This window comes from Flavihumibacter solisilvae (genome assembly GCF_000814475.1).
GTDB lineage: Bacteria > Bacteroidota > Bacteroidia > Chitinophagales > Chitinophagaceae > Flavihumibacter > Flavihumibacter solisilvae.
In genome coordinates this window covers 1-57,199 of the sequence record NZ_JSVC01000011.1, presented here as the reverse complement: position 1 = coordinate 57,199, position 57,199 = coordinate 1, and the positions used below count along the sequence as shown (strand labels likewise).

Annotated in this window: 58 protein-coding genes (1 of these 58 cut by a window edge); 28 read left to right on the top strand and 30 right to left on the bottom strand. The window is 47.3% G+C overall.

The genetic code is table 11. The annotated features are described in order from the left end of the window. From OI18_RS10590 to OI18_RS10560, 7 genes are all read right to left on the bottom strand, one after another. On the bottom strand, positions 1 to 671 hold the 5' portion of the coding sequence (locus tag OI18_RS10590) for a hypothetical protein (RefSeq protein ID WP_039139748.1). It extends 88 nt beyond the left edge of the window; the window shows 671 of its 759 coding nt (coding positions 1-671); its start codon is at positions 669 to 671; its stop codon lies beyond the left edge, outside the window. A gap of 32 nt (positions 672 to 703) precedes the next feature. After that, positions 704 to 1,255, bottom strand: coding sequence for an RNA polymerase sigma factor (locus tag OI18_RS10585; protein ID WP_082037918.1), 552 nt, complete (start codon positions 1,253 to 1,255; stop codon positions 704 to 706). 192 nt (positions 1,256 to 1,447) lie between these two features. Then, positions 1,448 to 2,407 carry a transketolase family protein gene (locus OI18_RS10580; RefSeq protein ID WP_039139747.1) on the bottom strand — a complete coding sequence of 320 codons (960 nt, stop codon included), beginning with the start codon at positions 2,405 to 2,407 and terminating at the stop codon, positions 1,448 to 1,450. A gap of 41 nt (positions 2,408 to 2,448) precedes the next feature. After that, positions 2,449 to 3,504: a UDP-glucose 4-epimerase GalE gene (gene galE, locus OI18_RS10575; RefSeq protein ID WP_039139745.1), complete on the bottom strand. Its 1,056-nt coding sequence runs from the start codon at positions 3,502 to 3,504 to the stop codon at positions 2,449 to 2,451. A 19-nt stretch (positions 3,505 to 3,523) separates the two neighbouring features. After that, positions 3,524 to 4,399 (bottom strand): glucose-1-phosphate thymidylyltransferase RfbA, encoded by an 876-nt coding sequence (gene rfbA, locus OI18_RS10570; protein ID WP_039139743.1) that lies wholly within the window; start codon positions 4,397 to 4,399, stop codon positions 3,524 to 3,526. A 69-nt stretch (positions 4,400 to 4,468) separates the two neighbouring features. Then, on the bottom strand, positions 4,469 to 5,530 hold the full coding sequence (locus tag OI18_RS10565) for an inorganic phosphate transporter (RefSeq protein ID WP_039139742.1): 1,062 nt from the start codon (positions 5,528 to 5,530) through the stop codon (positions 4,469 to 4,471). Between the two features lie 30 nt (positions 5,531 to 5,560). Then, positions 5,561 to 6,208 (bottom strand): DUF47 domain-containing protein, encoded by a 648-nt coding sequence (locus OI18_RS10560; RefSeq protein ID WP_039139741.1) that lies wholly within the window; start codon positions 6,206 to 6,208, stop codon positions 5,561 to 5,563. A 266-nt stretch (positions 6,209 to 6,474) separates the two neighbouring features. On the opposite strand from OI18_RS10560, the gene OI18_RS10555 reads away from it, so the two are divergent. The 4 genes from OI18_RS10555 to OI18_RS10540 all read left to right on the top strand — a co-directional run bounded on the left by OI18_RS10555 (position 6,475) and on the right by OI18_RS10540 (position 13,538). Continuing rightward, on the top strand, positions 6,475 to 7,770 hold the full coding sequence (locus OI18_RS10555) for a porin (protein ID WP_205410024.1): 1,296 nt from the start codon (positions 6,475 to 6,477) through the stop codon (positions 7,768 to 7,770). A 109-nt stretch (positions 7,771 to 7,879) separates the two neighbouring features. Beyond that, a complete protein-coding gene (locus tag OI18_RS10550; protein WP_039139740.1) occupies positions 7,880 to 10,669 on the top strand; it encodes a TonB-dependent receptor in 2,790 nt (929 codons plus the stop codon). A 43-nt stretch (positions 10,670 to 10,712) separates the two neighbouring features. Beyond that, entirely contained in the window at positions 10,713 to 12,080 is a 1,368-nt protein-coding gene (locus OI18_RS10545) for a T9SS C-terminal target domain-containing protein (protein ID WP_152616787.1), read from the top strand. A 150-nt stretch (positions 12,081 to 12,230) separates the two neighbouring features. After that, complete coding sequence (locus OI18_RS10540) at positions 12,231 to 13,538, top strand: DUF5690 family protein (RefSeq protein WP_240312755.1); 1,308 nt, start codon at positions 12,231 to 12,233, stop codon at positions 13,536 to 13,538. Between the two features lie 2 nt (positions 13,539 to 13,540). Here OI18_RS10540 and OI18_RS10535 read toward each other — a convergent pair whose 3' ends face one another. Further along, the gene (locus OI18_RS10535) at positions 13,541 to 14,593 is read right to left on the bottom strand and encodes a sensor histidine kinase (protein ID WP_039139738.1); all 1,053 of its coding nucleotides are present in this window, start codon (positions 14,591 to 14,593) and stop codon (positions 13,541 to 13,543) included. Further along, positions 14,590 to 15,276: a response regulator gene (locus tag OI18_RS10530; RefSeq protein WP_039139737.1), complete on the bottom strand. Its 687-nt coding sequence runs from the start codon at positions 15,274 to 15,276 to the stop codon at positions 14,590 to 14,592. The genes OI18_RS10535 and OI18_RS10530 overlap by 4 nt, the downstream gene beginning before the upstream one ends. Before the next feature lie 147 nt (positions 15,277 to 15,423). Between OI18_RS10530 and OI18_RS10525 the strand changes: the two genes are divergently transcribed. The 15 genes from OI18_RS10525 to OI18_RS10455 all read left to right on the top strand — a co-directional run bounded on the left by OI18_RS10525 (position 15,424) and on the right by OI18_RS10455 (position 30,900). Then, positions 15,424 to 17,625 carry a hypothetical protein gene (locus OI18_RS10525; RefSeq protein ID WP_052273080.1) on the top strand — a complete coding sequence of 734 codons (2,202 nt, stop codon included), beginning with the start codon at positions 15,424 to 15,426 and terminating at the stop codon, positions 17,623 to 17,625. A 19-nt stretch (positions 17,626 to 17,644) separates the two neighbouring features. Then, a complete protein-coding gene (locus tag OI18_RS10520; protein ID WP_039139736.1) occupies positions 17,645 to 19,429 on the top strand; it encodes an ABC transporter ATP-binding protein in 1,785 nt (594 codons plus the stop codon). A 51-nt stretch (positions 19,430 to 19,480) separates the two neighbouring features. Then, a complete protein-coding gene (atpB, locus tag OI18_RS10515; RefSeq protein WP_039139734.1) occupies positions 19,481 to 20,593 on the top strand; it encodes a F0F1 ATP synthase subunit A in 1,113 nt (370 codons plus the stop codon). A gap of 33 nt (positions 20,594 to 20,626) precedes the next feature. Continuing rightward, positions 20,627 to 20,878, top strand: coding sequence for an ATP synthase F0 subunit C (atpE, locus tag OI18_RS10510; protein WP_039139733.1), 252 nt, complete (start codon positions 20,627 to 20,629; stop codon positions 20,876 to 20,878). A 112-nt stretch (positions 20,879 to 20,990) separates the two neighbouring features. Beyond that, the gene (gene atpF, locus OI18_RS10505) at positions 20,991 to 21,491 is read left to right on the top strand and encodes a F0F1 ATP synthase subunit B (protein WP_039139731.1); all 501 of its coding nucleotides are present in this window, start codon (positions 20,991 to 20,993) and stop codon (positions 21,489 to 21,491) included. Between the two features lie 25 nt (positions 21,492 to 21,516). Further along, the gene (gene atpH / locus OI18_RS10500; RefSeq protein WP_039139730.1) at positions 21,517 to 22,077 is read left to right on the top strand and encodes an ATP synthase F1 subunit delta; all 561 of its coding nucleotides are present in this window, start codon (positions 21,517 to 21,519) and stop codon (positions 22,075 to 22,077) included. Between the two features lie 32 nt (positions 22,078 to 22,109). After that, positions 22,110 to 23,690 carry a F0F1 ATP synthase subunit alpha gene (gene atpA / locus OI18_RS10495; RefSeq protein ID WP_039139727.1) on the top strand — a complete coding sequence of 527 codons (1,581 nt, stop codon included), beginning with the start codon at positions 22,110 to 22,112 and terminating at the stop codon, positions 23,688 to 23,690. A gap of 174 nt (positions 23,691 to 23,864) precedes the next feature. Then, positions 23,865 to 24,260, top strand: coding sequence for a hypothetical protein (locus OI18_RS10490; protein WP_039139725.1), 396 nt, complete (start codon positions 23,865 to 23,867; stop codon positions 24,258 to 24,260). Between the two features lie 333 nt (positions 24,261 to 24,593). Continuing rightward, positions 24,594 to 26,822: a TonB-dependent receptor gene (locus OI18_RS10485; RefSeq protein WP_039139722.1), complete on the top strand. Its 2,229-nt coding sequence runs from the start codon at positions 24,594 to 24,596 to the stop codon at positions 26,820 to 26,822. A gap of 24 nt (positions 26,823 to 26,846) precedes the next feature. Beyond that, positions 26,847 to 27,485, top strand: a complete 639-nt coding sequence (locus tag OI18_RS10480) for a hypothetical protein (protein WP_039139720.1) — start codon at positions 26,847 to 26,849, stop codon at positions 27,483 to 27,485. 28 nt (positions 27,486 to 27,513) lie between these two features. Further along, on the top strand, positions 27,514 to 28,152 hold the full coding sequence (locus OI18_RS10475; RefSeq protein WP_039139719.1) for a hypothetical protein: 639 nt from the start codon (positions 27,514 to 27,516) through the stop codon (positions 28,150 to 28,152). A gap of 2 nt (positions 28,153 to 28,154) precedes the next feature. After that, complete coding sequence (locus OI18_RS10470; protein WP_039139716.1) at positions 28,155 to 28,445, top strand: winged helix-turn-helix domain-containing protein; 291 nt, start codon at positions 28,155 to 28,157, stop codon at positions 28,443 to 28,445. Positions 28,446 to 28,447: 2 nt separating this feature from the next. Next, positions 28,448 to 29,380 (top strand): ABC transporter ATP-binding protein, encoded by a 933-nt coding sequence (locus OI18_RS10465; protein ID WP_205410023.1) that lies wholly within the window; start codon positions 28,448 to 28,450, stop codon positions 29,378 to 29,380. Further along, complete coding sequence (locus tag OI18_RS10460; RefSeq protein WP_039139712.1) at positions 29,358 to 30,197, top strand: ABC transporter permease; 840 nt, start codon at positions 29,358 to 29,360, stop codon at positions 30,195 to 30,197. The genes OI18_RS10465 and OI18_RS10460 overlap by 23 nt, the downstream gene beginning before the upstream one ends. A gap of 46 nt (positions 30,198 to 30,243) precedes the next feature. Next, complete coding sequence (locus tag OI18_RS10455; RefSeq protein WP_152616786.1) at positions 30,244 to 30,900, top strand: LolA family protein; 657 nt, start codon at positions 30,244 to 30,246, stop codon at positions 30,898 to 30,900. A 13-nt stretch (positions 30,901 to 30,913) separates the two neighbouring features. Here the strand turns inward: OI18_RS10455 and pdxA are convergent, their stop codons facing one another. Then, positions 30,914 to 32,023: a 4-hydroxythreonine-4-phosphate dehydrogenase PdxA gene (pdxA, locus tag OI18_RS10450; protein ID WP_039139707.1), complete on the bottom strand. Its 1,110-nt coding sequence runs from the start codon at positions 32,021 to 32,023 to the stop codon at positions 30,914 to 30,916. Between the two features lie 74 nt (positions 32,024 to 32,097). Here pdxA and rsmA point away from each other — a divergent pair, with 74 nt between their 5' ends. The 6 genes from rsmA to OI18_RS10420 all read left to right on the top strand — a co-directional run bounded on the left by rsmA (position 32,098) and on the right by OI18_RS10420 (position 36,314). Beyond that, entirely contained in the window at positions 32,098 to 32,853 is a 756-nt protein-coding gene (gene rsmA, locus OI18_RS10445) for a 16S rRNA (adenine(1518)-N(6)/adenine(1519)-N(6))-dimethyltransferase RsmA (protein WP_039139917.1), read from the top strand. Next, positions 32,853 to 33,776, top strand: coding sequence for an NAD(P)-dependent oxidoreductase (locus OI18_RS10440; protein ID WP_039139706.1), 924 nt, complete (start codon positions 32,853 to 32,855; stop codon positions 33,774 to 33,776). The genes rsmA and OI18_RS10440 overlap by 1 nt, the downstream gene beginning before the upstream one ends. Positions 33,777 to 33,900: 124 nt before the next feature. Then, a complete protein-coding gene (gene greA / locus OI18_RS10435) occupies positions 33,901 to 34,374 on the top strand; it encodes a transcription elongation factor GreA (protein ID WP_039139705.1) in 474 nt (157 codons plus the stop codon). 102 nt (positions 34,375 to 34,476) lie between these two features. After that, on the top strand, positions 34,477 to 35,151 hold the full coding sequence (locus OI18_RS10430; protein WP_039139704.1) for a helix-turn-helix domain-containing protein: 675 nt from the start codon (positions 34,477 to 34,479) through the stop codon (positions 35,149 to 35,151). 69 nt (positions 35,152 to 35,220) lie between these two features. Then, the gene (locus OI18_RS10425) at positions 35,221 to 35,928 is read left to right on the top strand and encodes a toxin-antitoxin system YwqK family antitoxin (RefSeq protein ID WP_039139703.1); all 708 of its coding nucleotides are present in this window, start codon (positions 35,221 to 35,223) and stop codon (positions 35,926 to 35,928) included. Beyond that, a complete protein-coding gene (locus OI18_RS10420; protein WP_039139701.1) occupies positions 35,925 to 36,314 on the top strand; it encodes an HIT family protein in 390 nt (129 codons plus the stop codon). The genes OI18_RS10425 and OI18_RS10420 overlap by 4 nt, the downstream gene beginning before the upstream one ends. On the opposite strand, the gene ruvC is transcribed toward OI18_RS10420, so the two are convergent. Continuing rightward, positions 36,309 to 36,878: a crossover junction endodeoxyribonuclease RuvC gene (gene ruvC, locus OI18_RS10415; protein WP_039139699.1), complete on the bottom strand. Its 570-nt coding sequence runs from the start codon at positions 36,876 to 36,878 to the stop codon at positions 36,309 to 36,311. The genes OI18_RS10420 and ruvC overlap by 6 nt on opposite strands. A 19-nt stretch (positions 36,879 to 36,897) precedes the next feature. On the opposite strand from ruvC, the gene OI18_RS10410 reads away from it, so the two are divergent. Both OI18_RS10410 and OI18_RS10405 read left to right on the top strand, forming a co-directional pair. Further along, positions 36,898 to 37,911 carry a lysylphosphatidylglycerol synthase transmembrane domain-containing protein gene (locus OI18_RS10410; RefSeq protein WP_160290217.1) on the top strand — a complete coding sequence of 338 codons (1,014 nt, stop codon included), beginning with the start codon at positions 36,898 to 36,900 and terminating at the stop codon, positions 37,909 to 37,911. A gap of 4 nt (positions 37,912 to 37,915) precedes the next feature. Next, the gene (locus OI18_RS10405; RefSeq protein WP_039139695.1) at positions 37,916 to 38,710 is read left to right on the top strand and encodes a DUF3108 domain-containing protein; all 795 of its coding nucleotides are present in this window, start codon (positions 37,916 to 37,918) and stop codon (positions 38,708 to 38,710) included. Positions 38,711 to 38,728: 18 nt separating this feature from the next. On the opposite strand, the gene OI18_RS10400 is transcribed toward OI18_RS10405, so the two are convergent. From OI18_RS10400 to OI18_RS10375, 6 genes are all read right to left on the bottom strand, one after another. Continuing rightward, entirely contained in the window at positions 38,729 to 39,580 is an 852-nt protein-coding gene (locus OI18_RS10400; protein WP_039139693.1) for an amidohydrolase family protein, read from the bottom strand. 65 nt (positions 39,581 to 39,645) lie between these two features. Then, the gene (locus OI18_RS10395) at positions 39,646 to 40,539 is read right to left on the bottom strand and encodes an MBL fold metallo-hydrolase (RefSeq protein WP_039139691.1); all 894 of its coding nucleotides are present in this window, start codon (positions 40,537 to 40,539) and stop codon (positions 39,646 to 39,648) included. Then, positions 40,520 to 41,851, bottom strand: coding sequence for an MFS transporter (locus OI18_RS10390; protein ID WP_039139689.1), 1,332 nt, complete (start codon positions 41,849 to 41,851; stop codon positions 40,520 to 40,522). Before OI18_RS10390 ends, OI18_RS10395 begins: the two co-directional genes overlap by 20 nt. Positions 41,852 to 41,926: 75 nt before the next feature. Further along, complete coding sequence (locus tag OI18_RS10385; protein ID WP_039139687.1) at positions 41,927 to 42,754, bottom strand: undecaprenyl-diphosphate phosphatase; 828 nt, start codon at positions 42,752 to 42,754, stop codon at positions 41,927 to 41,929. Between the two features lie 10 nt (positions 42,755 to 42,764). After that, positions 42,765 to 43,025 (bottom strand): DUF3098 domain-containing protein, encoded by a 261-nt coding sequence (locus OI18_RS10380; RefSeq protein WP_039139684.1) that lies wholly within the window; start codon positions 43,023 to 43,025, stop codon positions 42,765 to 42,767. Between the two features lie 57 nt (positions 43,026 to 43,082). Next, on the bottom strand, positions 43,083 to 43,955 hold the full coding sequence (locus OI18_RS10375; protein ID WP_039139682.1) for a cell division protein FtsX: 873 nt from the start codon (positions 43,953 to 43,955) through the stop codon (positions 43,083 to 43,085). 155 nt (positions 43,956 to 44,110) lie between these two features. On the opposite strand from OI18_RS10375, the gene leuS reads away from it, so the two are divergent. Next, positions 44,111 to 46,888 (top strand): leucine--tRNA ligase, encoded by a 2,778-nt coding sequence (gene leuS, locus OI18_RS10370; RefSeq protein ID WP_039139680.1) that lies wholly within the window; start codon positions 44,111 to 44,113, stop codon positions 46,886 to 46,888. Positions 46,889 to 47,232: 344 nt separating this feature from the next. Here the strand turns inward: leuS and OI18_RS10365 are convergent, their stop codons facing one another. The 13 genes from OI18_RS10365 to OI18_RS24685 all read right to left on the bottom strand — a co-directional run. Beyond that, positions 47,233 to 48,051, bottom strand: a complete 819-nt coding sequence (locus OI18_RS10365; protein ID WP_039139678.1) for a hypothetical protein — start codon at positions 48,049 to 48,051, stop codon at positions 47,233 to 47,235. 17 nt (positions 48,052 to 48,068) lie between these two features. Continuing rightward, positions 48,069 to 48,419, bottom strand: a complete 351-nt coding sequence (locus OI18_RS10360) for a DUF2200 domain-containing protein (RefSeq protein WP_039139676.1) — start codon at positions 48,417 to 48,419, stop codon at positions 48,069 to 48,071. A 15-nt stretch (positions 48,420 to 48,434) separates the two neighbouring features. Next, positions 48,435 to 49,526 (bottom strand): PAS domain-containing sensor histidine kinase, encoded by a 1,092-nt coding sequence (locus tag OI18_RS10355; RefSeq protein WP_039139673.1) that lies wholly within the window; start codon positions 49,524 to 49,526, stop codon positions 48,435 to 48,437. Positions 49,527 to 49,586: 60 nt separating this feature from the next. Then, positions 49,587 to 50,135: a dihydrofolate reductase family protein gene (locus tag OI18_RS10350; RefSeq protein WP_039139672.1), complete on the bottom strand. Its 549-nt coding sequence runs from the start codon at positions 50,133 to 50,135 to the stop codon at positions 49,587 to 49,589. Continuing rightward, the gene (locus OI18_RS10345; protein ID WP_039139671.1) at positions 50,132 to 50,566 is read right to left on the bottom strand and encodes a GNAT family N-acetyltransferase; all 435 of its coding nucleotides are present in this window, start codon (positions 50,564 to 50,566) and stop codon (positions 50,132 to 50,134) included. Before OI18_RS10345 ends, OI18_RS10350 begins: the two co-directional genes overlap by 4 nt. Continuing rightward, positions 50,563 to 51,987, bottom strand: coding sequence for a S41 family peptidase (locus OI18_RS10340; RefSeq protein WP_039139669.1), 1,425 nt, complete (start codon positions 51,985 to 51,987; stop codon positions 50,563 to 50,565). The genes OI18_RS10345 and OI18_RS10340 overlap by 4 nt, the downstream gene beginning before the upstream one ends. Positions 51,988 to 52,084: 97 nt before the next feature. Beyond that, on the bottom strand, positions 52,085 to 52,705 hold the full coding sequence (locus tag OI18_RS10335) for a hypothetical protein (protein ID WP_039139667.1): 621 nt from the start codon (positions 52,703 to 52,705) through the stop codon (positions 52,085 to 52,087). A 1-nt stretch (position 52,706) separates the two neighbouring features. After that, a complete protein-coding gene (locus OI18_RS10330) occupies positions 52,707 to 53,717 on the bottom strand; it encodes a dienelactone hydrolase family protein (protein ID WP_039139666.1) in 1,011 nt (336 codons plus the stop codon). 16 nt (positions 53,718 to 53,733) lie between these two features. Beyond that, positions 53,734 to 54,288 carry a dihydrofolate reductase family protein gene (locus OI18_RS10325; RefSeq protein WP_039139664.1) on the bottom strand — a complete coding sequence of 185 codons (555 nt, stop codon included), beginning with the start codon at positions 54,286 to 54,288 and terminating at the stop codon, positions 53,734 to 53,736. Positions 54,289 to 54,334: 46 nt separating this feature from the next. Continuing rightward, positions 54,335 to 54,769, bottom strand: coding sequence for an EthD family reductase (locus OI18_RS10320; protein ID WP_039139663.1), 435 nt, complete (start codon positions 54,767 to 54,769; stop codon positions 54,335 to 54,337). 122 nt (positions 54,770 to 54,891) lie between these two features. Next, a complete protein-coding gene (locus OI18_RS10315) occupies positions 54,892 to 56,004 on the bottom strand; it encodes an acyltransferase family protein (RefSeq protein ID WP_039139662.1) in 1,113 nt (370 codons plus the stop codon). A gap of 99 nt (positions 56,005 to 56,103) precedes the next feature. Then, entirely contained in the window at positions 56,104 to 56,700 is a 597-nt protein-coding gene (locus OI18_RS10310) for a hypothetical protein (RefSeq protein ID WP_039139661.1), read from the bottom strand. Between the two features lie 314 nt (positions 56,701 to 57,014). Continuing rightward, on the bottom strand, positions 57,015 to 57,199 hold a 185-nt coding region (locus OI18_RS24685; RefSeq protein ID WP_039139660.1), incomplete at its 5' end, for a hypothetical protein.

Below are 57,199 nucleotides of genomic sequence, written 5' to 3'. Positions count from 1 at the left end.
TTTTCATCATTAAGGTCATCACCTGTCGATGCGGTTGAACCATAATACAGCATCGTGGTAGGATCTGCAAACTCAAGTATGGCTTCATCGCTCAGTTTATCGATGTCACGTTGAGTCTGCTTTACGATGCTATTTTCCCCGGGGTTCACATTTTTTGGATTGAATACAAACCATCCGGCCAGTGCGATCAAACCGACTACGGCCGCTGCTGCAGCATATCGCAACCACCTTCCGGAAAGCCTGACTACCCTGCCGGTCCCTTTCACTTTATTCAGCATCTGGTGCGGAAACGCTTCAAAATAGTTTTCCGGAACGGTATATGGGTTCGCGCTTCTCAGCGATTCCAGTAAAGGCCCCGGCATGTCTTCAAGAATGTCATTTGCCTGCAGGATCCCTGACAGGCCTGCATTGGCTTCGTCAGGCACCTTGTCAAAATATCCATCAGGAACACTGAAAGGCGACTTTTTCGATAGCCCTGCCAGCAAAGGCGACAATGCCTGCAGCTCCGTGCCGGGATCTGTAGCATTCAGTGCCTGTATGCGTGCCAGGATTTGCCCCGGCAGCGTATCGAAATACCCGTCGGGAACCCGGTATGGCAGCGAATGCGGCAGGTCGGCAACCTGTCTGCTGATTTCGCCCAACTCTTTTAATATCGTATTATCGCGCTTCATCCGGCATTTAGACCATTTTTACGCTGGAAGGTTTAATGATTCAGAACGTAATCCTCAATTTTTTTAACTGCATGGTGGTAAGAGGCTTTCAACGCACCTTCAGACGTTTCAAGCACCCTGCTCATCTCTTCATATGGCATCTCGTCGTAATACCTCAGGTTGAAAACCAATCGCTGTTTTTCCGGCAGCCGCTGGATAGCCAATTGTAATTTCCATTCCGCCCGCGACGCGTCAAAATCCTTATCTGCCCTCACCTGGTTGCTCAATCCCTCCTCAACATCCGATAGCGGAAGCACATTCCTTCTTTTCTGTTGTTCCAGGAAGGTCAGGCACTCGTTCGTCGCAATGCGGTACAACCACGTATAAAGGCGCGCGTCCTCCCTGAAATTCTCCAGTCCATTCCAAACCCTGATAAAAACATTCTGCAGCACATCATTGGCATCGTCATGGGAAACAACCATTCGTCGGATATGCCAGTATAATCTTTCCTGGTATTTCCGGATTATGGATGTATATGCCTTCTCCCGGGAGGAAGGCTCCCGGAACATGATGAGCAACTCGCTGTCATCGTTAGCCATCGGCATAGCGTGATCTTTGTAATTAAATATAAGACAGAGGAAAGATAGAAAGGTTTAACTGAAAGCGTGAAGGACCTGGCGAATTGCGGAGATGTTAAAAATAAAAAGGTGAGCAGATCGCAGTGAGAACGAAAAGAATTCACTTATTGACCTATTCACCTATTGACTGCATTCCCAAATCGCAGTAAGAATCCAATATTATTTCTTGCCTCTCTTCATTGCTTTTTCCGCTGCGGCCACAATGTTGTTTGTGCTGAGGCCGTACTTTTCCAGCAATTGCATGGGTGTTCCGCTTTCACCGAAAGTATCATTAGTGCCGATAAATTCAATCGGGGTGGGGTGATTCCTGGCTGCAACCTGTGCTACCGAATCGCCGAGTCCGCCCAGCACATTATGCTCTTCAACAGTTACGGCACAGCCGGTTTTCCTTATGGAGGCGAGTATGGCTTTCTCATCCAGCGGCTTGATCGTATGAATATTGATCACTTCCACGCTCACACCTTTTTCTTCCAGGATCCTTCCTGCTTCAATTGCATTCCATACCATGTGTCCGCACGCAAAAATGCTGACATCCGTTCCTTCACTGAATACCTGCGCCTTACCAATTTCGAATGGCATGCCTTCGGTAAAAATGGGCCATACCGGGCGTCCAAAGCGCAGGTAAACCGGTCCCTGCATTTCCGCAACAGCAAGTGTCGCCGCTTTTGTCTGGGCATAATCACAGGGAACTATTACCGTCATTCCCGGCAGCATTTTCATCATGCCGATATCTTCGAGGATCTGGTGGGTAGCACCATCTTCGCCCAGGGTAAGTCCAGCATGCGAAGCACAGATCTTTACATTCTTTCCTGAATAGGCAACTGACTGCCTGATCTGGTCATAAACACGCCCCGTCGAAAAGTTCGCGAAGGTAGTCGTGAACGGGATCTTGCCACCGATAGTGAGACCTGCCGCTATACCGATCATGTTTGCTTCCGCAATTCCTACCTGGAAGAACCGGTCCGGGTTTTCTTTGATGAACTGGTTCAGTTTGAGTGATCCTGCAAGATCAGCCGTAAGTGCCACAACATTCGGGTTGGAGCGGCCCAGCTCCGTAATGCCATCGCCAAACCCGCTTCTTGTATCTTTTTTTCCGGTTACCTGTATATCTTTTAACATGTTTAAGACGTTTTTTGTGAAGGGCGTTGCAAATGTAAGGTTTAATTCAGGTTGGCATTCTGTACCAGGTAGAAGCTCTCGTCTTCCCTGATGCGTGTTTCCCATTTCCACGCTGTATCGAGCATGTCTTCGAGGGAGTATTTGATTTCCCAGCCAAGCTCTTTCACAGCGTGTTCATTGTTCGCATAGATTGCTATCACATCACCCGGGCGACGCGGACCGATCGTATAGTTCAGTGCCTGGCCACTCACTTTCTCGAAAGCGCGGATCGCTTCCAGTACCGTTACCCCATTCCCGGAGCCGAGGTTAAAGACCTCACATGCTTTGTCGCTCTTTCCATCTATCAGGTACTGCAGGGAAAGCGTATGTGCGTGGGCGATATCAGAAACGTGAATGAAATCACGCAGGCAGCTGCCATCGCGGGTATCATAGTCGTTACCAAAAACGGTCATCTGCGGCAACTTGCCAATTGCGGTCTGCGTAATGGCAGGAACCAGGTTCGCAGGCCTGCCTATCGGCAATTCCCCGATCTGGATACTGGGATGCGCCCCAACCGGATTGAAATAACGCAACAATACACACTGCGAATCACTCACTTTTGCAAACTCATTTATGATCTGTTCTCCCATTTGCTTGGTATAACCATATGGAGATTCCGCGGGTTTGGGTGGCGTACTCTCGGTAACGGGAATGACATCCGGGTTTCCATATACCGTGCAGGAAGAAGAAAATACAAAGTAGGGCACCTTGAACTCCTGCACGCACTTCAAAAGGTTCAGCAGGCTCATGAGGTTGTTTTCGAAATACATTACGGGGTGCGCCACCGATTCCCCAACTGCTTTGAAGGCAGCGAAATGGATGATCCCTGTGATGTCGGTGTTCTCCTGGAAAATGGCAAAAGTGTCGTCATAGTTACACAGGTCAACCTTATAGTTCTTGATCTTTTGCCCGGTTATTTTTTCAACTCCTTCGAGAATTCGTGGAGTAGAGCGGGAGTTGTTATCAACAGATATGACTTCAAACCCGTTTTCTACCAGGTCAACCAGCGTATGCGACCCGATGTATCCACATCCTCCTGTTACCAGTATTTTACTCATTATGTCTTGGTTGTTTCGTTTATGCGTGAACATTCTCCTTCAGCAGGCCCACCAGGTACTGACCATAGCCGCTTTTCAGCAATGGCGCGGCAATCTGCTCCAGCTGGTCGTCAGTAATGAATCCTTTTCTCCAGGCAATTTCTTCAATACAGGCGATCTTGATGCCCTGTCTTTGTTCAATTACCTGTACAAACTGCGATGCCTGCATGAGGGAGTCAAATGTGCCTGTGTCGAGCCAGGCCGTACCGCGGTCAAGGATGGAAACTTTTAGTTTTCCCAACCTCAGGTATTCTTTGTTAACGTCGGTTATTTCATATTCGCCCCGTGGACTCGGCTGCAGGTTTTCAGCTATCTCAACTACGGTGTTGTCGTAAAAATAAAGTCCGGGCACCGCGAAATTGCTTTTAGGTTTGAGCGGCTTTTCCTCGATCGACAGCACGTTGTTGTCGCTGTCAAATTCCACCACACCATACCTTTCAGGGTCACTCACATGGTATGCATACACAATTCCTCCCTCGGGATCGGTGTTTTTCGCAAGCTGCTCACCCAGTCCGCTCCCGTAAAAAATGTTGTCTCCAAGCACCAGGGCAACATTATCGTTGCCTATGAACTCTTTGCCTATTACGAATGCCTGCGCAAGACCATTCGGTACGGCCTGTTCCGCATAGGAAATGTCCAGTCCAAACTGGTTGCCATTTCCAAACAGCTTTTTGAACAATGGAAGATCGTGGGGCGTCGAAATAATGAGAATATCCTTTATTCCCGCCATCATCAGGGTGGAAAGCGGGTAGTAAATCATCGGTTTGTCGTAAACCGGCATAATCTGCTTGCTGATCGCATATGTAATTGGATGTAACCGAGTACCTGAACCACCAGCGAGAATAATTCCTTTCATTCCGGATTTTTAAGAAAATGAGTGCCCAAGATAAATAAAAAACCCCGTCACTACTGACGGGGCTGGAAATTAGAAGACAAGTTTCAGGAGATAATAGACCAGTGCGGCAAACAGGGCGCTGACCGGAATGGTCAGGATCCAGGCCCAAAGCAGGTTAATGGTAACACCCCACCGTACAGCCGACAGGCGCTTTGTAGCACCTACCCCGATGATCGCACCAGTAATGGTATGCGTTGTACTTACCGGGATCCCCGCTGCTTCCGCCAGGTATAAAGTGGCAGCACCAGCGGTTTCTGCGCTAACACCTTCCAGGGGAGTTACCTTGGTGATCCGGGTTCCCATTGTCTTAACGATCTTCCATCCGCCACTGAGCGTACCTAACGCGATCGCGGTAAAACTTGAAACGGGAACCCACCAGTAATCCTCCACAAAATGGCTGAACCTGTGTGCCGAATCGAGGGTAGTGTACCCAGGGTTGCCATTCTGTACCTCATAAAAAATAACCGCAGCTCCGATAATACCCATTACTTTCTGGGCATCATTACCACCATGGCCAAGGCTGAACAGCGCCGAAGACACCAACTGGAGCCGCCGGAACCATTTCTCCGCTTTATAGGGAACCGCCTTGCGGCAAATATTCAGGATGATAACAGTTATTATATATGCTATAAGCATTCCTATTACAGGAGCCAGGAAGATGAACAGGAAAGTAGGGATCACTTTGGCATAGTTGATCACAGAAACGCCACCTTTTGCTATTCCGCCGGCATGCGCCATTGCAGCACCCATGAAACCGCCCAGCAAAGTGTGGGAAGAACTTGATGGAATGCCAAACCACCAGGTCAGCAGGTTCCAGCCAATCGCGGCTATCAGTCCGGCAAAGATCACTTCGAGCGTAATAAAGTTCTCGTGCACCGACTTGGCAATCGTGTTGCCGATCTTGAACTCTCCAATCAGGTATTTGGAAATAAAGAAGGCCGCGAAGTTGAACACAGCGGCCCAGAGTACTGCCTGGAATGGGGTAAGGACTTTTGTGGAAACTATCGTGGCAATGGAGTTTGCCGAATCGTGAAATCCGTTGATATAATCAAAAACAAGAGCCAGGATTATAATAATGACCAGGAATGTCATAACTGAAGAATTGGTAAATGTGAATTGGCCTTAGGCGTATTTAATTATAATGGATTCAATCACATTTGCTGCATCTTCGCATTTGTCTGTAACAATTTCCATTACCTGGTAGATTTCCCTTTTCTTGATCACCTCTTTGGCATCGGGTTCTGTTTCAAACAGCCTGTCAATGCTTAGATCAAAGATATCGTCTGCCTGGTTTTCGATGCTGTTCACTTTCACAAGTGCATCCGTGATCTTCCGCATATTCTTCATGTTACGCAATTCAATCACTGCACTCCTGATATGGTCTGCTCCCTGTTCGATCAGGTCCGCCATCTTCTGGATACCCGGATCGTTGGGATTCACCTTGTAGAAATTGATTTTTTTGGCAGAAGCGAAAATATAGTCGCAGATATCATCCAGGGCCGAAGCCAGGTAGTGAATGTCTTCTCGGTCAAATGGAGTAATGAAGTTCCTTCCAAGTTCAGTAAAGATTTTGTGGGTCAGGTCATCATTGACGTGCTCCAGGTCTTCCATCCTCGAAATGAGTGCGCTTCTCTTGTCAAAATCCGGCTCACTGACAACATCCTTCATCAGTTTTCCCATTTTGGCAACAGTATTGGCGACTTCTTCAAAAAGGGAATAAAATACTTTATCCTTCGGTGTGAATAGTTTGAGGACTGAGGAAAGCGACATACTTCAATTTTGCGCAAAAATAGATTGTTTCTTTGCCCCTGAAGAGTTCTCCGATTTGATAATAATTTCTTAACACAGGGCTCAAAAAGGGGTAAAAGCCTGCCCGGATCGGCCAAGCATCGTGATTGCAGCGGTAGTTATTTGGTAATAATTCCTTAACACTGGACCTGTTAGGGCCTTTATAGCGGCTGTTACCTTTGCGACCGTTAACAATTCGATCATATAAAATTAACTTTGGCTCCTCGCAGCCATTTAATCATGGTATCATGCGGCGACTGACTTCTTATATTATAGTAGCTTTCTTCCTCATTCTTTCTTCTGCTGCAAAAGCTCAGTTCCTGATGGATATGGTAGACACTTCCCATGAAATGGGGAAGAGCATGCTGGCCATGTATTATAAGTATAACTACCTCCGCATTAGTGGATATATCCAACCACAGTTTCAATACATCCAAACTAAAGGTGCAGCCACATATGCCGGCCCGAACTTCCAGCCGAACTCAAACAACCGTTTCATACTCAGGCGGGGACGGGTCCGTTTCGATTATGCCCGATTCAATAAAAATGACAAGCTTTCAGCCCAGTTTGTATTCCAGTTCGACGGTACGGAACGAGGTGTAAATATCAGGGATTTCTGGGGCCGCGTTTTCGAGAACAAGTTTGAGGTCCTTGGTTTCACAATGGGAATGTTTGCCCGCCCCTTCGGCTATGAAGTGAACCTTTCGTCACAGGACCGCGAATCACCTGAGCGTGGCCGGATGTCACAGATCCTGATGCGTACGGAACGTGACCTGGGGGCAATGGCCAGCTTTGAACCCCGTGGCAAATCGCACAAACTGAAATGGTTGAAAGTGGACGCCGGAGTGTTTAACGGCCAGGGGCTTACTGGCACTGCGGAATATGATTCGTATAAAGATTTTATTACGCGGGCTTCTTTTAAGCCGGTAGCCATCAACAACAGCCTGCGCATGTCTGGGGGACTATCATACCTGAATGGTGGTTTTATCCAGAACACGAAGTACGTATATGAAATGGGTAAGCCCAATGGAGCACCAGGTTTCATAGTCGATTCTTCGGAATCCAACCTCGGCGAAAAAGCTCCCCGTATTTATTATGGTGCGGATGCGCAGTGGGAACTCCGCCACCATAACAGCGTAACAACTCTACGGGCTGAATACTGGTGGGGTACGCAAACCGGTACCGATGAAACAACCGAAACACCCGGCGTAATTGAAAACCAACCTTATTATGTAAGAAAATTCAATGGCGCATTCTTTTACCTGTTGCATGCATTCGGAAAAAACCAGGTAGGAGTTAAGTTCGACTGGTATGATCCCAATACGAAAGTCAAGGGCGACGATATCAGCAAATCGCATGACAACATGAATCCCGCAGACATCAGGTACAACACGCTTGGTGTCGGGTACCTGAATTATATTAATGAGAACCTCAAGTTGGTGTTGTGGTACGACTTTGTGATGAACGAAAAAACGCAACTGGAAGGTTACACCGAAGATATCAAGGATAATGTGTTGACTTTCCGTCTCCAGTTCCGCTTCTGATGCGGTACGTAACATTCCGGTAACATCCCGTTCACAATTCGTTAACCTGCGAATAACAACGTCTTAACATTGGACTTCTACTTTTGCCCGCAAATAAACACTCTAATTTGTGAGCAAAAAGATCCTCTTACTGTTGATGATGGTGATGGCAGCCTACCTGCAAGGCCTCGCCCAGTCGACAGTTAAACTTAGTGGAAAAGTAATCAACACCCGGAATGAACCCGTACCCGGCGCAACGGTAACCATAGAAGGTACAACAAAGAAAACAGCTGCTGATGTGGAAGGCCGCTTCACCATCCAGCTTGAAACAGGGAAGAAATATGTACTGGTAGTCTCCAGTGCCGGTTATAGTACAAAGTCTGTTGAAGATGTACAGGTAACAACAGATGAAATAGCCAACAGCATTTCTGTTGTCCTGGAGAATAAATCTGAATTGGGTGAAGTGGTTGTGCGGACTTCAGTTAAAAAGGAAACAACCAGCGCACTGATCAACCTTCAGCGTAACAATATAGCTGTATCAAGTGGTATCGCGGCAGACCTTATCCGCCGTACCCCGGACAGGACGACCGGTGAAGTACTGAAGCGTGTCAGCGGTACTAGCATCCAGGATAACAAGTTCGTGATTGTCCGCGGTCTCAGTGATCGTTACAACGCGGCATTCATCAACAATGCCCAGCTCCCTTCATCAGAGCCTGACCGCAAGGCGTTCTCCTTTGATGTGATCCCTTCAAACATGATCGACAATATTGTGATCAATAAAACTGCGACCCCGGAGCTCACCGGTGAGTTCGCAGGTGGATTGATCCAGGTACAGACGAAAGATATTCCTTCGAAGAAGTTCCTGTCTGTAGGAGTTCAGTGGGGTTACAATACAAACTCAACATTTAAGGATTTCACCAGCAACCCACGCACCAACACGGATTGGCTGGGATGGGATAATGGAACAAGAAAGTTTCCTGCGGGCTTCCCTGCAACAAGGCAGGAGTATGGCCAGATGCCGACAAGTGGCCAGATCGAAAAATCACAGCTCTTCCAGGATGATGTATTCCGCCAGGTGAATGCGACAGCGCTTCCTGTACAGCAATACAATCTTTCTTATGGCTCTGTAAAGACACTGAAGAATAATGCCAAACTGGGCCTTATCGCAGCAGTTACTTACAGGAATGCCATGTTGAAATATTCCGTTGATCGCTCAATGGCTGAAAGGGAAGGTTCTGTTTTTGATTATACCGACCTGCAGAACAAATACCAGGTAAACCTTGGTGCACTCGTTAACCTCACTTACTCAGAGCGCAATCATAAAGTATCCTGGAAGAATATTTACAACCGGTTTTACGAAGACAACTATTATACAAGGAGTGGATTCAACAACAGCCGTAACCAGGATATTACTTTTTATTCTTCGGTGCTGAACCAGCGTAACTTCTTCAGCAGCCAGCTGGAAGGTGAGCACCAGTTTAATATTGCAAAAGCTAAATTCCGTTGGAACGCCGGTTATGCTTTGGTAACACGGACCCAGCCCGACCTTCGTACGCAACAGTATACACAGGCATCGGGCAGCGACCAGGTGATCCTCGACTACGATGACTCACGCCGCTTCTGGTCAGACCTGTATGACCATACCGTAACGGCTTCCGGTGCTTTCACGCTGCCGTTCGATATGTTTGGTCAAAAACAGAATTTCAAATTCGGCGGTGGAACGGTTATCCGTTTCAGGGATTTCAAGGCACGGATCTTCCGCGTGGAAGAAGCAACCTCGCAGTTTGACCAGAGCCTGTCCATGCTTCCCTTCGACCAGATCTTCAATAAGAATAATTTCAGCCAGACGGGATTTGTATACGACGAATTCACCAACAACTCTGACAAATACTTCGGCGTATCAGCAATTAATTCTGGTTTTGCCATGTTCGATAACAAGTTGTCAGAAAAGTTGAGACTGATCTGGGGGGCACGTGTAGAATACTTTGAGCAGTTCCTTGACTCAAAGGACCTTTCTGCGAAGAAGGTGACAATTGATACAGAGAAATGGGATGTCCTTCCTTCACTGAACCTGACTTATTCACCGACTTCAAAAAGCAACATACGCGTTGCGGCTTCACAGACAGTGGCCCGTCCTGAATTCAGGGAAATTGCACCTTTCCAGTTCTATGATTACGAATCCAGCTATAGTATTGCTGGTAACCAGGACCTGAAAAGAACCAAGATCCTGAACCTTGACCTTCGTTATGAAATTTATCCTGCTGCAGGTGAGGTGTTCAGTCTCGGTGGATTTTACAAGCGCTTTGACAACCCGATCGAGTTCCGCCTCAATTCAGGTTCAGTTCCTGAGCGCAGGTTGTACACCTATTCCAATGCAGACAAAGCAGATACTTATGGAGCTGAATTGGAATTCAGGAAGAACCTTGGTTTTATCAGCAAGAGTAGCGACTTCATGAATAACATGGTTGGATTTGGTAACGTTACCTACCTGATTTCAGATGTGAACTTCACCGACGCATCTTCTTCAGGTCAGTCCATCAATGCCAACCGGCCGATCCAGGGTCAGTCGCCTTATATGGTAAATGCCGGTCTTCAATATACCAGCGACAAATTGTTCAATATGACGCTGATGTACAACCGTATCGGTCCGCGTCTCGCGCTGGTAGGTAATGGCGAAATCGCAGATATCTACGAGCGCCCCAGGAACCTGCTCGACTTCCAGGTTGCTAAACGCATCCTGAAAAAACAGGGAGAACTGAAACTGACCTTCTCTGACATCCTGAACAATAAAATCTACCTCTATGAGAATACTTCAGGTGGCAAAGAATATTCCAGCAGCGACAAAATGTTCAGCAGCTATAAGCCCGGAACAACGATCAGTATTGGATTCACTTATGATTTCTCTTTCGATAAAAAATAATCTAAACCCCAAACAAATAAACAAAGCTTAAATAAAATCAAATATGAAATTGGTTAAACAAATTGCGGTAGTGGCTCTCAGCGCATTAACCATTACCTCCTGTATAAAAGTAAATACCGGTGACGAGATCGTTAACGGCGGAGGAAACGGTACTGATTCCACTTCCAAAGTACTTAACGGCACCATTGATAAGAGCATGACGCTTACGAAAGGAACATGGACACTGAAAGGATATGTATACGTGAACAATGGAGCCGTTCTTACTATTGAGCCCGGAACCGTGATCAAAAGTGATGTAGCCGAAAAAGGCGCCCTCATCGTTGAGCGTGGGTCTAAACTTATTGCTGATGGTACTGCATCTGCACCCATTGTATTCACTTCAGGTAAGCCTTCAGGCGAACGTGCTCCCGGCGACTGGGGTGGTATCATCCTGCTGGGTAAGGCACCCACCAACAGGCCCACATCTCCTGCACCAATTATCGAAGGCGGTGTAAACAGGCCTTATGGTGGAACAGATGTAAACGACAACAGCGGAATCCTGCGCTATGTGCGTATCGAGTTTTCCGGTATCGCTGCTGAACCTGGTTCAGAGATCAACGGCCTGACCCTAGGCGGCGTTGGTGCAGGTACTGTAATTGAAAACGTACAGGTTTCTTACGGCGGTGACGATGCCTTCGAATTCTTCGGCGGTACGGTTAACTGTAAAAACCTCGTTGCTTTCGCTACAATGGATGACGACTACGATTTCGATTTCGGCTATGTGGGAAAGATCCAATTCGCTGTTTCACTTCGCGACAAGCCGGCTGATACAGACCAGGCAAACGGTATTGAGTGCGACAACAACGGTAGCGGTGACCTCACTGAACCCTTTACCCGCCCTGTTCTTTCTAACCTGACACTGATCGGACCTTATGATACCACAGGTTCCAGCAGTAACCATGGTTACAGCAACAGGTGGAGAAGAGCTACACGTTTTGTACTGAACAACTCATTGCTGATCGGTCACCGCAAAGCAGGGTTCTCTATGGAATCTTCTGCTACTGCGCAAGCCTATAAAGACGGTCTCTCTGAATTCAAGAATAATATCGTGGCTGTTTACGCTAAGCCTTATTATACTGCAGAAGATAAAGCTGATCCTGCTTCAACAGTATTCACAGCAGCACAGCTGAAAACAAAAGCTGAATCAGAAGGTAACCGCACACTGGCTTCACGCGATGATGTTCAACTGACTGATCCGTTCAACCTCAATTCACCCAACTTCCTTCCCAAAGCTGGTTCACCTGCCCTGACTGGTGCAAGCTTTACAGGAATGGATTCATACTTCACACCGACAACTTATGTAGGTGCATTCGGTACAACCAACTGGGCTACCGGCTGGACAAGCTTCAACCCGAAGACCAACGCATACTAATAATAGTTACGACCAATTTCAACAGCCGCTTTATCTATGATAAGGCGGCTTTTTTATTCAGATTACCTTAACGGATACAACACATTGCGGTAATACAGCCACGGTAGCTTTGCGGCCATAGAAGATTTCTCATGCAGTTTTAGCCGTTGTATGTCTATACAACGGCTTATTTATTATATTGGTGAATTAATACACTGTCTCCTGGAAACAACGCTCACCATTCGTAAGGCTCAATGGCCACAAGCTTTGTATAGTGCACTGGTGGTCTTCTGCCTGTATACATGCCTGTTCTCTTTCCGTAAAGCTTTCAATGTTGCGGCGTTCGATGGGTACACCTTATGGGGACTTGACTACAAGATCATTCTCGTCATCACCCAGGTATTCGGGTATATGGCAAGTAAGTTCTACGGCATCCGGTTCATTGCTGAACTGGGGCGGATGGGGCGGGGCCGGCTCATACTTTTACTGACCGGCATCGCATGGTTTTCCTGGCTTGTATTCGCGCTCCTGCCGGCACCATATAATTTCTGGTGCCTGCTGTTCAATGGGTTCCCGCTTGGGATGCTATGGGGAATTGTCTTTTCCTATATCGAAGGCAGAAGGATGACAGATTTAATCAGTGCAGCCCTTGCCGTAAGCTTTATTTTCGGCTCCGGTGTTTCCAAATCTGTTGCATTGTATACCATGAACAGCTGGTCGGTGAGTGAATATTGGATGCCATTTGTAACCGGCGCCGTTTTTTTTCTTCCACTCCTGCTATTTATTTACCTGGTTGAAAAAATTCCAGCTCCAACAGAAGATGATATAGCTCACCGAACTGTTCGTTTGCCCATGCCCGTTGATGCACGACGTAATCTTTTACGGGAATATGGTCCGGGCTTATTCCTGCTGGTGATAATTTATATGCTGGTGACGATCCTGCGAGAGGTACGCGACAGTTTCATGGCCGACATGTGGCGGGAGGCAGGTGAATCTTTCGACAGTTCAGTGTTTGCGCAGACAGAAACCATCATTTCCCTGGTAATGTTGATTGTGATCGCCTCTATGGTTACTGTCAGGAATAATTTCCGCGCATTCTCCATCACTCACCTGATCATGTTCGCGGGCTTTGTACTCAGCCTCGCAATAACAGTTGCCTATAAGCAGGGGCTTGTTGACACCTGGTGGTGGATGTTAAGCATCGGGCTCGGTTTGTACATGGTTTACATTCCATTCAACAGCATTCTTTTCGAAAGATTCATAGCTGCGTTTGGAATTGCAGGCAATGTAGGCTTTCTCATCTACCTGGCTGATGCCTTCGGCTATCTCGGAAGTGTCGGAGTGCTGTTAAGTAAAACTGTATTCAGGCTTGAATTGTCCTGGTTGAATTTCTATACTACACTCGTGATGATCACCGGTGCGATCGGGGTAGTTGCCACGCTTATCTCGCTGGTCTACTTTAAAAGAAAATCCAGATAAAATTATTCCCCGATTTTTTCCTTGCTTGACCCCAGCGTAAACCCGATCGTCGTTCCCACATCCGGCTTACTCCGCACGTGCATCGATTCCCCATGTGCTTCTATGATGTGCTTGCAGATCGCAAGTCCAAGGCCGGTACCACCCTTATCACGGCTCCTTGCTTTGTCAGTCCGGTAAAACCTTTCAAAGATCCGCGGCAGGTGTTCCTCGTCAATCCCGATCCCATCATCACTGATCTCCACCAAAACTTTAAATTCATCAGTGTTGTACACACTGGCAACGATTGTCCCCCCGGGTTTACCATACTTAGCTCCGTTCTCAATCAGGTTAATGATCACCTGGCGGATCTTCTCCTTGTCTGCAAACACATATACCGGCGATTCGGTACCTTTTTTAAGATAGGCGGTAATTTGTTTCTGGTTGAGCTTGAGCGATAATGAATCGATCACTTCTTTGATCAAGTCCTGGATAACGAAATACTGTTTATACAGTACCTGTTCACCTGTCTCCAGGCGGGAGATCTCATCGAGGTCATTCATGAGATTAACAAGGCGGTCTACATTCCTGCTGGTGCTTTCCAGGAATCGCTTCCTCACATCCACATTATCCATCGCACCGCTCAAAAGTGTGTCCACATATCCCTGGATGGCGAAGATGGGCGTCTTGAATTCATGTGCGAGGTTCTGCAGAAACTCTTTCCGGAATGCTTCATTCTTTTTCAGCATCTCTATTTCCCCCTGGCGTTGTTCCGCCCACTTCTCCACATCTTCTTTTACTTCGTCAATACTCTTCTGTGGAATGATGTATTTATTATAAAATTCTTCGCGCTTGCTCGCCTTGGTCTGGTAAATGAATTTGTAAATCAGTTTGATCCGCCTGTAAATGAATTGCTGCAGGAAATAAAAGATCAGCAGGTAGGAAACGAGGAACAGCACAGTAAAGGAGCTCAGCGAAACCATCCAGGATTTCACGAGCACCTGGTTGGCGATGCCGACCAGCGCTGAGATCACGAAAGCCAGTAAAGCTGCGATCTGCCGGGGAGAGAGATTTTTCATAGGTCAAATTTATATCCCACACCCTTTACGGTGGTGATACAGTCAAGTCCCAGTTTCTGGCGGATCTTGCGGATATGTACATCGATGGTGCGGTCGCCGACGATCACGTCGTTGCCCCAAACCTGGTTCAGGATCTCATTGCGCAGGAAAACGCGTCCGGGGCGGGAAGCGAGCAGGTAAAGCAGTTCAAACTCCTTCTTGGCCAGGGTTACTTCCTTTTCGTCGACCTCCACTACAAATTTTACCGGGTCGATAACCAGGTTGTCAATCGTCAGCACTCCGTTACTGGTCGGCTCGGCCTTGGTTACGCGCCTGAAAAGGGCGTTGACCCGGCTGATCAGCAACTTCGGGCTGATGGGTTTATTCACATAATCGTCGGCCCCGGTATCCAATCCCTTCATTTGGGAGGACTCGTCGTTCAGGGCGGTAAGAAATATGATCAGGGTTTCTTTGAATGCCGGCTGGGCGCGCAGGATCTCACATACTTCCACCCCTGTCTTCTTCGGCATCATGATGTCGAGGATGATCAGTTCCGGTTTCACCTGTTTTGCCTTCATCAATGCGTCATCTCCGTCTTTTGCTGTATATACCTCGTACCCTTCATTCTGGAGATTGTACTGAATTATCTCCAGGATGTCCGGTTCATCGTCTGCAATCAGGATCTTCTTTCCTTTCGTGTCCATTAACAATTTGTTTACGCAAAGTTAATGCTGCTACGTAAGCGGTCAATTCTCAACCGATTATGAAATTGTTAAGCGGATGATGCAACATTAACCCTGTGTTAATCGTTTGTTTCAAATCTGTGTATATTTGGATTAAGGCCGATAGCTATGAAAAGACTGTTTACCCTGAGTTTATTTGTGTTTGCTGCTGCCGTGGGAAGATCGCAAACAGCCGCGCCATCTTATGCTGTTGAGCGCAGCAGGCTCCTTTTTCACGAAAATATCGATAAAGAGCAACTGAAGCTCTACCAGCAACCCGGGTCCTACGTCCGGGGATATATTCCTTTAACCGCTGACGAGGCATTTAACAGCCAGGTGAGGCATTCCCTGATTGACAGGGTGGACGAAATGCAGCAGTCGGTTGAGCAGGACAGTTTGCTCCGCGACAATGAGAAGATCAAATACCTGAAGGGACTTGAGATCCTGGTGCGAGATTTTGGAAAAGGCGCCCGCACCCGTACATTTTCCCCGGCACTGGCCCCGACGCTTGTCAAGAACTTTGAAACCTGCCTCGATCTCGACCGCAACAATAAGAGCATCGACAAGGTTGTCGGCGCAAGCCCATACTGGGTGGCAAAGACCCTGGTGGATTGCTTTTCCTATCCCCCCAACATCGGTATCCCGCTTTGTAAGGATATTCTCCAGATCAAGTTCCTGCAACTGTATCCTGAGCGTACCATGCCATTCCTGAAAATCAACTTTTCCTATCCCAAACGGGATAGCCTGATCGCAGCGGAAGCCAGGCGTGACCCCCGCAAGGTCTACGATTATGCGGCATCCAACGATGCGCTGGCCAGGTATATCCGCATTCACCCGGACCCTGTTGTTAAAGTGATCGCGGAAATGTCATCCAGCAGAAGCGGGCAGCTCTATTTCCCCTTCATTGATGAGATCTACAGGGGGAAAATGACATTCGAAGAGATCGACAAGGTTAAAGACAATGATCTGGAATATTATAAACTGATGGTAAAAACGCGGTTGGCCCACACCGCGATGATGATCCAGAAAGATACGCCGATGGAACGGAAGGCGCTTGTTGACCGGATGGAAAGCAAGGCGCGGCAGTACTTTGTCACCCAGATCAATGGACTGCACAATTCCCCGGATCCCGTAAGGTTCAAGATCGTGGAACCGCTGAACCCACAGGAATTGTTTTACCTGTGCGTACTCAGTGAAGATGAAATCTATACATCGAGCTACCGCGGCGTGTTCAAACGCATCATCCAGCGCCTGAAAGGAACGCCCACAGACAGCCTCTTCCTCTCCATGAACTTCGATTATTTCCGGAAGTTCATCAAAATGGCTGCGGCATACAATGAACTGGACACCCTCCTCAAGCTTATGCCCGAGAGCAATGCGAATATATTGATGAAGTCGTTCATGTTTGGCCTGGAACGCACTACCACCCTGCAGAATGTGGAAGATGCGGTGGATGTGGCCGACGCTTATAGCAGCATCTTCGAGAAGAACAAACAGCTTGCTGCCAATATGCTGCAGGAAGCCATCGAAAACTATGAAAGGTGTACGCGGAACGGCGATCTGAACGGACAGAAGATCTATAATATTGAAAAGACCCTTTTCGAGTCCGCAGACACGACAAAGAATATTGACCTGACTAAAATACTGGGAATTCCGCCTGTTTACCAGGTGCCTTACGACCGGCTGACGGATACAAGCGGTAAAGTCATACAACAGGTCTTCTTCTATGGCGATGACGACAAAGACGGTCAGAACTCATACGCCAACTTCATGACCCTGTTCAGGGGGAAATCAGACTGGGCCATAACAGATAACCCGGATTATGTAATGATCAAATCGACCAAAGGCAAATCTGTCTGGATCTTTGCGAACAAGCCATTGTACGGTGAAGATGACCCTGATGCAAAAGCCCAGGCTAAGCTGAAGGAATATCTCGACAAGAACGGGCTGGAACCAACGATCTATATTCACAGGGGGCACAGCTACCATGTGAAATCATCACTCGGCCAGATAACGCCTTCTGCCCGGATCGTGATTCTCGGCTCCTGCGGTGGCTATAACAACCTGAACGAGGTGTTGACGATCAGTTCCGATGCGCATATCATTTCATCCAAGCAGATCGGTACCCGTACTGTTAATGAGCCGATATTGAGTGCAATCAACACCAGCCTGCGGAATGGCCGCAATATCGAATGGCTGCCTATGTGGACCGAGCTCGGCAAACTGTTCAAAGGTGAAAGCAAGGAACTGTTCGATGACTATGTGCCGCCGTATAAGAACCTTGGTGCCATTTTTATCAAAGCTTACCGTGGGGTAGAGGCGGAGGAATAAGGAGGCCTATCTTTGCGGAATGTCTTCCACTCCCGCGAACAAGAAAATATTTGATACGGCCCTGCTGAAACGCGTTTTTCAAATGGCAGCGCCGTACAAAAAAAAGGTGTTCCTGTCGTTTTCCCTGGCGGTCCTGCTTGCACTGGTTTCCCCCATCAGGCCCTACCTGATCCAGATAACGGTAAATAATTATATAAAAAGCGGGTTGCTCGACTGGGTGATCCGCATTACCATCATCCAGGTGGTTTTCCTGCTTATTGAAACCGCCTTCCGGTTTTTGTTTTCCTTCACCACAGCCTGGCTTGGACAGACCGTTGTAAAAGACCTGCGGATAAAGGTGTTCAATAAAGTGATCAACCTCAACCTGTCGCAGTTCGACCGCACGCCAATTGGTACCCTCACTACGCGGACCATAAACGATATCGAATCTATCAACGACATCTTTGCCGATGGACTGATCCCGATCATCGCTGACCTGCTTTCAATCATTTCGATCCTGGTGGTCATGTTCGTGGTCGACTGGCAGCTCGCGCTCATCAGCCTGGCGCCATTCCCCGTACTTATTCTCGCGACTTTTATCTTCAAGGAAAGCGTGAACCGTTCCTTTATCAAGGTGCGGAACGCTGTGGCCGCCCTCAACGCGTTCGTACAGGAACATATAACCGGGATGCAGGTGGTGCAGGCATTCGCCGCCGAAAAAAGGGAGTATGCGAAGTTCCGGAAGATCAACCGCGAACACCGAAATGCAAACATCAATGCCATTTTCGCTTATTCGGTGTTCTTCCCCGTTGTAGAGATCATTGTGGCCATCTCCACCGGCCTGCTGGTTTGGTGGGGTGCGGGAAATGCCGTTCACATGAGTGAAGCTGAAGCTTCGGAAATGGCCGGCAAGATCATTTCCTTTTTCATTTACCTCAACCTCCTGTTCCGCCCGCTTCGGGTAATCGCGGATAAATTCAATGTGTTGCAGATGGGCATGGTGGCAAGTGAGCGGGTATTCAAGGTGCTTGACAACGACGATTATATTAAAAAGGAAGGAATCTATGCCCCGGACAAAGTGGCAGGCAGCATAGAATTCGATCATGTGTCCTTCGGCTACTCTGACGACAAATATGTGCTGAAGGACATCAATTTCACTGTTGAGCCGGGGGAAACGGTCGCACTGGTAGGACATACCGGTAGCGGTAAAACGTCTATAATCAGCCTGATCAACCGCTTATACCATATCCAGCAGGGAGAGATCCGGATCGACGGCGTTCCGATTGAATCGTACCGGCTCGATTCCCTGCGGCGGCAGACGGGCGTGGTGCTGCAGGACGTTTTCCTGTTCAGCGGTTCGGTTCTCGATAATATCACCCTCCGGAACCCTGCTATCACCCTCGAACAGGTGCAGAATGCCGCCAGGCTGATCGGCATGCACGATTTCATCGAACAGCTTCCCGGTGGATATAATTATAATGTGATGGAACGGGGAGCGACCCTGTCACTGGGCCAGCGCCAGCTGTTATCGTTTATCCGGGCACTGTTATACGACCCTTCGATCCTGATTCTCGACGAAGCTACCTCCAGCGTGGATACGGAGAGCGAAAAAATGATCCAGCATGCGATTGATACCCTGATTTCCGGCCGGACGGCCATCGTAATCGCACACCGGCTGAGCACTATCAGGAAGGCGGATAAGATAATTGTCCTCGAAAAAGGAGAGGTCAGGGAGATCGGAAACCACGAGGAACTTATGGAAAAAGGCGGGTTTTACTACGCCCTGCACCAAAGCCAGGTCCGGGAATTAAAAACTCAGTCTTAAAAGGTAAAAAGACCACATGTTCTCTTATCTTTGCGCAAAATTTTAGACGGCATGGCACGGATAAGCGTCAAATCTTTACTGGTAGCGGCTTTCAGCGCTGTTTTAATGTTCCTCGGCACTTCGGCATTTGCCAAAGACGGCGGGGAAGGTGATCATGGCGAAGCGGGGCATGAAAAGTTTGATGCGGGTAAAGCGATCCTCCATCACATTGCCGATTCTCACGAATGGCATTTCTTTTCAGTTGGTGAAACACACGTTACACTTCCACTGCCCGTAATCCTTTATTCTCCTCAACGCGGTCTCGACATTTTCTCTTCTTCCCATTTTCATCATGGAGAAGAAATTCATAATGGATACAAGCTTGATCATGATCATATTGTTCCGGTTAAAGAAGACGGATCAGTAGACGAAGCTGTGAAGGTTTTCGACTTTTCAATGACCAAGAACGTGGTTCAGATGCTGCTGGCTGTTGTAATCCTGATCCTCGTTATGACTTCGGTTGCTAAAAAGTACATTCAGACCGGTGCTCATAAAGCGCCAACCGGTTTCCAGAATGCCATCGAACCTGTAATCACGTTTGTACGCGATGATGTGGCCAGGCCAAACCTCGGACATAAGTATAAGAAATACCTGCCCTACCTGCTTACCGTATTTTTCTTCATACTGCTGAATAACCTTCTCGGCCTGATCCCCGGATCAGCGAACGTGACGGGCAACATTGCGTTTACCGCACTGCTTGCAATTATCTCGTTCATCGTGATCCTCTTCAGTACGAATGGTCATTTCTGGGGTCACATTTTCTGGCCTCCGGGAGTTCCCCTGCCGGTTAAGCTGATCCTGATCCCGGTAGAATTGCTGAGTATCTTTATCAAACCTGCGGCACTCATGATACGTCTTTTCGCGAACATGACTGCAGGTCACATCGTGATCCTGAGTTTTGTGTCGCTTATATTCATATTCGGACAGATGAGCACTGTTGCCGGCTGGGGTTTTTCTCCGGTATCCATTGCCTTCTCTGTTTTCATTTTCCTGATTGAGATACTGGTAGCCTTCATCCAGGCTTTCATCTTCACCAACCTGACAGCTGTTTTTATCGGCCAGGCATTCGAAGGTGAACACCATCACGATGAAGCACATGGTCACGAAACATCAAAAGCACATTAAGAACTTTTATATAAACATCAAAACACAAATTGTATGTCAATCATGAACATCCTGTTGGAAGTAGGACAGGCTCAGTTGGGTGGTGCGATCGGTGCAGGCCTTGCTGCTATCGGTGCTGGTATCGGTATCGGTCAGATCGGTAAGGGTGCAGTAGAATCTATCGCTCGTCAGCCTGAAGCTGCTAACGACATTCGTGGTAACATGATCCTGACTGCAGCGTTCATCGAGGGTGTTGCCCTGTTCGCTGTGATCGCGGGTCTGCTGGCAGTTCTGACTACCGGTTAATCCACTTAAAACAGTGCTGCATCCAAAGCAAAGGGCGGAGGATGCAGCTACTTTACAGTGTTTGAAAGTTTTGATGTTGTACCAATTTACTTAACTATTTAAGATATAGCATATGCAATTGTTAATGCCTGCACTGGGTTATTTTGTCTGGACTCTCGTTGCCTTCCTGATCGTGTTTTTCATCCTGAAAAAATTCGCATGGAAGCCCATCCTGACTGCCCTAAGCGATCGCGAAAAAAATATTGCCGACTCCATAGCGACTGCGGAAAAGATTAAAGTGGAAATGGCACAGATGAAGAGTGAGAATGAAGCATTGATGGTCAAGGCCCGTGAAGAGCGTGCACAAATGCTGAAAGAAGCTAAGGAAATTAAAGACAGGATCATCAGTGAAGCTAAGGAGCAGGCGAAAGAAGAAGCAAGCAAGATCATGGTGGACGCACAGGCTACTATTGAGCAGAAGAAAAATGCTGCCATTACCGAAGTGAAGAACAGTATCGGAAGCATGGTGATCGAAGTAACGGAGAAGGTTATCCGTCGCGAGCTCGCAGGAAAAGCAGAACAGGAAGCGTACATCCGCGATATTGCCAGGGAATTATCAGCCGGCAGGAACTAAATGAATCAATCAGAATCAGATCTACATGCGTAATACACGTGTTGCACACAGATATTCGAAGGCGCTGATTGATATGGCGCTTGAAACCAACCAGCTCGAGCAGGTAAAGAAGGAGATCGATGCCATCAGGAAGATCGACAACCGGGAGCTCAGGCAGGTAATGTTATCCCCCATCATCAACCACGAGAAGAAGGTTGAGATCTTCAAAGCGGTATTCAATAAAATATCCCCGCTGACAACTTCCTTTTTCAACCTCGTATTTTTCAAGGGCCGGGAGTGGGTATTACCAGATATCCTGGATGCTTTTGAAGAGCAGTACAAGAAACTGAAAGGAATTGAGATCATTGAACTGACTACAGCAGTTCCGGTTTCTGATGAACTCCGCAATGAAATTAAGCAGATATTCCAGAATCTGGAACGCTTTAAGGGCAAGACCCTGGAGGTGAATAGCATAGTGGATGAAAGTATCGTGGGTGGCTTTATTGCCCAGTCGGGCGACACCTTGTATGATGCAAGTATCCGCTACAACCTGCACCTGATCCAGAAGCAGTTTGTTGAAAACCTCTATGTCCAGAAATTACGATAATTAAAAAATTGAAAACGTCTAAATAGTAAAAAATGGTAGACATTAAACCAGATGAAATATCAGCGATACTGCGCCAGCAGCTGAGCAACTTCAAAACTTCTGCCGACCTGGAAGAAGTTGGTACCGTTTTGCAGGTGGGTGATGGTATTGCCCGTGTTTACGGCCTGAGCAATGTGCGTGCAGGTGAGCTGGTTGAATTTGCCAACGGAGTAAAAGCTATTGCCCTCAACCTTGAAGAGGACAATGTCGGTGTGGTATTGATGGGTGAATCATCTGGGATCAAAGAAGGTGACAAAGTACGCAGAACGGCTAAGATCGCTTCCATTAAAGTGGGAGAAGGACTTTCCGGTCGTGTAATCAATACCCTCGGCGAACCAATCGACGGTAAAGGTGCCATTGCAGGTGAACTGTACGAGATGCCTTTGGAGCGTAAAGCCCCTGGTGTAATCTTCCGTGAGCCGGTTAAGGAACCGCTTCAAACCGGTGTCAAGGCTATTGACGCAATGATTCCCATCGGTCGTGGGCAGCGTGAGCTGATCATTGGTGACCGCCAGACTGGTAAAACCGCGATCGCGATTGATACCATCATTAACCAGAAAGAATTTTTCAAGGCAGGTAAACCTGTTTATTGTATATATGTAGCGATCGGTCAGAAAGCTTCAACCATCGCAGGTGTAATGAAGACCCTGGAAGAAAATGGAGCGATGGAATACACAACCATCGTTTGTGCATCTGCGTCTGATCCTGCTCCCCAGCAATTCTATGCGCCGTTTGCAGGTGCAGCGATTGGAGAGTTTTTCCGCGATACCGGTCGTCCTGCCCTGATCATTTATGATGATCTCAGTAAGCAGGCTGTTGCTTACCGTGAGGTTTCCCTCCTGCTTCGCCGTCCACCCGGTCGTGAAGCTTACCCTGGTGACGTATTCTACCTCCATAGCCGTCTCCTCGAGCGTGCTGCGAAGATCATCGGTAAGGATGAAGTTGCCCGTAACATGAACGACCTGCCTGACAGCATCAAACACCTGGTAAAAGGTGGTGGATCGCTTACTGCATTGCCGATCATCGAAACCCAGGCTGGTGACGTTTCCGCATATATCCCGACAAACGTGATCTCGATCACCGACGGTCAGATCTTCCTGGAAGGTAACCTGTTCAACGCTGGTATCCGTCCTGCCATTAACGTAGGTATCTCGGTTAGCCGTGTTGGTGGTAACGCCCAGATCAAGTCAATGAAAAAAGTTGCCGGTACCCTGAAGCTCGACCAGGCTCTTTACCGTGAGATGGAAGCGTTCTCTAAGTTCGGTGGTGACCTCGATGCCGCAACAAAAATGGTAATTGATAAAGGTGCACGTAACGTGGAGATCCTGAAGCAGCCGCAGTATTCGCCTTTTGCTGTTGAAAAGCAGGTAGCGATCATTTACCTGGGTACTCAGGGATTGCTTCGTGAAGTTCCTGTTCGCCGCGTGAAGGAATTTGAAGAGCATTTCCTTGTTGAGCTGGAAAACAAGCTGCCTAACGTACTCGCTGAATTCAAAAAGGGTAACCTGCCTGATGACGGTGTGAACAAAATGGTTGAGCTGGCTAAAGGCCTGATGGCACAATACAAGAACTAATACGGACCTCCGTAATATATTGACAGGTGAATGTGGTTTAATCCCGTTCACCTGTTTTTTTATATCGGACTGTTTACTATCTTTCCGCCTCTTCTTTCACTGATACCTCTGAAAACATGATCCCGGACCTCCAATGCCTGTGAACATTGTTCATGTTCATTGTCTTTCCAATTCATGCGTTCAGTATTTATCCTTATTCCGGCACTCATTGCCTGTTCGGCAATATATGCACAGGACGTACCCGGCAGCAACTACCCCGCACCGGTAGGTTCCAGTCGTATCCAGGCCAATCACAATGGTTCACCGGCCGGCTTTTCACCAGCGATAAACACCAGCAGCGTCACCGGCACAAACATCGTGATGTCGCTTCCGCCGAAATGGGCAAGCCGGCAGGTAAAAGTTGAGATTTTCAATGAAAAAGGAAAACTCATCCGGTGTATCACGGAAAAAAAAGCTTCACCATTTATCATCGTTTCACTCGAAGGAATTCCACTCGGTGCCTATGAATTGCGCACCAGTTGCGGCAAAGAGACAAACTCACAATTGACTATAGTCGCAGGTCAAAGTTGATCTTAGTCAAGTGGAATAATTTATTCTTCAGGAAGCTTGCAAATCTGAAATTCACATACAATCTTTGCAATACTTCCTACACGAGTCCAATTCTTCAGATTTACCGTACCCCTCCGGCAGCAGCAATGCACGGAATCCAAAATTTATCCTTACAGTTTTGTTTTAGCAGAGTCCTGTCAGCGGTGTTTATGCACGCTGGTATCAATATATTATTCGAAAGGTTTTTAAAGGGTACGATCAACAATGGCCTGGCTAGTCTTAGCCGGGCATTTTTTTTAATATGTTTTAGGTTTATATCATAAACTAGTTTACATTTGAGACAAATTTACTGTTGTGAGGGCGTTTCTTCTACTTATTGCTATTGTCATTACAGGAGCGATTTTCGGGCAGACCAGCATTTCAGGTAGGCTCGTGGATAACCGGGGCCGGGCAGTGCGTGGTGCAAGTATTTCCATTAAGGACAGCTACGATGGCGCAACCAGCGATTCCCTGGGTAACTACCGGTTCCAGACTTCGGAAAAAGGTACTCAAACACTGCAGGTGACCTCAATTGGGTACCAGGCCCTGGAACGCACCATAAACATCGAAGGCCAGGCATTGCATCTTGACCTTCACCTGCGCGAGGCGCCCGACGAATTGAAGGCAGTTATAGTAACAGCCGGAAGCTTTGAGGCAGCTGATTCAAAACGGACCACCGTACTCAACTCGATTGATATTGTGACAACCGCAAGTGCCAACGGTGATGTTACCGGTGCCATCCGCACATTGCCGGGAACACAACAGATCGGGGAGAAGGAAGGCCTCTTTGTCAGGGGCGGCTCGGGTGAGGAAGCGCGGGTATTCATCGATGGTACCCTCGTCAACAATTTCTTTTATTCTTCGGTTCCTGATATTGCGCAGCGTGGCCGGTTCTCGCCATTTCTATTCAAGGGAACGATCTTCAGTTCCGGTGGTTATTCTGCGTTATATGGACAGGCACTCTCCGGTGCCCTGATCCTCGAATCTATTGATATGCCCGACAGGAGCGCCGCCAACCTGGGGATTTCTTCGGTTGGACTAAGCGGTGGCTACCAGCACCTGAATGCAGCAAAAACCTTCAGCTGGGGCGGAAACTATGCCTATACAAACCTGGTCCCGTATTTTGAACTGTTTAAGCAAAGGGTTGATTATTTCAAAGTGCCCGACTTTCACTATGCCGATGCCAACTTCAGGTTAAAGACGTCAAAAACCGGGATGCTGAAATTTTATGGTACGGTACAGACAAACCGCCTTGGGCTAAAGACGCCCGACATCGATTCTGCATCATTGCAGAATGCATTCTCGCTATCCAATTATAACATCTATGGCAATCTGAGCTGGCGGGAAAAACTTGGCAACGACTGGCGATTGTATATCGGCAGCTCGTTCAGCACCAACAAGGACCTCATCGAAAACATGCTGCAGGACGAAAACGGTGAAAAGGTTACCATCCCTTCAATGCCTTATATCATTAAATCATACAACGGGGATATCAGGGGAAGCCTGGCGCAGGTGAAATCTGTGCTGGAGAGAAAGCTTGGCGCTTTAAGTGCCATTCGTGCCGGGGGCGAATACCTCTATTTTCGGGATGATCTCCGCTTTAATGACACGATCGCTAAAAATACGATCGTAGACGACCACTTTAAAGCGGCCTTTGCTGAAGCTGATATTTACCTGTCCAACAACCTGGCGGCAAAACTGGGTACAAGACTGGAACACTCCTCATTGCTCAACCGGGCAAATATCGTTCCGCGTGTTTCACTGGCCTATAAGCTGGGGGACAAGTCCCAGGCTTCATTCGCCTATGGAATTTTTTACCAGAAGCCTGAACGGAACCAGCTGATCATCAATAACAATCTTGATTATACGAAGGCGACGCACTATATCCTCAATTTCCAGCGACTGCAGCCGACTACTACTTTCCGCGTGGAAGCGTTTTATAAAAAGTATGATGACCTCGTAAAATTGTCCCCGGGGATCAACAACAACGGAAACGGCTACGCGAAAGGAGTGGAATTCTTCTGGCGCGATAAGAAAACATTTAAAGGTGTTGATTACTGGTTGTCATATTCATTCCTGGATACAAAGCGAGATTATCTTAACTACCCGCACTCCCTGCAACCAAATTTTGCCGCTAATCATACCGCTTCACTGGTAGTTAAGAAGTTCATCCAGAAATGGAAGACCCAGGTCAACGGCTCTTACTCGTTTGCTACCGGCAGGCCATACTATAATATCCGTTACAATGGGAATGAAAGTAAATACCAGCTTTACGATGAAGGCGAGACCATCTCCTACAACAACCTTGGTGTCAGCCTGAACTACCTGCCATCTATCGGGAAACCGAATGCAAGGATCTTCACGGTGTGGGTACTGTCTGTCACCAACGTGCTGAACCAGACACAGATCTATAATTATAACTATTCTTATAACGGGGCGATAAAACAACCGGTACGGCCACCTGCCAACCAGTTCTTTTTCCTTGGCTGTTTCATCAGTTTCGGAACAGACAGAACCGAAGACATTATCAACAGCAACCTATAATTCATCAACCATAATCAATCAAACATGAAAAAATTATTCCTGCTCATCTGCCTGGGCTTTTCCGTTACACTGCTAAAAGCGCAATCGCCGAAATATAATTCAGCAATGAAAGACCAGATCGGGAAGCTGGACGGAGCTTTCCAGGCAGGTAATTTCCCGGAGCTCGCCAATAATTTCGAACGCATCGGTAACGCGGAAAAGAGCCAGTGGCTCCCTTATTACTACGCCGCATATTGCCAGGTGATGACAGCCCTTCTTGAACAGGATAAATCCAGGGTTGACCCGATAGCAGACAAAGCAGACAGCCTGATCACAAAGGCAGAGACAATTGCAGGTGCAAACAGTGAAACAAACGTGATCCGCAGCATGATCGCTTCTGCACATATGATGGTAGATCCCCAGCAAAGATGGATGCAATATGGACAGGCATCAGCAGGTTACATTGAGAAGGCGAAGTCGCAGGATTCAACCAATCCACGCCCTGTTTATCTTGAGGGCCAGGCCAAATTCTTTACACCTGAACAATTCGGTGGCGGTAAAGCAGTTGCAGCACCTGTACTCGAAAAAGCACTGGCCATGTTCGACGGGTTCAAGCCGGCATCAGACCTGCACCCGGTTTGGGGCAAATCGAGCACCCAGTACTTTTTGTCACAGTGTAAGTAAGATATAATCCGGTTTAAAAATCAAGCAAATGCCTGACGAATTGTTATACCGCGAAGGCGGATCCGGTGAGAAAATGACTGAGGCCGAAAGCCTCGCCCTCATCAGCCAGATGATCCAGTCTGCCCGCGACGAACATCACGAAAACGGAAGGGGCTGGCGCACCTGGGGTTGGATCCTGTTCATTGCTTCCGCCGGCACTTTCCTGATGCTGGAATATGAAGTGAAAGGCAGCTATTTTCTTTGGAACCTTGCATTGCCCGTTGGCATCTTTTTCATGGTACTGGCAGGCCTCCGAAGGAAAAAAATAAGGAAGAACCTCACCTATGCGCAGGAACTGCTCGACAGGATCGGGCTGGGATTTTTTGCCAGCCTGCTGGCCATGGTAGTCGGCGTCAACGTTTTCTTCATCTTCTCTACCAGTGAAGGCGGCATAGATTTTTGGGGCTTCTTTTACATCCTGTACGGATTCTGGATGTATATCCATGGCAGCGCACTTAAATTCCGGCCGCTTGTTTATGGTGCCATTCTTAACTGGATAGCAGGCATCGCCATGTTCGGGGTGCCGGAAATGAAATACAAAATGCTGATCGGGGCAGTCGCCGTATTGCTCGGGTACCTGGTTCCAGGCTACCTCCTGTATTTTCAGTCTAAGCGGCAGAAAAAATAATAATGTTCAAAGACCTGGATCCCATATTACATACGCCATTAAGACTGGCTATCGTTTCCCTGCTGATCAGCGTAAAGGAAGCGGAGTTTACCTTTATTAAAGAAAAAACAAATGCAACTGCAGGCAATCTCAGCGTGCAGCTGAACAAACTCAAGGATGCCGGTTATATCGAAATCAGCAAGCAATTCAAGAATAACTATCCACAAACCATCTGTTCCATAACTCATGTGGGAATTAAAGCTTTTGAGGAGTATGTCGCCAACCTTCAGACCTATTTGCGTGTTAAGAAATGAACATGCCCGTTATTGAAGTCCGCAATCTCACTAAGAAGTTTGACGACATTGTCGCCGTTGATGAACTGTCCTTCACGGTAAATGCAGCGGATGTGTATGGATTTCTCGGCCAGAATGGTGCGGGTAAGTCAACCACCCTCCGGATGCTGCTGAGCCTCATCTTTCCCGATCATGGTGACATGCATATTTTTGGGATGGATCTTAAGCACAACCGGCGCGAGATCCTGCAGCAGACCGGGGCCGTAATTGAGCGACCCGATTTGTATAAGTACCTCACGGCTTATGAGACCCTCTCTGTTTTTTCTACCATGAGTGGAATTCGTGCAGACAGGAAGCGCATCATGTCGCAACTTGAACTGGTTGGACTCACAGACCGTGCCGAGGGTAAAGTGAGAACATTTTCCCAGGGCATGAAACAACGTTTAGGCATCGCTGTTGCTCTCATCCACGACCCGAGGCTGGTCATCCTCGATGAACCCACAAACGGTCTTGATCCGCAGGGTATCGCCGATATGCGCAACCTCATTCTCCACCTGAGCCGGGAAATGGGAAAAACCGTGCTCGTATCATCTCACCTCCTCAGTGAAATTGAACAGGTTGCCACCCGGATGCTCATCATCGATAAAGGAAGAAAGATGGTGGAAGGCAGCGTTGAAGCGCTTTGCCGTCCTGCCCTTAAACGGGTGGAAATTGACCTGGCCGACCCGGTCCGTGCGAAAGAGATCCTAACAAAAGCAGGCTATGATATCGAAACGGCACCCGGCAATCATTCCCGCCTTGTGCTGGGAATCCGGGAAGAAGAAGTGCCGGTTGTCAACCGTCTCCTGGTGCAGAACGACATCGATGTCATTTCAATCAGGCCGGCTAATTCACTGGAAGAATATTTCTTATCCCTAACCGCAGGAAAACAACATGTGGAAGCTTATAAGTATTGAACTGTACAAAATCTTCCGGCGACCCCGGACCTATATCAGTTTCGTGGCTATAGGTGCCATTGTTGTACTCATCCTGCTTGCCTTTTATGCTGATGGTGAAAACTATATGGCCTTCGGAATGCAGGCACTCACCCAAACCTTCGACGTACAGGGATCATTGCTGAACGGTTATCTTATCTGTTTCGTAATCCTGCAAACCCTGCTCATCCACGTGCCATTGCTGATCACGCTGATCGCTGGCGACCAGGTTGCAGGAGAAGCAAACATGGGAACACTGCGGTTATTACTTACAAAACCTGTAAGCCGGAGCCGCCTGCTTCTCGCCAAGTTCCTTGCCACCATAGTGTACACGTTGGCTCTCCTGGTCTGGATGGCTTTTCTTTCGCTCGCGGTGTCAATCCTGGTCTTCGGGACCGGTGATCTGCTCATCCTAAAAAGTGAAGAAGTGGTGGTGCTCTCCGGGAATGATGTGTTGTGGAGATATGCCGGCGCATTTGCCTTCGCTGCTATCGCCATGTCTACCGTCGCAGCCCTCGCTTTTTTTCTTTCCATCTTTGCAGAGAACTCGATCGGACCCATAGTATCCACCATGAGCGTGATCATCGTGTTCACGATACTGTCGTCGCTCGATATCCCTGTTTTTAATGCCCTAAAGCCGTATCTCTTTACTACCCATATTATAGGTTGGAAAGGGTTATTCGATGATCCCGTCGCCTGGGTACCTGTTTGTAAGTCTGCAGTGATCCTGCTGGTGCACATCATCGTGTTCCTGCTGGCATCAGTTTTTGTGTTCAATAAAAAAGATATTCTTTCCTGATATGTTACACCGTTGTTTACCCATATTCCTTTTATTCATCAGTTACATGGTATCAAATCATACCTCAGCACAATCTGCCGATGACCTGCTGAAAAAAGTAAAATCCAGGCTTGAAAAGGTAAAGGATTATGCAGCCGATGGCAATATGAAAATGGATGTTGATTTCATCCGCATCCCTGATGCTAAGGTTAAAGTGTATTTCCGTCAGCCGGACCAGTTCAGGGTCATAAAGGAAAACGGGATCAGCCTCCTGCCAAAAGGCGGACTAAGCATCAGCCTGAATGCATTGTTATCGGGCAAAGAATTTGTGGCCGTTTCCGGTGGAACCACGAATGCAGCCGGCCGCTCACTTTCCGTTGTCAAATTATTGCCGATAAAAGAGAACAGTGAAATTGTGCTGGCCACTTTATATATCGATGCAGCTTCGGCCCTGGTTTACAGGACGGTGGCTACTACCCGCGACAATGGCACATTTGAAACCCAGCTCAGTTATGGCAAATATGCAGACCAGGGATTACCTGATGAAGTAGTGTTCCTGTTCAATACCAGTGCATATAAATTACCGAAAGGAATTACGATGGAATATGAAGGCAGTAAGAAACCTGCCGACCGTAAAACAGCTTCAAACGGACAGGGGAAAATCTCCATCCGCTATGAACGCTATGAGATCAATAAGGGAGTGCCTGATTCAATATTCAAATAAGGACATCACGCACCTACCCTTCCGGCTCCAGGTCAATTTTCTCATCTACTGCATTCGCGAGAAGCCTGTTGGTGATTTTCTTCATCGGGTTACGCCTGTTCTCCGCATATTCACCACGCTGGCGGATAATATCGATACAGGTGAATATTGCACTGAACATGGAACTCTCATCTGCTTTATTCTTCCCTGCTATGTCGAAAGCAGTACCATGGTCGGGTGAAGTTCTTACGGCCGGAAGACCCGCGGTAAAATTCACTCCTTCGCCATGCGCTAGCGATTTGAAAGGAATCAGTCCCTGGTCGTGGTACATAGCGAGAACTGCATCATATCTTTCATGGTAGCCCCGCGCGAAGAACGCATCAGCTGAAAAGGGTCCCTGTACAATACTGTTGCCCTGCTGCTTGAATTCTTTTATGGCAGGTTTGATGATGGTTTCTTCTTCATTCCCGATCAGTCCATCGTCACCGGCATGTGGATTAAGTCCAAGTACCGCCAGTTTCGGCTTATCAATACCGAAATCCCTGCGCATGCTTTCTTCCAGCAGCTTCAGCTTGGTCAGGATATGTTGTTTTGTAACCAGCGGCGCAATGGCTGACACCGGTACATGTTCCGTAAGCACGGCAACGCGCATGTTTGATGCTACCATCAGCATCAGCACTTCACCGGAATCGAAAGCGCTCTTCAGGTAAGGCGTATGACCCGTAAATGGAAAGGCATCGCCCTGGGTGTTCTTTTTATGAATGGGGGCAGTAACCAGTCCGTGAATATGGCCTTCCTTAAGCGCCTGCACTGCGGTCGTGAGCGACAATACGGCAAACTTTCCTGCAACATCACTGAGTTGCCCCGGGTTAATGGGCACTTCATCTTCCCAGCAGTTAAAAATGTTTACCTGCTTGGCATTGATGCGGGAGAAATCCTTTATGTTCTGGAAATTGAAATTGCTTTCGGTTACAGATTTACGATAGAAATTGATGGCCTTATTGGAAGCAAATACGATTGGCGTGCACAGCTCCAGCAGGCGCGTATTGGAAACCGTCTTGATCACCAGCTCAAGCCCGATGCCATTCAGGTCACCACAGGTTATTCCGATAATGGGCCGGCTGTATTCAGAGGGATTTGACATATCTGCGTTAATTATAAGCTGTAAAAATACATTATTCGGAGGGCGCCCGCAATACTGTATTTTTGATGCCTGGTATGTATACACTAAAGAAGTCCCTTGGTCAGCATTTTCTGCGTGATGAAAATATCTGCCGCAAGATCGTTTCGGCATTGCTCGAACATCCTTTTGAGCGTTTGCTGGAAGTTGGTCCCGGAGGCGGTGCGCTCACCAAACACCTGCTGGAACTGAAGGATATTGATTTTAAAGCGGTGGAGCTCGACGCGGAAAAAGTCGCTTACCTCGAAAAGACTTTCCCCGCCATTCAGAATAAACTGATCCATAAAAGTTTTCTCGATATCGATCCGCCTTTCGACAAAAGCTTTACGGTCGCAGGCAATTTCCCATATAACATTTCGACCCAGATCCTGTTTCATATCCTCGAATGGGGTGGCCAGGTCGAAATGGTGGTGGGCATGTTCCAGAAGGAAGTGGCCCAGCGCGTAGCAGCCGTACCAGGCAATAAGATCTATGGCGTGATGAGTGTACTGGTACAGGCATTCTATAAAGTCGAGTACCTGTTTGATGTGCCTCCCGGCTGCTTCAATCCACCGCCAAAAGTCATGAGTGGTGTGATTAGGCTGGTGCCGGCAAAGGAAGTGCCATCGATGCGCAGCCGAAAAGCTTTCACCCTGCTGGTGAAGACAGCGTTTAACCAGCGCCGTAAGACACTCAGGAATGCGGTGCGCGGATTATTTCCCCCCGCAGTGCTTGAAGATCCCTTCTTCAACCAGCGCGCTGAACAACTGAGTGTTGCCGATTTTGCCGCCTTAACTTTCAAAATGAACGGATAATGCCTAAAGTGCTGGTTACCGCCCGGGTACATCCCTGGATGACGGAATATCTCGGGCAGAAAGGGTACGATGTCAGCTACCTTCCTGCCATAACTTATGATGAACTGAAAACGGAAATAGCTGATGCAGATGGACTGGTAGTTACCACCCGCTTAAAAATTGACCGTGGGATCCTGGACCAGGCAGCCAGGCTGAAATGGATCGGTCGCCTCGGAAGCGGGATGGAGCTGATCGATGTGCCTTACGCAGAATCGAAGGGCATCAGTTGCGTAAGCAGTCCTGAAGGTAACCGGAACGCCGTTGCCGAGCACGAACTGGGCATGTTGCTTTCCCTGCTCAACCGGCTCACTGTAAGCTACCTGCAGGTCAGGGAAGGACAGTGGATCAGGGATGCGAACCGGGGGACTGAGCTCACCGGCCGCACTGTAGGGATAATCGGCTATGGCAATACCGGGGCTGCATTTGCCCGCCTGCTGCAGCCGTTTGATGTTACCGTGCTGGCCTATGATAAATACCGCTACGGGTTTGGAAGCGGCTATGTGCGCGAAGCCCAACCTGAACAGATAGCCAGGTATGCAGACGTGGTGAGTTTCCATGTGCCGCTAACCGACGAGACCTTCCACATGGCCAATGACGATTTTTTCAACAAACTGGAACAGAAACCCGTTTTCCTGAATACCAGTCGCGGTAAAGTTCATGATACCGCTGCCGTGATCCGCGCCCTGGAGACCGGGAAGATCTCGGCTGCCGGCCTTGATGTGCTCGAAAATGAAAAGCTGGAAACCTATTCGGCAACCCAGTCGGAGCAGCTTAGCTGGCTGGTCGCCCAGGCCAATGTGCTGGTTACTCCCCATATTGCCGGTTACAGCCATGAAGCCTACCTGAAAATGGCCCGGGTAGTGCTCGAAAAACTCGGGATTTAGGGGGTTTTTTTGCTGGTATTTAGTTCAAAAAAGATTTATTATCTTTGAGTTACAAGTTCAACGCTTTCACAAACTGCTGAAGGCGTTGTTCTTTTTTTTTACTTTTTAACCAAAGGAGGTTAATATGACAGAGGTCATTTATGTATCAAAAGAGACGCTGGAACAAATGAAGGATGAACTCCACCGGATGAAGTCGATTGAGCGTCCGGCAGCTTCGCGGGCAATCGCCGAAGCGAGGGAGAAAGGAGATTTACGTGAGAATGCCGAATACGATGCAGCCAAAGAGTCCCAGGGCATCCTGGAGGCCAGGATCAAGAAAATGGAAGGTGATCTTGCCAACGCCAGGATCCTTGAAGCAGACGAGATCGATACCAGTAAGGTATCCATTCTGACAAGGGTTACCGTTACCAATATAGCGACCAAAAAATCAGTTACTTACCAGATCGTTTCCGAGAAGGAAGCAGACCTGAAATCGGGCAAGATCTCAGTTACTTCACCCATCGGGCAGGGCCTGCTGGGCAAAGTGAAGGGTGAAATTGCGGAGGTAAAAGCTCCGGCAGGACTTATTAAATTTAAAATTGATAATATCTCAGCCTGACCCGGAAAGGTAAAATATAGCAAAAGGCCGCCTAATTTGGCGGCTTTTTTGTTTATGTCAGTCTATATATTGCATCCACAGCACTTTAATCCATAATATCTGATGAAAGGCCAGTCCGGAACCCGTATAGAAGACAAGATCCAAAGTATCAGGAAGATCGAATGCCTGATCCCCGCAGTGTTGATTATTCACGAGTTACCCAGTATGCATGTAGCATATATGAGTATAAACGGCCAGCGGATCCTCGGCCTTTCACTCGATGAGCTGCGGGCAATAGGTGAAGATTACCACCATGAGTTCTTTCACCCGGATTTCGTCGCCGATTCCATACCGCAGATCATGGAAATGATCCGGCAGAACAGGCCGGATTACGAAGTGACCTATTTCCAGCAGGTACGCCCCTCTGCACAACACGACTGGTCCATTTACCTCAGCACCACGAAGATCATTCACCATAACGAGGCAGGGGAGCCCACATATATCCTCACCACCGCTGTTCCCATTAATACAGAACATCATATTTCCCATAAAGTGGAAAGGCTGATCGAGGAGAACAACCTGCTTCGCCGGAATCATCATCTTTTCAACAGCCTGACCAGGAGGGAGGTCGAGATCCTGCGGCTGATGGCACTAGGTCTCAGCTCATCGGAGATCTCAGGCAAAGTGTTCATTTCCGAAAAAACAGCGAATACCCATCGCCGTAATATCCGCGCCAAGCTTAAGGTTGAAACTAATTACGACCTGGTTCGCTTCGCACAGGTGTTCGACCTCATTTAACCCGATCGGTAACATTCCGGTAACATTGAGTTTACATTAAGGTAATATCAGGCTGGTAGCTTTGCACCCATGTTACGCGCACTGCTATTCATATTACTGGCCATTCCGGCACTGGTGAATGCCCAGCGCACCATTACCTGGAACGGAATGCAGGTAAATGCGCTCGATAAGCATGGGCGCAAACAGGGCGAATGGCTGTTCTTCGACAAACAGGGAAATGTGCAGATGCAGTGCCGTTTCCAGGCCGATAAGGTCGAAGGTCCGCGCGTATTCTACAACGGGGGTGATACTGTGCTCGTGCGTTTCCAGCCCGTAGACAGCCTCGAACATTTCATTTACTATTACAAAAACCAGCCTGTTAACGGCGTATTCGTTCAACAGGGAGATAATTTCAGGATCGAAGTGGATCACATCCCTGCCGGTTTTACGGATGAGGATCTGCGTGAGCTGAAAAACTGGTACGCCGTAAAGATCGACCCGGTTTACATGTTCGCGACGCAGCCGCTCATTGAATACTTCAGCGCGGCGTACTATAAATCCAGTACCATTCCCAACATGAATCATAACTTTGTGATCACCATCAATGCATCGGGCAAGGTGACCAATGTGGAATGGGGAGAAAAGGATGAGCTGTGGACGGCAAACATGGAAAGGGAGTTGTTCGGGATGATCTACAGCATGGGGCGCTGGCAGCCATTTTTTGATACCTGGCAAACAAAAGAAATAAAACTTACGATGTCATTGGGGGCAGACCTGAGCTCAATTACTGCACGATGACCATATTTACCAAGATTATCAACGGCGAAATCCCCTCTTACCGGATCGCCGAAAACGACAAGTTCTACGCTTTCCTCGACGTTTTTCCGATTGTACCCGGCCATGTACTGGTTGTTCCCAAAATGGAAGTGGACAAGTTCTACGATGTTCCGGACACTTATCTCTCCGAGATCCTGGTGTTTGCAAAACCTATCGCAAAAGCTATCGAACAGGCGTTTCCCTGCAAACGGGTAGGCTCAGCCGTAATCGGGCTCGAAGTGCCTCATGCCCACCTGCACCTGGTACCACTTCAGCAGACCGATGACCTGAACTTTACCCGCGGGAAAATGAAACAAAGTCCAGAAGAATTGAAAACAGCACAGGAAAAGATCCTTTCCTACTTATAGTCCTCGCACGCGTGAGGCATTTTGCTTGATAAAGCCTTCCCAGCCTTTCAGTTTGGTATTGGCGACCGGCAATGCGGAGCTTGTCTGGTAGTGATGGCAAATGGCTACTGCCAATGCATCCGAGGCATCAAGGTAGTCGGGGATTTCTGTAATGGTTACAATCCGTTGCAGCATCTGCCACACCTGTTCTTTATCTGCATTTCCATTGCCGGTGATGGATTGCTTAACTTTCTTGGGTGAGTATTCGCTTACTTCAAGACCGGCCTGGATGGCTGCGGCAATGGCAACACCCTGCGCCCTGCCGAGCTTCAGCATACTCTGCACGTTCTTTCCAAAGAAAGGTGCTTCAATGGCAAATGAAGTAGGCTGGAATTCGCGGATGAGTTCGCACACCCGCCGGTGAATCAGTTCAAGCCTGATGTGCTGGTCTTTTTTGGCATTCAGCTTGAGTACGTTCATGTGCAATAAGCTGATCTGCTGTCCGTTTACTGCTACAATTCCATAGCCCATCACGATGGTACCCGGATCTATTCCTAAAATTATTTTGGGGGCCTTTTGCGACAAGAGGTTATTTTTAATGGGGATGCTGCGTCACAAAAATATCAAAATCTTTCTCAACTACTGGTTGGGTCCCGTTATATTCATCTGGTTAATATGGTCGATCTATAACCAGGTCAGGAATCAGCCCGACCTCGCTTCTTCAGCAGAATCAATACTTTCGGCATTGAGCGGATCCGCTGCCTGGAAATTCTGGACCGTCATTGCCCTTATGTTCGTGAACTGGGGACTGGAAAGCATCAAATGGAAAGTATTGCATGAATCTTTTCATCATATGTCAAGGTTACGAGCGCTTAAGGCCGTGCTTGCCGGTGTGGCATTCGCCATCAACACACCCAACCGGATCGGGGAATACGGGGGAAGGGTCTTGTACCTGCCCGAAGGGAAAAGGCTGCAATCCGTTTCGCTCACCATCATTGGCAGTTACAGCCAGCTGATGATCACGATGCTGGCCGGAACAACCGGTATGTGGCTCCTGTATTCGGGAAGCCTGGCTGTTCATGTACCCGAAACCTGGGGATCTTTTGTGTTATGGATGCGGATCTTATGTATACTCCTTACAACCATCACGTTATTGTTGCTGTTAGTATACCTTCGCATCAGCTGGATGGTGAGACTCATCGAACGGCTGCCGGGAGTGGAAAAATGGGGGAAAGCTCTTATTGTGATCGATCATCTGCCGGTTACAATTTTGTTAAGAGTGTTGGGATGGTCTCTTCTCAGGTATGTTGTTTTTTTGTTTCAGTATATATTACTGTTGCAATGCTTTGGTGTAACGAATGACAGCTGGACCGCTTCATGGCTTATAAGTATCCAGTTTGTAGTCCTGGCAATCATTCCAACCATCGCGCTTGCCGAGGTGGGAATCAGGGGAAAGCTGGCATTAGAGTTGTTCGGCTGGATCAGTGCCAACCAGGTCGGAATTATCTCTGCAGCTGTATCCCTGTGGCTGGTAAACCTTGTAGTGCCGGCACTTATTGGAAGTCTGCTGATTATGCGGATTAAGATCTTTACTGACCGCGTACCACAAGAAAAATGACGAAATGAGAAGATTTTTTTTGGCTGTCATATGTACATTGCTGCTGTCTAAACGTCTCGATGCCGGAAGTGAATTCTGCGGCCTCCGGAACATCGCCTTCCAGAATGGGGAATCCATTACCATGAAAGTGTTTTACACGCTTGCCGGCATGTATATCGGTGCGGGCGAAGCAAATTTTCTCGTCTCACTTAAGAAACTCGACAACAAGACCGTTTACCATGTGATTGGTGATGGCAAAACTTACAGCTTCTACGACAGCTTCTTCAAGGTCCGCGACCGTTATGAATCCTTCATTGACACTGCATCCCTTCAACCTTACCGATTCATCAGGAACGTTTATGAAGGCGGCTACACGAAGTACCAGACCGTCAATTTCAATCATGCCACCAACCAGGCACATACCAACGATGGCGTCTTCAATGTTCCAAACTGTGTGCAGGATGTGGTAAGTTCCATGTATTATGCCCGCAACATCGATTTCAACAGGTACAAGCCAGGGGATAAGATCTACTTCAATATGTTCCTCGATAACGAAACTTATAACCTCTATATCCGGTACCTGGGTAAGGAGACCATCAAAACGAAGTATGGTAAGTTCCGCGCCATCAAATTCAAGCCGCTGCTCGTAAAGGGTACCATCTTCGAAGGCGGTGAGAAAATGGTCGTGTGGGTCAGCGACGATGCCAACAAGATCCCGCTCCGCGTCGAAAGTCCCATCAGTGTGGGCAGTGTGAAGGTGGACATGATGAGCTATCGCAATTTGAGGTACCCGTTGACTTCGTTGGTCGACGTGCGATAGGTCAAAGCTGGTGCGTTCTCATTTTCCAAACAGCCTTTCTGCATTCAGGTAAAAGATCTTCTCTTTTTGGGCGGAAGTAAGGAAGGAGAGTTGCTCTACTGATTTGACCGCCAGGTATATCGGGCCATTGTCGGAGCCGAACATGAGCCTGTCTTCGAGGCCGGCGTCGATGAACTTTTTCATAATAGTCGAAAACTCTCCTGCAGGAATGATCCGGGGATTATTCAGGACTGAGATATCCGCATATACATTGGGGTGAGCTTTCATGATCTCAATGCATTCATTGAGAAATGGTACACCGGCATGCATCAACCACACACGGAGGTTGGGAAATTTTGCAAGCGTTTGCTTCAACAGCAGCGGGTTGCCCATTTCCTCCTTGAAATCCGGGCACCCGTGATCAGGACCCGCACTTCCGGTATGAATGCCCACAGGCAGCCTGTATTTCTCTGCAATTGAGTAATAAGGATACATCGCACTGTCGGAACTTGAAATTCCATAGTACTGGCTTAGTACTTCGCCAATGAAGTGGACCCGTTTCTGCTTTACCTGTTCTTCCACCCACTTTGGATCCGGCCATTCCCTGCCATCTTCGAAACATGGCTGCAAGCTGTAGGGCACTTTCCCATTCGGGCAGGGAAGCATCAGTCCCTGTAATACTTTCAGTGATTTGTCGCTCTTATAGGTTTGCTGCATCGACCATGAAGTGCTGACCGCAATGGTTCGGACACCATTGGCTTTGAGCGCATCGAGCTGTTCCTGCTGCTTCGGGTCGCCATGCAGGTGGACATCAAAAATTTTATCCTGCTTTTGGGCAAAGGATGAATGTCCTAATAGCACGATGGTGGCTAAACAGGCAATGAGCTTCATGGTTGCTAACAGTTAAGGAAGACAAAATAACGGTTCCCCGGGATGTTTGCAACAACCTGCCTGCACTACAGAATTTCACTGAGGGCAAAACCCGGTTTGTTCCGGATACCCTTTTCCGTCAGTTCCAGTTCGCAGCACTCTATAGATGGATCGTGCTCAAAATAAAGGGTGTAGTTTTTTTCGTGCGCTTCCGTAAGGAATGACTTCTTTTCATGAAGCGTGGTAAGCGGGAACATATCATAGGCCATTACATATGGCAACGGGATATGCGCTGCAGAGGGAAGCAGGTCAGCCATGTAAACGATCGTACGACCGTTGTGGCGGATCTGCGGCAGCATCATGCTGTGTGTATGGCCATTGACAAATCTAAGGTCAATATTGTCGGAGAAATTGACCAGCGCAAGCGGTTTGTGCAGCATCAGGCTCTCGGCATCGCTACCTGTATGTGGTGCCGGCGAATCAATAAATTTCAACTGCCCGCTCTCTTTAATAGGAAGAATATTCTCTTTCAGGAACGACGCTTTCTCGCGGTCGTTCGGATGCACGGCCCAGTTCCAGTGACCTTCATTGCTCCAGTAAGTGGCATTCTTGAATGCCGGAACCAGCTTGTTGCCCTCGCGGATTATGCTTCCGCCGCAATGGTCGAAATGAAGATGCGTTAACAGTATATCAGTTATGTCATCACGATGAAAACCATGTGCGGCGAGGGATTTATCCAGTGTATCGTCGCCGTGAAGATGGTAATGCCCCATGAACTTAGCATCCTGCTTATCACCGATTCCGTTATCGATCAAAATCAGGCGTTTCCCGTCTTCGATCAGCAGGCTGCGCATTGCCCAGCTGCAAAGATTATTGCTGTCTGCCGGGTTCAGTTTATTCCAGATGCTTTTGGGCACTACGCCAAACATGGCGCCACCGTCAAGCTTGAAATACCCGGTATTAATTGTGTACAGTTGCATGGTGTTGTTCGTATACTTTCCTGGTATATAAGAGGGCAAGCAATCCGAGTACAAAGAATGTGCCCAGTGCAATGATCGAGTTGCGCATGCTGCCTGTCAGCTCTTCCAGGTACCCAAAGGTAAAGATGCCGATCACAATTGCGATCTTTTCCGTAACATCATAAAAGCTGAAGAAGGAAGTGGTGTCCTGGGTTTCCGGCAGCAGCTTCGAATAGGTACTGCGGCTCATGCTCTGGATTCCGCCCATAACCAGTCCCACCGCGCAGGCCAGCAGGTAAAACTGCGTTTGTGTCTGCACGTAATAACCTGCAATGCAGATCCCGATCCAGATGATCACGGAAAGCATGAGTACCCACAGGTTGCCAATCACCTTCGATAGCCGACTCAGGGCAATGGCGCCGACTACTGCCACGATCTGGATGAGGATAATGGTGATCAGCAACTTTGGTTCATCCTCGGGCTTCTGGAAGATCTCTTTCTTCGCAAATCCCGCTGCCACCAGCATTACGGTCTGCACGCCCATACTGTAAAGAAAGAAGGAGAGCAGGAATCTTTTCAGCGCCGGCATCTGCTTTACCTGGTTCCATACCAGCTTCAATTCATGGAACCCGTTCACCAGCACATGCTTCTTTGATTTCCTTTCTGCCTTGCTGCTCAGGGGCAATACCCGCAGCGTAAGTTGGGCGAAACCAAACCACCAGAGTCCGACCAGCAGGAATGAAAACCGTGGACCGATGGTCTTGAAATCTTCTCCTGCCGCGGCCCATGACAGCCACTCGGGGTTCAGGATCAGCACAAAGCAAATGATCTGCAGTAACACGCTGCCGATATAACCCAGCGCAAAGCCTTTCGCACTCACGCGGTCCTGGTCTTCCGGTGCTGCTATGTCGGGCAGGTAAGAATTATAAAACACAATGCTCGCCCAGTAACCCAGGGCTGCAATGGAAAACAGGATAATACCGAGCTCAATTTTTTCAGGTGTGAAGAAGAAGAGCCCCAGGCACGCTGCCGAACCCATGAAGCAAAACCACTTCAGGTATACTTTTTTGTTTCTCTTATAATCGGCAATGGACGACAGGATCGGGGAGGTGAGGGCTACGATCAGGAACACCACTGACAATGCATAATCCATCAATGCGGTGTTGACGAACTTCCTGCCAAAAAAATCAACCTGGTGGTCTGCCGATGCGGCACTCGTTACTCCTACATAATACGCGGGGAAGATAGTTGAAGTGATGACCAGGTTATATGCACTGTTTGCCCAGTCGTACATTGCCCAACCATTGATGACCTTCTTAGAAGAAGACTTCATGTTTTCAGATTAAAATAAAAAGTAAAAACCCAGGAGTGCGATCGCACTTCGACGAGAGGGCACGAAAAAACATCCCTATGACTTCACTATCCCAGTCAGAAACAATACTAATAAAAGTACGCCCGCAATTATCCTGTAATACCCAAACCACTTGAATCCATGTTTCTGCAGGAAGCCGATAAAGAATTTAATGGCGAGCAACGCAACCACAAAAGCCACAATATTGCCAACGATAAATGCGGTCATGTTTTCAGAGGAACTCAGCAACAGCTCATAGCCTTTTTGCGCCACCCCGGGTGTGGATTCCCAGTCTTTCAGCACGAGCGAATAACCAGTTGCTGCAGCCATGGTCGGCACAGCGAGGAAGAAAGAAAACTCGGCCGCCAGGTTTCTCGTAAGCTTCTGCTGCATTCCACCAATGATCGAGGACGCACTGCGGCTCACGCCGGGAATCATGGCCAGGCACTGCCAGATGCCGATCACGATCGCCTTAGGGAAACTGATCTCTTCTTCCCTGTTTATTTCCGGGCGCTTGAAAGCGCGGTCGATAAATACCAGCACGAACCCGCCCACAAGCAGCGAAATGGCAACGGTAAGCGGACTTTCCAGCATTGCGTCCACCTGGTCGGAAAATAAGTATCCCAGAACAAGTGCCGGTAAAACGGCAGCAGCCAGCTTCACATAGAACATCCAGCTTTTGAAGTCGGTAAACTTTTTCCAGTAAAGTACCACAACGGCCATGATGGCGCCGAGCTGGATCGCAACTTCAAACAGCTTGGTGAATTCTTCCTTATGAATACCGAGCAAAGTGCTTGCAATGATCATATGTCCGGTCGAGGATACGGGCAGGAATTCCGTCAATCCTTCCACAATTGCCACGATAATGGCGTCAATAATGCTCATGTGCTGGCGATCAGGATTTCGGCTTTTTGAAGATAGCCACAACCTCGATTGCCAGTCCGGCAATGATCAGGATCGGAGCGATGGTGATGCGTGATGTACTGTATACTTCTTTCTGGTCAAACACATTCGGGTCACTGCCTTTTCCGCCGCTCAATACCAGCATACCCAGCACAATTACAATTATGCCCGCGATCATCCAGATGAAATTCTCTTTTCCGAACAGCTTTTCTGAGGTATGCGCTAATACGGGTTTGGTCTCTTTTTTAGTCATGGTAAAAAGTCAAAAGTCAAAATTATTAAGTCAAAATTCCAGGCGAAACATCCGCTCCTAGTACAGGTCGTCGAGTTTCATTTTAAGGTATTTCACTACGCTGCGATGCGTGCTCAGCAGCGAGATCAGGATTCCCAGTACGATGATTCCGCTGGCTAGCAGTATCATCCAGGTATTGTCACGGATCGCTTTAAGTTCCGGCAATTGCTTTTCGGCAAAAAATACCAGTGCCACTATTCCGGCAAGGGCAATGAGCCCGCTGAACAGACCATTAGCGACTGCCCTCACATCCATTGGCCTGGCGATAAAGCCACGCGTCGCACCCACCATCTGCATCGTTTTAATGAGGAAGCGGTTGCTGAACATGGCCAGCCTGATGGTATTGTCGATGAGCACGATCACAACCACGCAAAGCACAATGGCGATGATCAGCAATATCAGGCTGATCTGCTGCACGTTCTCATTCAGGTTGGTTACGAGCGACCGCGGATACTGCACATCGTTAACCGCGATGTTCGCTTCCAGGTCCTTTTCTATGGTGGCCAGGCTGTCGACATGCACATACTGGTTCCTTAATTTGAAATCGATACTCGCCGGCAGCGGGTTCGCATCCAGGATATTCTTCCAGTCATCGTTGCCGTCAGCCATGAATTTCTCCTTTGCCTGATCCTTGGTCACATATTCATACTCCCGAACGTACGGCTTGTTGGCGATATATTGAACGAGAAAAACACTGTCTTTCGGACTGATATTCTCCCTGAGATAAACCCTTACTTCCACATTTTCCTTGAAATACTGGCCCAGTTTGTTGGCGTTGATCACGATCCAGCCCAGCAGTCCCAGGATGAAGAGCACGAGGGAAACGCCCAGGATGGACATGAAATAAGAAGGCTGTGAACGTTTGGCGGATGATTTTCCGATTTGCGTCATTATATCGATTTTCAGTGGGTTAGTACTGTGGCAATACGGACAAAAATAGCAGTTTTAGCCTTTCAGTTTGTATTTTTGTCCCCCATAAAACGATTGTTATCAGCTGTTTCACATTTCATGTATAGCAAAAGGTTACAATATAATTAAAACACCCAATGGAGTATAGTTTCAGGCAGATCGAAAAGAAATGGCAGGAACATTGGAAAAAGACCAATGCCTATAAGGTATCGAACGACTCAACCAAACCAAAATGTTATGTGCTCGACATGTTTCCCTACCCCAGTGGTGCGGGACTGCATGTAGGCCATCCGCTCGGCTATATAGCCAGTGATATCTACAGCCGGTTCAGGCGCCTTAAGGGTTTCAATGTGTTGCACCCGATGGGTTATGATGCATTCGGCCTTCCCGCTGAACAATATGCAATAGAACATGGTGTGCATCCCGCGGTTAGTACGGAACAGAATATTGCCACTTTCCGCAGGCAGCTCGACAATATTGGTTTCAGCTTCGACTGGGACCGCGAAGTCCGCACAAGCGATCCCAAATATTATAAATGGACCCAATGGATCTTCCTCCAGCTGTTCCGCTCGTTTTTTAACCGGCATACCGGTAAGGCGGAACCGATTTCCGGGCTGGTTGCAACCTTTGAAAAGGAAGGAAACAGTTCGCATATCTGTCCCGGCAACCCCACCCTGAAGTTTTCAGCCGGGGAGTGGTCAGCTTTCGACAAGAAGCGAAAAGAAGACATCCTGATGGACTACCGCCTGACCTATTGCGGTTTCGGCGAAGTGAACTGGTGCGAAGCGCTGGGAACGGTACTCGCCAACGATGAAGTGGTGAATGGCGTGAGTGAAAGGGGCGGATTCCCGGTAGTGAAGAAGAAACTGCGGCAGTGGTACCTGCGCATCACGGAATATGCCGACCGCCTTCTCGAAGGTTTGGAAAAGGTTGAGTTCAGCGATTCGATGAAGGAAATGCAGACCAACTGGATCGGCAAGAGCCATGGCGCGGAAATGGATTTCAAAGTAAAAAGTGAGAAGGGAATTGTAAAGAACCTCCGCGTATATACCACCCGGCCGGATACGATTTTCGGCGTGGATTTTATGGTAATTGCTCCCGAGCTCGAGATCGTGGAAGACCTGAAGAGCGCGGAGCACGGTCCGGCGGTGGACGCCTACCTCGAATACGTGAAGAGCAGGAGCGAACGCGAAAGGATGGCGGAAAAGAAGATAAGCGGGGTGTTTACCGGGGCTTACGCGTTGAATCCTTTCAGCGGCAGGGAGATCCCGATCTGGACCTCCGAATATGTGCTGGCTGGCTATGGCACCGGCGCCATCATGGCCGTTCCCTGCGGCGATGAACGCGATCATAAGTTTGCCGAACACTTTGGCATCCCCATTACCAATATCATCGGCTCCCATTATAACGGCTCAGAAGCCAACTCCACCAAGGATGCGATCCTGGAACACAGCGACTTCCTGAACGGCATGCCTATGCGCAAGGCCATGGATGTTGTTGTGGATAAGATCGAAGCTGACGGAACTGGAAAGCGGAAGGTCAACTATAAAATGCGCGATGCGGCGTTCAGTCGCCAGCGTTACTGGGGTGAACCGATCCCGGTAAAATGGCAGGATGGCGTTGCTGAACCGCTGGCCGACGGAGACCTGCCGCTGGAGCTTCCGTTTGTAGAAAGCTACCGTCCCGGTCCGGAAGGGGAGGGACCGCTTTCAAATATCCCGGAATGGGTTGCCCGCGAACTGGAAACGAACACGATGCCTGGCTATGCCGGCTCGTCCTGGTATTTCCTGCGGTATATGGACCCGCATAATGAAACCGCTTTCTGCGACCGTAAGGCGAGCGATTACTGGGGACAGGTAGACCTTTATATCGGTGGAACCGAACACGCGGTAGGACACTTGCTTTACAGCCGGATGTGGACCAAAGTGCTCTTTGATCTCGGCCATATCGGTCACGATGAACCGTACCGTAAGCTGGTGAACCAGGGCATGATCCAGGGCAGCAGCAGGTTCGTGTACCGGATCACCGGCACCAACACTTTTGTGTCGAAAGGACTGGCCCAGGCGGATGAAACCTACGAAGGTCAAAAACTCGACAAACTGCATGTGGACGTCAATATCGTTGACGGCTATGAGCTCGATATCACAGCCTTCCGTGCGTGGAGGCCCGATTATAATACTGCGGAGTTCATTCTCGAAGACGATAAATATCTCTGCGGAAGCGAAGTGGAAAAGATGTCGAAGTCGAAGTTCAATACCGTGAACCCCGACCATATTGTCGACAGGTATGGCGCCGACACTTTCCGGATGTACGAGATGTTCCTCGGCCCCGTAGAGCTCAGCAAGCCCTGGGATACGAAAGGAATTGAAGGCGTGCACCGTTTCCTCAAGAAGATGTGGCGCCTGTTCGTGGATGAGCAGAAGGGATCGATTGTAACCAATGACGCACCGACGCCAGAAGAACTGAAAGTACTTCACCGCGCCGTCCGCAAGATCGAAGAGGATACCGAGCGGTTCTCGTTCAATACGGGCGTGAGTTCGTTTATGATCTGTGTAAATGAGCTTACGGATCTCAAGTGCCATAAGAAGGCGATCCTGGAGCAGGTGCTGATCCTGATCACACCCTATGCCCCGCATATCAGCGAGGAGCTCTGGCAGCTGGTCGGCAATTCCGGGAGTATCCTGGATGCGGCTTTCCCTGTCTTCGAAGAGAAGTATGTGAAAGAGTCATCCAAGACCTATCCGGTAGCTATAAACGGCAAAACGCGGGCTGAGATCAACATTGCGCTGGACGCAACCCAGCAGCAGGTGGAAGAAATTGTGCTGGCCGACGTTGCCATTGCAAAGTGGCTTGAAGGGAAATCGCCCAAGAAGGTGATCTATGTGAAGAATAAGATGATTAACCTGGTGGTATAAACGCCCAAAAACCGTCGAAATCTCCCGATTATCGACGGTTTTGTCATTATTATCGAAGAGATTTCTGAGTGGGGAATAGATTTTACAACTTTGATTCAGCAAACAGGAAATGTCCAATCCTAAGTCCAGAAAAAACCTGAATCCCTTGAAAACCCGCTTATCCAACATCCTTCGAAATATCGGAACCTTAACCGGGCCTTTATCCTAGAAGTTGAGTCCTATCCATGAAAAGCGCAAAGTTTCAGCAGATCGAGGAAGTCTATATCCATTGAAATCAGAGATCGGATCGTCCCGGAAGAAATTTAGTCCTGCCCTTGAGGCGGGACTTTTTTTGCCATTACCGGTCAGGGGTAGTATTTAATCTGCCACCATCCCGGCATTATGGGCGCCAGTTCACCAACAATTTTCACCTCAACCGGAAGTCCCCGCTCATTATACTTGTAATCGCAATCGTAGGTTTTAACTGTCCCGGGAACTATATTGGTGGGGTTGTCTACAATTATTTTTACCGCGTTATTTGCCGACAATGCTACTTCCGGGATGCGTACGATAGGCACTCCGATCATCCGGTAAATTTCAGCATGGGGGTTGGGGTGGGAATCGTATTGGTAGTGATAGTTATATTCGCCGTACATCCATTTGTTGTGTGTGTCGTCATAGTAGTGCTTGGTGGTGTACCTCATCTCGGCAACATTCCCCGACGAATCATACACAAACTTCCTGGTCTCAAAGTGGTTTCCGTAAGCATCATTGCTCCAGATGGAGTCCAGCCGGTTGTTTTTATAGATATATATGCCGAGGTTGTAGTTAGTCCTGAAGAAAGGCTTGATCTTCCTCGCAGTGTCCTCATAGATCTGGATGGTATCCAGTTTAAAATATTTCGGGTGGTCGCCCTCCCAGGTGAATGAAATCCGCTCGTAGCCGCCCGGCCGTTCCGTTCTCATTCCCGTCAATTTTCCTCCTGCGTCATAAAACAATTTGTAACCGGACAAACTGTCGACGCGGTTATCCTTATACGTGATCCAGCCTAACAATCCGCTTTGCAAAGGTCCCTTTCCGCTTGGGGGTTCCTGGGGAGGAGGTATTGGATTGGGTTCAGAGTTGTCTTTCTGGCACGAAATGATCAAAATTGATAGTATCGCAGGGATCAGGAGTTTTTTCATAGGAGGAGGATTACTTTTTACTTTCTCAGGATTTTTTCCATTGCTTTTCCTTTGGCCAGTTCATCAATCAGTTTATCCATATAACGGATCTTCTGCATAAGCTTGTCTTCGATCTCTTCCACTCGATAGCCACAGATTACCCCGGTAATTTTTGAAACGTTGGGATTCAATTCCGGTGCCTGGGCGAAGAACGATTCAAGATCAGTTTTATTGTCGATTTGTTTTTGCAATGATTGTTTGTCGTAACCAGTCAGCCAACAGAGAACTTCATCTACTTCTTCTTTGGTCCGTCCTTTTTTCTCCACTTTTTGTATGTATAGCGGGTAGACACTGGCAAAAATTATCCTGAATACTCTTGCATTATCCATATTAGTTTCATTTTGCTATGTAACAGTATTGAGAATTGTCTGCTCGGCGTAACAAACAGTATCCTCTATGATAACCGGGATTTCAATGGCAAGCGTTGTACCCTCGCCTGGGCGGCTGAATATCTGGAATTTCCCGTTCAAGGTTTCCACCCTCGATTGCATGTTAGTTATCCCGATGCCCGAACTTTTCTCTAAAGGATCAAATCCAACGCCATTATCCTCGATAACGAAATATAAGATGGAGCCTTCTTCCCTTAATGTAAGCCTCACTTCATCGGCTTTGGCATATTTGATAATATTGGTAAACTGTTCCTGTGTAATGCGGTAAAGGGTCAGGTGCAGCTCGTTTTCCATTTCCGCAAAGGAAAGCCCGGACAGGTATACGATTGCATCAACCTGGCCTGCCGACCGCAATGATTCCACGAGATCGTTCAGGGTCTCTTTGAAATTTATTTTACCCAATGAAGGCGCTGACAGCTGCTTGGAGAGATCGCGGATTTCATCAATAGTGCCGCTTAATAGCGAGACGCATTTTGATAATATTTCGCTGGAAGCCACCCTTTGATCCTTCACAAGTTCAATATAGAGTTTAACGGTGGTGAGTACCTGGTTCACATTATCGTGAAGTTCACGACTCACCTTCGCCCGCTCACTTTCCTGGCCGCGGATGGCTGCAGAAGTGATCTGGCGGCTTTTGAGTTCACGTTCTTTGTCCAGCTTCTTTTGTAAGGATACTTTTTCCGTGATATCATTTGCTATGCCCAGTATTCTCATGGGTTCTCCTGACTGGGCAGGAATGGGGATTACCCGGATCTCACCATATTTGATCCCCGAAGGATGAAGGGCTTCTTCTACATAATCAATAATTTTCCCTGATTGTAAAGCTTCATTGTATTTTTCTCTCACCAGGTCATGGGAGGCTTCGGGCATGATCTTTTCGATCGGCTGGCCTTCAACCTGTTCCCGGCTCCAGCCGGTTACTTTCGTGAAGGCAGTGTTGATGGTCTCGAACCGAAAACTGTTCGGCCCCTCCACGCGGATCAGCCACATCGGGTCTATCGCACTATTGAACGCAAGTGAAAGTTGGTGTTCGCTGTATAACCCCATTTATTAGTCTATAATCAACAAAGCTAATTTATTCCACTTGTCGAATTCAAAATGGGGCGATTACGCATCCCTGTATTTCAGGATAACACCGCCCGTTGAAAGTGGTTGCGTGGAAATAAGTGCAAGGTTTTTCCGGACCCCGTTGTTCCGGAACAGCGGTCGGCCACTGCCCAGGATAACCGGCGCTATCCCGATCCGGTATTCGTCAAACAGGTTTTCGTTAATAAAGGTCTCTGACAGGTTTGCGCTGCCGAAGACATACATATCCCCGTTACCCTGGGTCTTCAGGTTTGAAATTTCCTCGGCCGCATTCCCCTGGACCAAAGTAGAATTGTTCCAATCAACAGATTTCAATGTCCGGGAAAAGACAAGTTTTGGAATCTTATTCATGAGCTCTGCAATCTCACCTTTCTCAGCTTTCCAGTAAGCGGCCATTCCTTCGTAAGTATGTCGCCCAAAGACCAGGAAGTCTGCAGCTACCAATTGTTCAATGCTGAGTTTTTCAGTTTCTTGTCCCCAGATGTTTTCGTGGAAGGATAAATCCCAGCTTGTGTCGCCTTCAAAATAGCCATCAAGCGTGATGACGTTCCACATAATTAGTTTTCTCATTGATATACGTTTTTATTGTGAAGCTCCATCCACCTGGTCGGGTCGGCAATGTCCGTCCAACCGAACTGGCGGTACAGTCCGTGTGCATCGCCGGTAAGCAGGATCCATCTTCTCAAACCCTGAAGATCGGGGTAGCTCATAATGGTTTCCATTAACCATTTCGATAGACCATTGCCCCGGTATTCTTCCAGGATATACACATCGCCGAGGTAGGCGATCGTTGAAAAATCAGTTATGATTCTTGCAAGACCTATTTGCTTTTCGTCCTTATATACGCCAAAGCAGAGTGAGTTTTGCAGGGCGACCTGCACTTTGTCTTTCGGGATATTAAGGCACCAGTATGCTTTGGTCGACAGAAATTCGTGAATGGCGTCTAAGTCTAACTTTGATTTGTCAGTTGAGATGCAGAATTCATTTTTGTAGGTCGTCATTGCTCTATAATTTTTTGCACAAAGTCCAGCCATTGCGGGTCCGGAATAGTTTTATCAATGTAATAATCCGGCATTATTCCTTTACCGTCTATGGCCATGTCAGGGATCCTGTTGCTCTTTGATATACAATAACCCAAATTAAATTCGTTGCTGGGAGAATTGACAAAATTCATATTGGAAATATCAAGAACTCCCATTGTAGTAACACCGTAAAGTTTTACTTTTTTACTTTGTTTTGCTGCAAGTAGAAATTGTTCCGCGGTACTGCCATTAATTTGATTGATTATTATGGCTATGTTTTTAGGATTTGGCAAAACTGCATCCAGCGTTTGAATTTCTACTGTTTTATCACCGCCCAGGTTTACAAATTTGCCCAGGTTAGCGTTGAGTACTGCCAATACTTCATTTACTTCCTTCCTGCTTTTTTCAGAGAGATCCGGTAATGATAAGTACCGTTCCATTCTTTTGTTATTCAAAGGAGTGGAAAGAAGTTCCATATTGATGATGCGGATTGGGTTCGTATAAAGATAGGGTATGATCTTTTCGTAGCTGACATCATCGCCGCCGCCATTGTTCCTGATGTCGATAATTAAGTTTTCTGTGGCCTTGATTAATTTGTCGTTTGATCCAAGCAGTGTATCTATCAGGCTTTTTTGCTGACCATTAAATGAGGGAATCCGGAGTAGCAGGGTTTTGTCAGACAGCTTGTGAATAAACGGGTTATCTGCCCTTATTTCTTTTGCATAGAAAGCAATAGATTCTTCATCTTTTAACTCGGGATAGACTCTTGCTAAATAGAAGCTTCCGAGTCGCAAAGTATTTTTGCCGATAAAGTCGGATTTTTCGAATTTATAGGGTGAGAAATCGCCCATATAGTATACGCCGGAACCACTTTTGTCGATAGTGAACTTGACATAGTTGGGTTTCCATGCGGGGTTAGACGATTTGAGAATTACGCCGGAATATTTATTATTCTCCCTGACAATGCCTATCGTATAAGCCCCGGTTTGCCAGATCCCTTCAAAGGGATCAGTAGTATTAAGTGAGGTGTTTTTTATTTGTTCTTCGGTTACGGAAATGGAATGCCAACTGCTTTCACCTTTGTTATTGGTTTCCGCTCCGTTATTTATTGGCGTTATTGAAAAGTGCGCTTTTCGGAAAAAGAGAAGCCAGTCCTGCATGACCTGTGCGCATTCGTCTTTGGTGGTTGCCTTCCTGGTTTTTTGGAGAATATTGGTATTGTGTTTTTCATATGCTTCTTTGGATTTTTGTTGAAGTCCATACTCAAAACCAGCATCATTCTTTTCGAAAGTGTCTTTCAGCCATTTAAAATTCTCCTCGCAGTTGCATTTGTTTTGTTGGGCGTGTGAGTATGATGGGAATATTAGAATGATCCATATAACGAGGAATCTGTAGTTCATGGCAGTTGGCTGTTTTGGGTGTATGCAATGGTACATCTATCCATTGGCGCTGCCAAATCCTGGCAGGCATCATAATTGGACTACGGTTAATGGCGATTTATTCTTTCTTGCATTTGAAGTCAAGCCATAGTTTATCAAGGTCTGACCAGGTTTTGTGAGTAAGTGGTTGGGGTGACAATTCGTGGAAAATGAAAGTTTTGTCCTGTCCCTCGCAGGCTTTTACATGCACTTTGGAATTTAAAACCATCGGCTTTTGTGTCATGTAATCGGTCATCTTAATTGTTCCGGTATAGGTATTTAAGTCGCCTGGCTCCGTAGATATTTCTTTAAAGGAGGTAACTACAGGTGCTATTTTTTCGGCTGGAATACTTCGGCCATTTATTCCCACCAACCCGGTATAATAGGCTTTTAAGTTGTCGCCGATTATTTTCGGGTCAACCTTTATTTTCCCTTCGAGAAACCACAGAAATGCGTAGCTCCAGTATTCATCACTTGTTTTATTTCCCCAGCCCGGCGAAAAGCGGATATCTTCCACGCCTTTGTGGGGAATTTGAGGGGCGAAACTGATCGGGATAGTAAATCGTTCAATACTCCAGTTTTGGGGAATCCGTAAATCGTATGGGGCTTCCCACTTGTGGCCATCGAACTCATTCTTTACTTCCTGGGCATAAATGCCTGGAGTAAATAGTATTAACGCGAGTATTGCTAAGGTTCTCATGTCAAAGATTTGTTTCCGGATTGTTCGCCCATCCCATAAATTCTTCAAATACATCCATCCAATGTGATTCCCAGCGTTCTGTTTCGTTCGTTGGCACTTTGTTGAAGGAATGGTCATAGTCTGGATAAAGCCGGAAGGTCAGGTTGTTTTTATTGTGCCTGCTGAATTCAATTGGAATTATTAATGCGGATTCTACAGGAACAGAGATGTCTTTTGCTCCGAATGCTACAAATATCGGTACATCTATTTTTAGTAAATTCTCAACAGCAGGTTCTGAAAATTGACTCCATCGGCGATATGTATTGTCAAGCCATGACTTTGACGTTGAATTAGGGTCCGCTTCTATTTGTTTGATTTGGGCAAACAGAGAGTCCATTTTTTGCGCTGCTGTTTTTTCATCAATTTTTCCTTCACTTAGTTTCTTCCTGATAAACAATGCGAAGTCATAATATTGTGTTTGTCCTCCTCCCGCCCAAAATCCGATATGCGTTATTTTTTTGTTTAGGGTTCCCAGTTTGGCCACAACATCTGTTCCTTCAGAATGCCCGATAACTATTAATTTTTTAGGATTTTGGATTTGTTTCTTTACGATTTGATTTATCACCTCATTATATTGCCATACCCTGTAATCCAGTCCTTCATTTTCATAATAACATTCAGGAGTTTTAAACATTTCGACATCTGTCGAGAAGGGAAGGCACTTCTTTGAAACTACAACAAAGGCAAAGTTTCCAGGTATTTTGTCGGGATTGAAGGGGACCTGGCTCTGAATTGTTTCCGAGCCGTCTTCTTTAATAATTTTAAATAGAGGCTGAGCGCCTGAGCCTTGAATGAACAGGATAATTCCGTCAGTGTCCTTTAAGTCTTTTGCTGAATACACATGGTAGTTGATTGTATCATTCTTTTTATGGATTGAGTAGTGCTTATATTCTTCATACTTGGGATAGAATTGTCCAAATGTCAGTCGGGAGAAGAATATTGCAGCAATCAGGATTGTCAGTTTGAACTTCATTCTTGCGTGTCGGTTTTTACAGCTTGGAACATAGGTAGTAAAGCGTTACTGCTCCGGATCCGAAGGTTTTTGTCTTGATGAGGTTAAGGGTAGTCTTTTCGTTAATGTTTTTAAACAGCGCCAGGCCGCCTGCAGCTATAACCGGGTGAATACAAAGTTGGTATTCGTCTATTAATTTGAGATTTGCCAGGGATACGATCAAACCTGGACTGCAAGCGTAAATGTCTTTGCCTGGTTGTTGTTTCAGTTCCAGGACTGTTTCTTCGATGTCTTTGTTTGCCAGCTTTGCACTTGCCCAGTTTACATTTTTCAACGAGTGTGAAAAGACGATTTTTGGAACCTTATCTATTGCTACGGCAAATTCGTCCGTTGATTTATCGCCTGTTGGATTTGCCACTATAGCCGGCCAATAGTCTTCCATTAATAAGTATGTGGTCCTCCCATATAGAACGACGCCTGCCTCATTTAACATGTCGGCATAATACTGGTGAATTTCTTCATCAGGAGTTATTACCGTATGGTCGCAGAACCCATCAAGTGTCATGTTGATTGCGGCGATTACCTTTCTCATACTGTTTTGTTTAAAGTTTCGCAGGTTTGCTTTTCTGCCAGGCTGGCTACTTTACGTCCAGGTATCCCACCTGCTTAACCTCACTGATTTGGACAACAGGCTGAATGTTTGTATAATTTTTAAAATCACTGATCACGGCATCCCTGTTTTGAGCTATTGCTTTGTTGTATTCAGCAACATCTTTGATATAGAAATAGCCTATAGCCACAAAAGGGACTTTATCATTTGGAGATCTGCCGGCTATGCCTTTCGTGATTTCATAAAATTTCAAATTCTTGCCGAGGAATCCAGCGACCATAGGCATGTGCTTTTTTTCATAGTAGTCCATGTCAAAGGTTTTATCTTCTCCGTTCGGGTAGAGTATTGACACTTTAAACATGCCGATCTCTGTTGCAGATGAGTTTTTCGTTTGGCTGGATTTACAACTTGTCAAAGCTGTAAAGGCGAAGATTAGCAGGAAGAAATTTAATTTGGTAGCCATTTGGGTTATTTTTTATGTCCAATGTACAGGCACAGCATTCCCTCAGCTTAAATTTATTACAAAAGTTGATTGGTGCCCAATGAATTGCTGGCCGGTGCGGCAGGCCAGGAGGTGACGCTGGATTATTTCAGCTTTTTTCGCAGCCAGGCTCTTACGGGTTCATCGTACAGCTTTAAGCTGGCATATGCAAGAACGATAGTTCCTCCAAAGGTGAGCAGGGCATAGGGCCAGGCCTGGCATAATGTAATACCCTTATTATTGCTGATCCAAGCCACGTAGAAATAGACAAGCACATAATGGGTCATGTATAGGGGATAGGAGATGTCGCCGAGGAACTTGCAGATTTTAGCTTCTGTTTGACCGTGCACCACACCACTGGCACCGAAATAAATAATTAGCGGAAAAACAATGATGATACAGAGAGCTTCGTACAGGCCATTTATCCAGGGGTGTTCTGCACCGCCTATTCTTGGCATAAGCAAGACTGCAGCAACCAGCAGGCTGCACCATAAGAAGGCATTTTTGATATAGCGTGGCCTTGTTACCCGTGACAACAGCAATCCGGCAAAAAATGGAAATACCGTACGTGTTAACCCGGCACGCATATGTTCGGCATTGAGTGTCCAGCCCCCGGTAACGTCCCCATTTGGGTTAGTTAAAGCAAAATGAAGGAGCACTGCAGCTGCCAATACTACAAAGCAAGCCAGGGCCTTGTTAGATAGTTTCCTTAACCCAGCCGCGTATAGAATATTGGCTATATACTCGAAAAATAGTGACCAGCCGACACTATTGAGCGGATGCATTTCTTGCCAGCCACGGATATCCATGGAAAGTGGGATGGGCAAAATTGTATAGCCTATCAGCATAACGACAAACAGCTTCCAAACTGGCACAGTATGAATAAGCGGCCAGATAGTTGAATCGGTAAAGTAAAAACCTATGGCTCCGAGCGTCATGCCCAATACAACGAGTGGTTGCAGGCGTTCGAACCGGCGCCGGAGAAAGCCGCCGAAAGTGAATTTGTCCCACCTGTCGTCGTATGCATAGCCAATGACGTAGCCGGATAAGAGAAAGAAAAAATCAACTGCCAGGTAACCGTGATTTACAATATTGTCAAGGTGGTTGCTGGAAAGCGGTTCGGCAAGATGAAAAAATACCACGACAATAGCTGCTACACCCCGAAGTCCATCTAATATTTGAAAATGCGGCTTTGAGCCAATTTTGTTATTGTCCATTCTTTATTTCCATTTCCAGCCATCTTCTGCAATAATCGATAATCCTGCTATATTGGCCAGGCTGTTAATGAGTGAAGTTACATCCTGGTTAGCATTTGCTTAGCCTGCCTTTCTTTCTTGCCAGGCGGCCCTGATGTTTTCAATGCTTTTTTCTTTATTAATTGCGAGGAATGCTTCGATCTCAGCATATTTTTTAGAGTTACACTTCGGTCTATTTTCATACTTGCATTCGTAACAAGCAAAGCCACTGCCATTCAGGAAATTTTCAAGTAGTATTATAGCGGCTCTTGAATTACTTATATTAGGCAGATTGCACTCCGCCATATATGCACTGATGGGATTGTGATACATTATCCATAGGCCGCCATTTGTCGTGTCATCTTTAAATCCTAACAGCCATTTTGCGAAATTGAGATCTTGTTTGAAAAACTCCTTCTTGCTCTTCCAATAGGTTGCACTGTCGGCTTTAAATGCAGATTCTGTTGCAGGCATTCCCCATCCGTTCGGGTCATTGGTATTATTTTTAATATTTCGATAGTATAATACATATTCTAAACTTAATCCCTCTAAAATCTTTTTATAGTGTGTTTCTTTTGGTTCAATTTCCGTTAAGTTATTTTTTGAGGAATGATTATCAAGTGTGTTTCCCCCGCATGATAACAATACAGTTAGCAAACCGGTGAATATTAGTTTCATTTTCTTGCTATTTACAATTCTAAAATATTTTCTTTATTATATCCACGCAGGCAATCCCAACCCACATCGCTGATGGAAGAAAAACCCAGAAGATTGTAAAATAGAGCCCTGCTTTAAACATTTTAGATCCGTATGCCACGTTCCGTGGCAGGAAAATTTCTGTCAGCCATCCTAATGTATAGCCCATGTTGCATAAGACAGCGAATACCGGAATCAATATTGGCTCATAAAAATCTTCACCTGCTGACAAAACCGGCGAATAGAACGATTATGTTATACAGAAGCCTCCGGGTCTCCCAGTGGGTCTAAGTATTTCATTGCATCACTTTGTCATACAGGCTTTTTAATTGACTGTCACCGAAACCATAGATGCTTTCACGGCTCCAGAATTCTTTGAACACTTCAGTAAAATCTGTCGAGATATGTGTTATGATGTCTTCAATAACCTTTTCAGGTCTTCCTTTTGTACCATCTTTTGGAAAGCGGTCAACATGTGCCT

What these genes read in the sequence shown, in the direction of transcription:
- OI18_RS10390 (WP_039139689.1), bottom strand. Translation starts at nt 41,851, where the DNA reads ATGAAGTCTTCTTCTAAGAAGGTCATCAATGGTTGGGCAATGTACGAC.
- OI18_RS10375 (WP_039139682.1), bottom strand. Translation starts at nt 43,955, where the DNA reads ATGACGCAAATCGGAAAATCATCCGCCAAACGTTCACAGCCTTCTTAT.
- OI18_RS10480 (WP_039139720.1), top strand. Translation starts at nt 26,847, where the DNA reads ATGAAAAAATTATTCCTGCTCATCTGCCTGGGCTTTTCCGTTACACTG.
- OI18_RS10580 (WP_039139747.1), bottom strand. Translation starts at nt 2,407, where the DNA reads ATGTTAAAAGATATACAGGTAACCGGAAAAAAAGATACAAGAAGCGGG.
- OI18_RS10440 (WP_039139706.1), top strand. Translation starts at nt 32,853, where the DNA reads ATGCCTAAAGTGCTGGTTACCGCCCGGGTACATCCCTGGATGACGGAA.
- rsmA (WP_039139917.1), top strand. Translation starts at nt 32,098, where the DNA reads ATGTATACACTAAAGAAGTCCCTTGGTCAGCATTTTCTGCGTGATGAA.
- greA (WP_039139705.1), top strand. Translation starts at nt 33,901, where the DNA reads ATGACAGAGGTCATTTATGTATCAAAAGAGACGCTGGAACAAATGAAG.
- galE (WP_039139745.1), bottom strand. Translation starts at nt 3,504, where the DNA reads ATGAGTAAAATACTGGTAACAGGAGGATGTGGATACATCGGGTCGCAT.
- OI18_RS10420 (WP_039139701.1), top strand. Translation starts at nt 35,925, where the DNA reads ATGACCATATTTACCAAGATTATCAACGGCGAAATCCCCTCTTACCGG.
- OI18_RS10585 (WP_082037918.1), bottom strand. Translation starts at nt 1,255, where the DNA reads ATGCCGATGGCTAACGATGACAGCGAGTTGCTCATCATGTTCCGGGAG.
- OI18_RS10465 (WP_205410023.1), top strand. Translation starts at nt 28,448, where the DNA reads ATGCCCGTTATTGAAGTCCGCAATCTCACTAAGAAGTTTGACGACATT.
- OI18_RS10330 (WP_039139666.1), bottom strand. Translation starts at nt 53,717, where the DNA reads ATGAAGTTCAAACTGACAATCCTGATTGCTGCAATATTCTTCTCCCGA.
- atpF (WP_039139731.1), top strand. Translation starts at nt 20,991, where the DNA reads ATGCAATTGTTAATGCCTGCACTGGGTTATTTTGTCTGGACTCTCGTT.
- OI18_RS10430 (WP_039139704.1), top strand. Translation starts at nt 34,477, where the DNA reads ATGAAAGGCCAGTCCGGAACCCGTATAGAAGACAAGATCCAAAGTATC.
- pdxA (WP_039139707.1), bottom strand. Translation starts at nt 32,023, where the DNA reads ATGTCAAATCCCTCTGAATACAGCCGGCCCATTATCGGAATAACCTGT.
- OI18_RS10555 (WP_205410024.1), top strand. Translation starts at nt 6,475, where the DNA reads ATGCGGCGACTGACTTCTTATATTATAGTAGCTTTCTTCCTCATTCTT.
- OI18_RS10535 (WP_039139738.1), bottom strand. Translation starts at nt 14,593, where the DNA reads ATGAAAAATCTCTCTCCCCGGCAGATCGCAGCTTTACTGGCTTTCGTG.
- OI18_RS10400 (WP_039139693.1), bottom strand. Translation starts at nt 39,580, where the DNA reads ATGAAGCTCATTGCCTGTTTAGCCACCATCGTGCTATTAGGACATTCA.
- OI18_RS10405 (WP_039139695.1), top strand. Translation starts at nt 37,916, where the DNA reads ATGAGAAGATTTTTTTTGGCTGTCATATGTACATTGCTGCTGTCTAAA.
- OI18_RS10360 (WP_039139676.1), bottom strand. Translation starts at nt 48,419, where the DNA reads ATGGATAATGCAAGAGTATTCAGGATAATTTTTGCCAGTGTCTACCCG.
- atpB (WP_039139734.1), top strand. Translation starts at nt 19,481, where the DNA reads ATGGCACGGATAAGCGTCAAATCTTTACTGGTAGCGGCTTTCAGCGCT.
- OI18_RS10315 (WP_039139662.1), bottom strand. Translation starts at nt 56,004, where the DNA reads ATGGACAATAACAAAATTGGCTCAAAGCCGCATTTTCAAATATTAGAT.
- OI18_RS10325 (WP_039139664.1), bottom strand. Translation starts at nt 54,288, where the DNA reads ATGAGAAAGGTAATCGCCGCAATCAACATGACACTTGATGGGTTCTGC.
- OI18_RS10460 (WP_039139712.1), top strand. Translation starts at nt 29,358, where the DNA reads ATGTGGAAGCTTATAAGTATTGAACTGTACAAAATCTTCCGGCGACCC.
- OI18_RS10385 (WP_039139687.1), bottom strand. Translation starts at nt 42,754, where the DNA reads ATGAGCATTATTGACGCCATTATCGTGGCAATTGTGGAAGGATTGACG.
- OI18_RS10475 (WP_039139719.1), top strand. Translation starts at nt 27,514, where the DNA reads ATGCCTGACGAATTGTTATACCGCGAAGGCGGATCCGGTGAGAAAATG.
- OI18_RS10470 (WP_039139716.1), top strand. Translation starts at nt 28,155, where the DNA reads ATGTTCAAAGACCTGGATCCCATATTACATACGCCATTAAGACTGGCT.
- OI18_RS10540 (WP_240312755.1), top strand. Translation starts at nt 12,231, where the DNA reads ATGTCTATACAACGGCTTATTTATTATATTGGTGAATTAATACACTGT.
- rfbA (WP_039139743.1), bottom strand. Translation starts at nt 4,399, where the DNA reads ATGAAAGGAATTATTCTCGCTGGTGGTTCAGGTACTCGGTTACATCCA.
- OI18_RS10530 (WP_039139737.1), bottom strand. Translation starts at nt 15,276, where the DNA reads ATGGACACGAAAGGAAAGAAGATCCTGATTGCAGACGATGAACCGGAC.
- OI18_RS10565 (WP_039139742.1), bottom strand. Translation starts at nt 5,530, where the DNA reads ATGACATTCCTGGTCATTATTATAATCCTGGCTCTTGTTTTTGATTAT.
- OI18_RS10410 (WP_160290217.1), top strand. Translation starts at nt 36,898, where the DNA reads ATGCTGCGTCACAAAAATATCAAAATCTTTCTCAACTACTGGTTGGGT.
- OI18_RS10340 (WP_039139669.1), bottom strand. Translation starts at nt 51,987, where the DNA reads ATGAACTACAGATTCCTCGTTATATGGATCATTCTAATATTCCCATCA.
- OI18_RS10365 (WP_039139678.1), bottom strand. Translation starts at nt 48,051, where the DNA reads ATGAAAAAACTCCTGATCCCTGCGATACTATCAATTTTGATCATTTCG.
- OI18_RS10490 (WP_039139725.1), top strand. Translation starts at nt 23,865, where the DNA reads ATGCGTTCAGTATTTATCCTTATTCCGGCACTCATTGCCTGTTCGGCA.
- OI18_RS10520 (WP_039139736.1), top strand. Translation starts at nt 17,645, where the DNA reads ATGTCTTCCACTCCCGCGAACAAGAAAATATTTGATACGGCCCTGCTG.
- OI18_RS10395 (WP_039139691.1), bottom strand. Translation starts at nt 40,539, where the DNA reads ATGCAACTGTACACAATTAATACCGGGTATTTCAAGCTTGACGGTGGC.
- OI18_RS10455 (WP_152616786.1), top strand. Translation starts at nt 30,244, where the DNA reads ATGGTATCAAATCATACCTCAGCACAATCTGCCGATGACCTGCTGAAA.
- OI18_RS10335 (WP_039139667.1), bottom strand. Translation starts at nt 52,705, where the DNA reads ATGAGAACCTTAGCAATACTCGCGTTAATACTATTTACTCCAGGCATT.
- OI18_RS10355 (WP_039139673.1), bottom strand. Translation starts at nt 49,526, where the DNA reads ATGGGGTTATACAGCGAACACCAACTTTCACTTGCGTTCAATAGTGCG.
- OI18_RS10380 (WP_039139684.1), bottom strand. Translation starts at nt 43,025, where the DNA reads ATGACTAAAAAAGAGACCAAACCCGTATTAGCGCATACCTCAGAAAAG.
- OI18_RS10320 (WP_039139663.1), bottom strand. Translation starts at nt 54,769, where the DNA reads ATGGCTACCAAATTAAATTTCTTCCTGCTAATCTTCGCCTTTACAGCT.
- OI18_RS10545 (WP_152616787.1), top strand. Translation starts at nt 10,713, where the DNA reads ATGAAATTGGTTAAACAAATTGCGGTAGTGGCTCTCAGCGCATTAACC.
- atpE (WP_039139733.1), top strand. Translation starts at nt 20,627, where the DNA reads ATGTCAATCATGAACATCCTGTTGGAAGTAGGACAGGCTCAGTTGGGT.
- OI18_RS10350 (WP_039139672.1), bottom strand. Translation starts at nt 50,135, where the DNA reads ATGAGAAAACTAATTATGTGGAACGTCATCACGCTTGATGGCTATTTT.
- OI18_RS10560 (WP_039139741.1), bottom strand. Translation starts at nt 6,208, where the DNA reads ATGTCGCTTTCCTCAGTCCTCAAACTATTCACACCGAAGGATAAAGTA.
- OI18_RS10425 (WP_039139703.1), top strand. Translation starts at nt 35,221, where the DNA reads ATGTTACGCGCACTGCTATTCATATTACTGGCCATTCCGGCACTGGTG.
- atpH (WP_039139730.1), top strand. Translation starts at nt 21,517, where the DNA reads ATGCGTAATACACGTGTTGCACACAGATATTCGAAGGCGCTGATTGAT.
- atpA (WP_039139727.1), top strand. Translation starts at nt 22,110, where the DNA reads ATGGTAGACATTAAACCAGATGAAATATCAGCGATACTGCGCCAGCAG.
- OI18_RS10345 (WP_039139671.1), bottom strand. Translation starts at nt 50,566, where the DNA reads ATGACGACCTACAAAAATGAATTCTGCATCTCAACTGACAAATCAAAG.
- OI18_RS10310 (WP_039139661.1), bottom strand. Translation starts at nt 56,700, where the DNA reads ATGAAACTAATATTCACCGGTTTGCTAACTGTATTGTTATCATGCGGG.
- leuS (WP_039139680.1), top strand. Translation starts at nt 44,111, where the DNA reads ATGGAGTATAGTTTCAGGCAGATCGAAAAGAAATGGCAGGAACATTGG.
- OI18_RS10525 (WP_052273080.1), top strand. Translation starts at nt 15,424, where the DNA reads ATGAAAAGACTGTTTACCCTGAGTTTATTTGTGTTTGCTGCTGCCGTG.